Source organism: Corynebacterium sp. HMSC034E11 (assembly GCF_001835905.1).
Classification (GTDB): domain Bacteria; phylum Actinomycetota; class Actinomycetes; order Mycobacteriales; family Mycobacteriaceae; genus Corynebacterium; species Corynebacterium coyleae.
This window is the reverse complement of the sequence record NZ_KV826385.1, coordinates 61,757-119,427: the sequence shown is the minus strand read 5'-3', so window position 1 is coordinate 119,427 and position 57,671 is coordinate 61,757. Positions and strand designations below refer to the sequence as shown.

Sequence of the window (57,671 nt, the reverse complement as noted above, 5' to 3'; positions counted from 1 at the left end):
CGCTGTTGGATAACGCTCGTACGCTGGACACGAGTATCGACGAGCCGGTGGAGATCGCTGTCGGTTCCGAGGACAACATTGGCGGCGAGGGCCTGTTTGGCCTGCACACCGGAAACCGCGAAACCACGACTCGCATGTTGGATGCGGAGTTCCCGAAAGTGGAGCCGTTGTTGCCGAAGGAGCACACGTCGATCGCGTCGGTTGAGGTTGCGCCGCTGATGGAGTCGATCCGTCGTGTCAGCCTGGTCGCGGACCGCAACGCGCAGCTGCGTCTGCACTTCAAGGAAGGCCAGGTCACGCTGTTTTCCTCCGGTGCGGATTCCGGTGCGGCTGAGGAGACCATCGACGCCGCCTTCACCGGTGCCGACGAACTGCTCATCGCCTTCAACGCCGGCTACCTGCGCGAGGGCCTGTCGGTGATTGGCACGAACCGCGTGGTGTTCGGCTTCACGGAGCCGTCGCGTCCGGCGATCATGATCCCGGAGCCGGAGGAGCTGCCGGAGGCGGACGAGAACGGCACGTTCCCCACCCCGGATACGTACTTCACGTACCTGCTGATGCCGGTTCGCCTGCCGGGCTAGTCGCGGGCGACCTGTATGCACGTCCGCGAGCTTGATCTGCGTGATTTCCGCTCGTGGCCCGAGTTGAATCTCAAGCTCGAGCCGGGGGTGACGGTGATCGCCGGGCGCAACGGCCATGGCAAGACCAACATTGTGGAGGCTGTGCACTACACATCCACGTTGTCGAGCCACCGGGTATCTACGGATGCACCGCTCGTAGCCAGCAACAAACCGAACGCGCGCGTCTCGGTCACCACGGTCAACGACGGCCGCGAACTCACAACCCACCTGCTGATCAAGCCGCATGGGGCGAACCAGGCGCAGATCAACCGCACGAAGTTGAAGTCCGCCCGGGAGATCCTGGGCGTGTTGAGCACGGTGATGTTTTCGCCGGAGGATCTGCGGCTGATCAATGGTGAGCCGGCGGAGCGGCGTCGCTTCCTGGACGACCTGGCGGCGCTGCGCACGCCGCGTCTTGGCGGGGCCCGCGCGGATTATGAGCGGGTGCTGCGCCAACGAAACGCACTGCTCAAGCACTCAAACATGGCGCTTCGCAGGGGCTATGGTGACGACGACGGCGCCAGCGCCTTGAGCACCCTCGACGTGTGGGACGGCCAGCTTGCACATTTTGGGGCGCAGGTGGTGGCGGGGCGGCATGGGCTCGTCGATACGCTTGGGCCCCTGATCGCGGAGGCGTACCACTCGGTGGCGCCGGAATCGCGGCCGGCGTCGGTGGAATACCGCTCTACGCTGGACAAAGCTGTCACGGAGCTCGCCGGCGGGCCCTCGCGGGACCCTGCCGTGTTTGAGGCGGCGATGCTCACGGAGTTGGGGCGGCGCCGCAAGGAGGAGATCGACCGGGGCATCACGCTGGTCGGCCCGCACCGCGACGACCTGGCGCTCATGCTCGGCGACAACCCTGCGAAAGGTTACGCCTCGCACGGGGAGACCTGGTCGTATGCGTTGTCACTGCACCTGGCCGAATACCAATTGTTGTCCAGCGACGGCAAGGATCCGGTGCTGATTCTCGACGACGTCTTCGCCGAACTCGACGCCAAACGCCGCGAGCGCCTCGTTCACGTGGCCGAAGAGGCCGAGCAGGTCCTGATTACCGCTGCGGTTGGCGACGATCTGCCCGGCAACCTCGACGACGCCGTCACCGCCCGCTACGCCGTGACCATGGAGGATGGGGTGAGTTCGATTGAGCGATCTCATTAAAACCACCTTCGACAACCTGCGCGCCACCGCCCGCAAACGCGGCGGCCGCCTGCCGGACCTCTCCCGGCAGGGCACAAGTGTGATTCCAAGGCGCAACAAGCCAACGCTTATCGACGACCACCGCACCATCACGGTGCCGGGGTTGGACTTGCCGGAAGGGGGTCGTCGACAAGCAGATGTTCGGGGGATTCCCACCGGCCTGGACGGACGCGCGCTGCCGAGGAGTTACAAAGTCTCCTCCTTTGCCAACCTGCTGGGCAAAGAAGTGCGCAAACGCGACTGGACCGAAAAGATGGCGCATGGCTGGGTGATGGGGCACTGGGAGGACCTGGTCGGGGAGAAGATCGCACAGCACACGCACGTGGAGATGATCAAGGGCGACGAAGTGCACGTGAGTTGTGATTCCACCGCGTGGGCGACCCAGATGAAGTACATGCAGCGCGAAGTGCTGCGCGCCATCGCCGAGAAAGTCGGGCCGGACGTGGTGACCAAACTGCACATTTACGGACCGAAGACGAAAAGTTGGCGCTACGGCCCGCTGCACGTCAAAGGCCGCGGCCCGCGGGATACGTATGGGTAGGGATTACGGTGGTATTGTTTCCCCCGAAAGCCCCGGAGCGATCCCTGCATCAGCACATCACCGGGGTTACTGATTTGAATGTCAATACCCTCACGCAGTTAGAGCTTGCGTTGGGGAAAAGTGTCGCTTATTGTTTTCCATGTAAGCCCCGCAGATTGAGCCAGTAACGGCGAAGGTTCTGAGTTTTCAGGACGCTCGGGGCATTTGAAATTTCTGGGGGTGGAAATGAATTTCAGCGATCTGAATATGAATCTCATCGCTTCTTCGCCGAGAATGTCAACGTTTCGGGATTATGTTTTAACGCCAGGAAAGAATGGACAGGAAGCGCCAGTTGATCGCTTACCAAGGGCGGAACAACACCTCGAACTTTCTGAAAGAATTAACCGGGCTGCAAGTCGACTGTATTTCTGGGACTCACAAATCGCGGGGTCTTTTTGGCCCGCAGTGGCGCTGGTGGAGGTTCTCGTCCGCAACGCTATGAACGACGAACTGTGCGACTACTTCGATATAGACCACGAAGACGGTTGGCATACGTTAGTGATGAATGGAGAAGACTCCATATCGTCTTCCGAAGAAGGGAATCAGCTCAAGAGCAAGTACATCCTTCTGACGCGAAAAGACTACCGTGCATTTGAACAGAAACTGAGTGAGATTAAACGGAAGCGTCCCAGTTCTGCTATTTCGGGGGACTATTTTGTAGGAAAAGTTTCTCTAGGAATGTGGCTTAGCTTGTTGAATAACGGAGACTCGGGTCCAGGGCGCGGCTATCTCAACTACGAACAGACGCTATGGGAGCCGTGTTTGGTTGAGGCTTTTCCGAACTATCAAGGCAAGCGTTCCCAGCTGAGGAACGAATTAAACCAGTTTGCCAAGTTACGGAACCGGATCGCTCATCATGAACATCTTCTCGGACGGCACAACTTTAATAGTGATGCGGATAACCTCGTTAGTATCGCGAGCTATATCGACGAGGACGTTGCGGAGGTTATCCGACAAAACAACCGCTTTCGTTCTGTGATCGCCCAGCAACAAGATTTCCTTGACGGATTGACTGTCCTTTAAAACCCGAAAACGTGAAATTGGGGCGTGAAACGCCCGCTCGCGGGTTGGACGGGTGCCCGTTATGTCCCCCTCGGCGTGTAAGATGAAACGAGTTCAACGGGCCTATGGCTCATATTTCACGCATGGAGGAGCGTCCCGCAGTGGCTGAACAGCAACCCCATTACGACGCGTCGTCGATTACTATCCTCGAGGGCCTCGAGGCGGTGCGTAAGCGCCCAGGCATGTACATCGGTTCCACCGGTGTGCGCGGTCTGCACCACTTGGTGTGGGAGGTCGTGGACAACTCTGTCGACGAGGCGATGGCGGGCTACGCCGACCAGGTCGATGTGACGTTGTTGGAAGACGGCGGCGTTCAGGTCGTCGATAATGGTCGCGGTATTCCGGTGGAGATGCACCCGTCTGGTGCACCGACGGTGCAGGTTGTCATGACGCAGCTGCACGCCGGCGGTAAGTTCGACTCGGATTCCTACGCGGTGTCTGGTGGTTTGCACGGTGTTGGTATTTCCGTGGTGAACGCGCTGTCGACTCGTGTTGAGGCGGACATTAAGCGCGACGGCAAGCACTGGCTGCAGAACTTCAAGATGGCTGTGCCGGACAAGCTGGAGGAGGGCGGCAACGCCCGCGGTACCGGTACGACGATTCGGTTCTGGCCGGACCCGGAGATTTTTGAGACGGTCGAGTTCAACTACGACACCATCGCACGCCGCCTACAGGAAATGGCGTTCCTGAACAAGGGCCTGACGATCACGCTGACGGACCAGCGCGTCACTGACGAGGAACTCGAGCTCGAGGCGATCGCCGAAGAGGGCGACACTGCGGCGCTTATCGACGGCGACTCGTTCGACGACAACACCGAAACCGTCGACGCGTCCGAGGTGGATAAGGACGGCGACGGCAACCCGGTTGAGGCTGGCGATGAGGTTGCGCCGGACGTCAAGAAGAAGCGCGAGAAGAAGGTTGTCTACCACTACCCAGACGGCCTGATTGACTACGTCAACTACCTGAACAAGTCGAAGACCGCCATCCACCCGACCATCGTCGGTTTCGACCAGAAGGGTGACGGCCTCGAGGCTGAGGTGGCGATGCAGTGGAACAGCTCGTTTAAGGAGTCTGTCCACACCTTTGCCAACACCATCAACACGCATGAGGGCGGTACGCACGAGGAAGGTTTCCGTGCCGCGCTGACCACGTTGATGAACCGCTACGCCCGCGAGCACAAGCTGCTCAAGGACAAGGAGCCGAATCTTACTGGCGACGACTGCCGTGAAGGCCTCGCCGCTGTCGTCTCCGTACGCGTGGCTGACCCGCAGTTCGAGGGCCAGACGAAGACGAAGCTGGGCAACACTGAGGTCAAGGGCTTTGTCCAGCGCGCCATCAACGAGAACCTGTCCGACTGGTTCGACGCGAACCCGGCTGAGGCGAAGGTCATCGTGAACAAGGCGGTGGCGTCCTCGCAGGCTCGTCAGGCGGCGCGTAAGGCGCGTGACCTGGTTCGTCGTAAGTCTGCGACGGACCTGGGTGGCCTGCCGGGCAAGCTGGCGGACTGCCGTTCGAAGGACCCTGCAAAGTCCGAACTGTTCATCGTGGAGGGTGACTCCGCAGGCGGTTCCGCAAAGGGCGGCCGCGACTCCAAGTACCAGGCGATCCTGCCGCTGCGAGGCAAGATCCTGAACGTGGAGAAGGCCCGCATGGACCGCGTGCTCAAGAACGCCGAGGTCCAGGCCATCATCACCGCCCTGGGCACGGGTATCCACGAAGAGTTCGACATTGCGAAACTGCGCTACCACAAGATCGTGCTCATGGCCGATGCTGACGTGGACGGCCAGCACATCGCCACCCTGCTGCTGACCTTGCTATTCCGCTTCATGCCGGAACTGGTGGAGAACGGCCACGTGTACCTGGCTAACCCGCCGTTGTACAAGCTCAAGTGGGGCAAGGGCGAGCCGGGCTACGCCTTCTCCGACCGCGAGCGCGACGAGCTGCTGGCGGAGGGCCTGGAGGCCGGCCGCAAGATCAACACCGATGACGGCATCCAGCGTTACAAGGGCCTGGGCGAGATGAACGCCAAGGAGCTGTGGGAGACCACCCTGGACCCGGAGACCCGCATCCTGCGCCGCGTGGAGCTCGAGGACGCGCAGCGCGCCGACGAGTTGTTCTCCATCCTGATGGGCGACGACGTCGCGGCACGCCGCAGCTTCATCACCCGCCGCGCGAAGGACGTCCGCTTCCTCGACGTCTAGGTTGTAGGCGCGTACAGCAACGCCCGGCACTTCCCTTGGTGGAGGTGACGGGGCGTTGGCGGTTGTGGGGTGCTGCGGGTGCTTTGCGCTACGCGTACTTTTCGACGACACGCCCCAGGTCCGGCAACGCCGGACTCACAATCTTCTTCGCCTTGCCGCGCAGCGTGGAGTAGACCTTCTTCAGCGCGCTGGGCATGGATTCGATGGCGGTATCGCCAGCCTTGAGGACGGAATCGATCACGGAGTCCTCGTTCGCGGCGAGGAACCCACCGAAGTCCTGCTGGCCGCTTGCCTTGAAGGCGTTCCAGTGCGGGTTCAGCGACTCGACGAGGTCCGGCAGGAACTTGTTCAGCCCCTTGCTCACGGCGTCTGCATCAGCCTTCTTACCTGCAGCGATGGCGGACTTGAGGGCCATGCCGGTCAGGCCGGACTGGTTGGCCACGGTGGTTTCCGTCAGTTGGGTCAGGTCCTCGACGAGCTTGGAACGGGTGGAGGCGTCGAGAAGCTTGGATAGATCACTCATAGTGGGCAGTGTACTTGCCGTACGACACGATTCGTGTTTGCAGGAAAACAAGCAGCTGTCAGGGAGCGGGGATATAGTCTTCAGTATCTTCGGCACTAATTGACAGGAAACGTTATGCCTGATTTTAAAGACATCGCTTCTCGGCTTCCTGAGATCGCAGGTATGGTCATCGCGATTCTGACGGTTCTCGGACTCATCGGCGGATTGTCATCGGGGGAGTTAAGTTCAGAAAACCCAGGGCAGCAGAACATTACGCAACCGGACAGGGAGAGGCCCAACCCTGCGCCGCAGCCTCGGCCTTCGCAGCAGCCGCAGAAGCCTGCACCGCGTGTAACCGCTGGTATGCGCAACACCGAGGTGTACCGCCAGTCCCAGGGCTTCGAACGGCTTGTCAATCTGGGCAAGGTGGCGCCGGGCGCCAAATATACGGTGTTTGACCAGGCGGGTCGTCCTAAAGGCGAATGCAGTTTTGGGTGGATGCTGCGCCAGCAGAACACTAACCGTGTGTTCAACCTGACCGCCGGTCACTGCGGTGTGACAGGGGACCGTGCGTTTGTGATGCTTCCCAATAACCAGCTCATGTATGCGGGTCGGTTTATCTCTTCGACCGGCATGCCGAATCGGATTGGGGTCGATGCTGATTTCGCAGTCATTTTCCTTGATAACCCCAATGTGCAGATTGACCCGACCGTTCCAGGTGTTGGCCGTGTGCAGGGTGTTGCTGGTTTGCCGGCAATCGATAGGACTGAGCCGAAGCTTTGCCGTCTAGGTTGGCGCAGCGGCTTGTCGTGTGGCTACTACATCGATACTCCAAGTCCGCTGGTGTTCCGGTTCCGGAACATTTCGGACCACGGCGATTCCGGCGGCCCAGTGTGGGTTGAGGGGCCGAATGGCCGCTACGCCGCAGGTGTCCTGTCCTTCGGACCGAAGGTGAATGCTACCCAAATCGGTGCTGCCGCAATCGGCCCTGTGCTTGAGTACCTGAGTCAGTACAACTTCTATTACTGGGGCTAGAACCGGAGGTAAACGACAAGACCGCGTCCAGGACTGGACGCGGTCTTTTTGGTTGCAGTTCTTCCTCCGCAGCCCCATAAGTCACTGCAACCACAACAGTTCACAACCGTAACATACGCGGTTGCGGGGCGTTACTTAAACGACGGAGGATTTTTCTGGAATTGGTCAATCGCCTGCGTGACCTGGGACGTAATGAACTGTGCCGGGAAGATTCGGTTGCTCTCGGAGGAGCCCACGACGTGGGTGAGGTTGAACTGCTTGGCTACGTCGTCGACAGCTTGGCGCACTGGCGGCACGAAATCGACGATGGCCTGGATGGCAACCAGCGTGGTCACCAACGCGATGGTCAACGAGATCGGAGCCGAGCCGGTGTAGGAGCCCTCAAGCGGGCGCTTTTCTGGCACGTCGAGGTCCTTGTCGTAGTCCGGACGGTAGTTCGGCTTGGAGGAACCACCGGAGCTCGTGGTGGAGAGCTGCGTGACGGCGGGTTCGGCGTGAGCTGGTGCGACCGTGGTGACGACGGCAGCGGCCACGGCAATCGCAGTGGCGGTGGTGGCGATTTTCTTCATGGCAGACATGTTAAGCGCTCGGGATCGTTAGAAGGGCAATGAACCCATCTGTGTCACTGCGAACCCTGCGGCGCCGAGCAGGGCCAGGACGCCGAGCACGATGGCGATGATGCCGCCGGTGCTGGACCCCTCCTTGTCCGTACCGCCAGGAGTCGGTGCAGGCGCAGGCGCGGGTGCCGGATTGGCGGTGGACGGCGTCCCCGGCTTCGGCGCAGGCGCAGGCGCAGGAGCGGGCGAACCAGGACCAGGCGCATCAGAAGGCTGCGTTGCGGTCGTGGTGTTGCTGCGGATGGCGATTGGCAGGCGGGCCGTGTTTTGCGAGCCGTCCTTGTAGGTCACCACCACATTCGCCGCAATTTGCGCAACGTCCGCGTTCTTACCTGCTGTGATGGTGATGGCACCCGTGGAGGTGTCGGCCGTAAACGTGAGGTCACGGACGACCAAGTTAGTGATGCTCACTACGGCGCCGTCCGGCCAGTTGTTTGGCTTCACGGTCACGCTTTCCCCGGGAAGGAGTCTTGCGGTGGGGTAGCGCACGGTGGTCACGGATGCCTGTTCCACCTCGGGTTTGGTGAAGGTGAAGTTGGTCTCAAGGTACGTGCGCGACCCGTCGGGGAAGCGAGCGGTTACCGGCATGGTCACGGTGGTGCCGGCCCTGGTGCGCTGCGGCGGGGTCAGGTTGATTTCGCCGGTGTGGCGGTCGATCTTCACCTGCCAGCCGGCCGGGGGCGTTTGGTTGATCTCAAACGTGGTGCCTTTGGGGAAGTCGCCGACCGGTTTGGCTGTGGCGATTTCCGTGGTGGTGGCGCTCGCGGCGGGGTATTTCACGGTGAAGGTTTCGGAGTTCCACTTGCCGTCTTCGGTGACGGTGAAGGTCGCCCATCCGATGCCGACGAGGTTGTCCGGGGTGGTGACCTCGACTGGGATTTGGAAGGTCCAGGGTGCTGTCAGTGGGCGCTTTGGCTTGACGACGACAACCCCGCTGGCCTCGTCAACATCGACATCAATAAAGCGGAAGATGCTCGGGTTGAGATCGGGTCGTGCCTTGAAGGTGGTGCCTTCGGGCAGGGCGTCCGCCAACGCGGTGGAGGCTTGCTCGCTGCCGCTCATTGTCTTGTCGTGCCACTTCGGGGTGAAGGCGTTGTCGTAGATGTTGTTGAAGAAGTCCTCGATAGACGCACCGCTGCCAAGGGACTCGCTGGACTTCTTGGAGTAGGTGTAGATATCTGCACGCACGTTGCGGAACGAGCCGTCGGGGTACATCACCTTCACGCTGGCTGCGCTCTTGGAGCCTGGCTTGACCGGATCGAGCTGCGTGACAGACAGATCGCCGTTGGCGGCTGCGGTGACCTTGAAATGGTCGGGAGCGGTGACTTCGAATCGGGTGCCTTCGGGGAAGTCACCCTGCAGTTGCGCTACGGAGAGCACCGAATCGGAGCTGTCTTCGACGGTGAACGCTGGGTAGTACGACAGGGGATACTTCTTTGCCATCTCGCCGATGGTGTCGACGACGTGGATCATGATGGGGAAACTGCGTGCGCGCACGCCGTCGCTGCCGGTGATCATGAACTGGGTGCGCTGGTTCGGGATCACGTCTTCGGCGACGTGCATGGTGACCACGCCGGTGCGTGGGTTGGTGCTGAACCGGTAGCCCAGGTAGTCGTCGGAACCCTCGAAGCGCACGTTGCTGGGGATGGAGCCCTGCGGGGCGATCTCCACGGTACCGCCGGGCGTAACCTGCTTGACCGGCCACGTGAGTCCGGACAGGAAGGCTTGAGAGGTGGCGGCGGTTGCGGGGGAGTGGGGCAGGGCAACACCGCCGCCCAACAACGCGGCGGTGGTGGCGACCGCAATTGCGGTGCGACTGAACTTCATGGCTGCCTCCAATAAGTTATAAGAACTTTTCGACTATACCCCTAGACACCTGTAATGCGAGTTTTCGGATTTATCCCGTTTATCCCGCCCAGCGCCGATACACCTCTGCGGCAACCACGGCGAAGCCCTCGTTGCCAGACGACAGCGGTGCGAGCGCAGTAATAGAAGAGGACAAGGCCTCGGCTGCGGCGTCCACCGAGTCGAAGACCGGCACGCCGTGGAACCGGGAGCCTGGCACGGCAGCACACGCCGCCAGGAACCCGAAGGACGTGATGTGGCAGCCGTGGAAGTCGCAGTACTCGTCGGCGATGGCCAGCAACTGCTCTGCACTCAAGCCCATCACGAGCGTGCCTGCCGGATGCGTGATTCCATGGCGGTGTAGCCGGGGATGAGGGAGCGTGCGAGGTCGGTGACGGTGGCGTCGTCAAGCAAACGCGTTGCGGAGGAGACCACCGCACGACGCGCGGCTTCCTGCTTGGAGCACCCCCATGCGGATGCGAGTAAAACGAGCGCTTTGTCTTCGTCTGCGGTCAACCGGAGCGTCATAGCCATACCACTTTGATACCACGGCGATCCATGGTCGTGGCGGAAAAAGCCACAGAAGCCCGCTAGACTCAATCACATGGCTGATGACACCACTGGCGGCTTGGACCGCATTCAACCAATCGACATCAACGAGGAGATGCAGACCAGCTACATCGATTACGCCATGAGCGTGATCGTCGGTCGTGCACTCCCAGATGTGCGCGACGGCATGAAGCCGGTCCACCGCCGCATCATCTACGCAATGTATGACAACGGCTACCGCCCCGAGCGCTCCTACGTGAAGAGTGCAAAGCCGGTGGCAGACACCATGGGTAACTTCCACCCGCACGGTGACATCGCTATCTACGACACCCTCGTGCGTATGGCGCAGCCGTGGGCGATGCGCTACCCGCTGGTGGATGGCCAGGGTAACTTCGGCTCGCCGGGCAACGACGGCCCAGCTGCTATGCGTTACACGGAGTGCAAGATGACTCCGCTGGCCATGGAGATGGTGCGCGACATCCGCGAAAACGCCGTCGACTTCAACCCGAACTACGACGGCAAAACCCAAGAGCCAGCCGTGCTGCCGTCCCGTGTGCCGAACCTTCTGATGAACGGCTCCAACGGCATCGCCGTGGGTATGGCCACCAACATCCCGCCGCACAACCTCAACGAGCTGGCGGCCGCGATCCAGTGGATCCTGGACAACCACGACGCGGACGAGCAGACCACCCTCGACGCCGTCATGGAGCGCGTGAAGGGCCCGGACTTCCCAACCGCCGGCCTCATCGTGGGTGATCAGGGTATTAAGGACGCCTACACCACCGGCCGCGGCTCCATCCGCATGCGCGGCGTGACGGAGATCGAGGAGATTGGCAACCGCCAGGTCATCACGATCACCGAGCTGCCGTACCAGGTCAACCCGGATAACTTCATCCACAACATCGCCGAGCAGGTCACCAACGGCAAGATGGTGGGCATCTCCAAGATCGAGGACGAGTCCTCCGACCGTGTGGGCATGCGCATCGTGGTCACCCTCAAGCGCGACGCTGTGCCGCGCGTGGTGCTAAACAACCTGTACAAGCACTCCCAGCTGGAGACGAACTTCTCCGCCAACATGCTGTCCATCGTCGACGGTGTGCCGCGCACCCTGCGCCTGGATCAGATGCTGCGTTACTACGTCAAGCACCAGATCGAAGTCATCGTCCGCCGCACCCAGTACCGCCTGGACGAGGCCGAGAAGCGCGCCCACATCCTGCGTGGTCTGGTCAAGGCGCTGGATGCGTTGGATGAGGTCATTGCCCTGATCCGCAACTCGCCGACTGTCGACGACGCCCGCCAGGGCCTAATGAAGCTTCTCGATGTCGACGAGATCCAGGCCAACGAAATCCTAGCCATGCAGCTGCGCCGCCTGGCAGCGCTGGAGCGCCAGAAAATTGTCGACGACCTCGCAGCCATCGAGGAACAAATCGCCGACTACAAGGACATCTTGGCCAAGCCGGAGCGTCAGCGTCAGATTGTTGGCGAGGAGCTGGGTGAGATCGTCGACAAGTATGGCGACGAGCGCCGCACCCAGATCGTTGCCGCAACCGGCGACGTCACCGAAGAGGATCTCATCGCCCGCGAAAACGTCGTGGTCACGATCACCTCCACGGGCTACGCCAAGCGCACCAAGGTGGATGCCTACAAGTCCCAGAAGCGCGGCGGCAAGGGCGTGCGCGGCGCCGAGCTGAAGCAGGACGACGTGGTGAAGAACTTCTTCATTTGCTCCACCCACGACTGGATCCTGTTCTTCACCAACTTCGGCCGCGTCTACCGCCTCAAGGCCTACGAACTGCCGGAAGCAGGCCGCACGGCCCGCGGCCAGCACGTGGCTAACCTGCTGGAGTTCCAGCCGGAAGAGAAGATCGCCCAGGTCATCCAGATCCAGTCCTACGAGGACGCTCCGTACCTGGTCCTGGCCACCCGCGATGGTCGTGTGAAGAAGTCGCGCCTGACCGACTACGAATCCGCACGTTCCTCCGGCCTGATCGCCCTGAACCTCAACGAAGGCGACGCCCTCATCGGCGCGTCCCTCGTTGGTGAGGACGACGACATCCTGCTCGTCTCCGAACAGGGCCAGGCGATCCGCTTCTCCGCCGACGACGAGCAGCTGCGCCCGATGGGCCGCGCAACCGCCGGCGTGAAGGGCATGCGCTTCCGTGGCGACGACCAACTGCTCGCCATGACCGTCGTCCAAGACGGCCAGTTCCTGCTCGTGGCCACCTCCGGCGGCTACGGCAAGCGCACCGCCATCGAGGAGTACAACACCCAGGGCCGCGGCGGCATGGGTGTGATGACCTTCAAGTACACCCCGAAGCGCGGCAAGCTCATCGGCGCCCTGGCCGTGACCGAGGAGGACCAGATCTTCGCCATCACCTCCGCGGGTGGCGTGATTCGTACTGAGGTCAACCAGATCCGTCCGTCGTCACGCGCGACCATGGGCGTGCGCCTGGTGGACCTCAACGACGGCGTGGAACTGCTTGCCATTGACCGCAACGTCGAAGACGAGGGCGAAGAGGAAGCCACTGCCGTGGCAACCGGCCAGAAGACCCTCGACGATGCGAAGGAGTAGCCCATGGCCGCGCGCAAAGTGACAATCCGGAACGTCAGCGCCGGATCCGTCTTTAAGGTTGCGACGCTGCTTGCCTTGTTCGGGTTCATCGCCTGGATGCTCGCCGCAGTGCTGGTGTACCTCGCGCTGGACCGCGCCGGGGTGGTCGAGTCCATCAACTCGCTCATCGGCGGCGTGGGCGGCGACCAAGTGGTGGACATGAAACTCGCCATGATGGCCGCGGCCCTGTTCGGCCTGGCCGGTGTGGTGTTCATGTCCATCATGGCGCCGCTGACCGCGATCATGTACAACGCCGTCGCGGACCTCGTCGGTGGTGTGCGCTACACCATGTCTAACAGGGCAAAATAGCGCTTATCGACGACACCAAAACGCGCCCCGGGTCGTACCTCCCGGGGCGCGTTAAGTCTTTTCTGTGCTGGCTTGTGAACTGTCCCCGGTTTTGTACAGATTGCTACATAACGGATTGGATACGAATAATTTCTCAACCGTGCGTCAGATAACCGTCCGCCTTACTATTGCGGTGAGTTTTTGTAATTGCTGTATCTGATAGGAGGCCGACAATTAATTTCTCGATGCAGGAGTTTCTCGTCTATGCGATCCTTGTTTTCATCGTAGTTACCGTGATTTGGTGGGTAGTCAAAATTCTGCGGGGTTTCGCCAACGGGTACCGATCGGTGGATAAAACGGATTTGCGCACTGATGTCGATAAGCAAAAGGGCAGGATGTAGAAAAGATTGCAAAAAGGGCGAGGACGTCATTAGCTCCTCGCCCTTTTTGCGGTTTCCTAAGGTTTGATTTCTACGCAGGCGTAGTTACTCCACTTTCCTTCAACCTTGACGCGTCCACACATAGGGCCAGCGTCAATGCTGCGGTTAAAATCCCACTTACGAGTAGCACGCACCCATCCACTATCAGGGCCGGTAGTTTCTGTGCGTCGCTGGCCGCCTTCGTACCAGGCAAGCTCCATGTCTTCTACTGTGGAGTTTTCAAGCTCAGCCCCAGAAAAGTAATTCACGTAGACAGTATCTACATGAAGTCCACTACCGTTTACGTTGATACCTACGTATGCTCCACTTGCTCCAGGAGCTGCGGTGAGTCCATCTGCAGAGTAATTGGAAATAGATGGCTCGAAGGTGACTTCCTCAGTCGAGGAAAGATCAGCATTTTGCTCAATCTTCGTTTTTTCGATGGCGCTTTGTACAGACTCATCGGCTGCGGGCGTATCCGCGTTAGCAGTTCCGATTGCGGTGGTGGCTGTCAATGCAATCACCGCCGCAGTAAAGCCGGAAAGTAGTTTCTTCTGTGTTTGCGGCATAATTCCCTTTCTCGGACGGAGGTGAACAAACCGTGGGATGAAAAGTCATCCGGTATAAAATTTTCTAAATGCTGTCCAGCCCCGCAACTGATGCTGCGCTATTCTTATTGATTTAACATATAACGTTAATGTATGAGTTTAGACTGTGTATTCGATAAAAACAGACTGGAGCTGATCGAGCGGCAATCGAGATGGGCGGGTAACTCTGGGGCAGTCACTGGCCCCGCAAGGGTCCGACGCAAGACTTCAAAGGTACTCGTGGGAGGCCTTGGGGTCAGGGGTTTCTAATGGACGAGAGTTCTCTATAAGAGATCATCTGGCGGTGGGTCGGTCGAGTTTCGTCGCGAAAAACCGAAGCAGATTTCACAATCTTGTTGGCTCGTTTCAACTCACGGATTTGTCGGCATGGCCGCTTGAGTTCTTCTTAGATAGATTCCCCACCCGAGGATGTCGCCTGGCCGCGAAGCACAACCAATTCGCGGAACCACGAGCGCAACGCGTGATGGGATACGCCAAGCAGTACCCCGACTTCTTCATTAGTGTGTTGCAACGAGCAAGATTCAACACGGACTATCTCAACGATTTGATCGACCGCCTTTCCTTGAATTCGACGGAATACCATCTGGATGTAGTGACCAATCCTTCCTTAGCAAAGCTAGGAACTAAATCCAGGACGCTTCACTAACTTGTACTGGCCTGCGCTGGGTTAGAACCCCAGGCCCGGCATCATGTTCATCACCGCGAAGCCGATGCCGATCAAGGCCAGGATTGCCACGACCGGGGCGACGATCGCCGCGACGTTGGCGTCCTTCTCAACAACCGGAGCCGGCTTGTCCTTCTGTTCAGCGTGCTGCTCGTGCTCGGCTGGCTTCTCGGCGGGCTTTTCCAGCTGGTTCTCAGCGGGCTTCTCGGCCTCAGGTGCTGGCTGCTCTGCCGGCTGCTCCTCCTCAGGCTGCTCCTTCGGAGCCGGGTCGTTGACCGCGCCTTCCTGCGACGGAGCCGAGGCAACACCACGGGCACCGATGCGCCAAGCGTTGATGGCCAGTGCTTCCCAGTCCGCCGGAACCTCGCGCACACCGAACGGGGTGTCGAGCAGGTATGGCTTCTCCGAGTAGTTGAAGTAGTCGAACTGGTAGTCGTAGTTCATCACCGACTTGTAAGCCGAGGTATCCAGACGCATGCCCTGGATGTCCTTGACCACCGCGTGCGCACCCTGGTGGCGCAGGCCGAGGGTGTGGCCTAGCTCGTGCAGGATGGTGTTGCGCAGCATCTCTTCCGAGTTCATGAAGCGGTGGTTAGCCACGAAGAACGAGGTGTCGTTGACCAGCGAGGCGCCGGACGACAGGTTGTAGGCGTCGATCTGGTCGCCGATAACACCGATGCGGAAGATGTTCTGGCGCTCGCCGAGCATCTCGTCGATGTTGTTCAGCAGCTTCGAACCCTGGCTTTCGTTCTCGAAGTAGTTCTTGACGTACTTCAGGGTCTCACCGCCGCGAGCCTCGTAGCCGGGAATGTTGTTGAAGGTTTCGCCGGCGTCGACGTGGAGGTTGATGCCGTGGTCGTCGAAAAGATCAACCATCTCCTGCAGGGACTCGGCCTTCACGCCGTATTCCCTGGTGTTGGCGTTGGCGCAAGCCTCGGAAGGATCGGCGTCGCAGCCGAGGGTCTTGTACTCGGACTCCATCCAGTTGAGCTGGAGGAACAGGTCCGGGCGGCTCGGGTCCGCACCGTAAGCAGGCAGGTTAAGCACGGTGCCGTCCTCGAGGACAACGCCGTTGCGCTCCCAGATGTCGGGGATGCCGTCGCCGTCGGAGTCGATGAGCTCCGCGGAGATCGCTTGATTATCGACGACAACGTCAGCAGGCTCTGCAGCTTTAGCCGGAACAACTCCACCGAAGGCGACGGTGGCGGCGAGGGCTGCTGCGAGACCGGTACGAAGTGCTGCGCGCATTTTCCTGCTCCTTACTTATCTGCGGTGTTTGCGGTAAACACCGCATTTCCTTTGCTGCCCTCGAGTTTATGCACCAAGTATGCGCTGGTAAACCCGCCGAATTTTCGGCCCTTTCGAGGCCGGATTGTTCAACGTTTATTTTGGATTGTTCAACGTTTTCACCCCGTTTATCGTGCGGATTGTTCCTCAATCCGAGCTGATTTTAGGGCTGTCGCGCCGGGTTGTTGAACGATCTTTTGCGCTCCGGTTCGGTTCGTTCAACAATCCGGAGCAGCAGCATACTATGCGTTGATTTGCATACGGATGGGTATACAACTTGGGATCTGGCCCTCACCAGGAGTTTTGCCTGTCACGCTCGTATAAAAACAGGTTTTGGCGCCGTCTTGGGGCGCTGCTGCATGGCGAAAAGGCCAGGTTGGGCGGATTGTTCACCAATTTGTGCAGGCCTCCTACCCCCGCAAATTACCCCCGTTCCGCGAGGGTGTCGTTGAGGTGTCGTTGGAGTGCGGTTGTTGTGCCCTGATCGTCTAGCTCCCGTTCCGGCGAACCAGACGATCACGCTGATACTGAAAACCATCGCCAACATCACCTGGGGATATGTGGAGGGTGCAGGCGGGTCGTCTAGTAGCAATGCACAACGAGCTAGACGATAAGCATAAAAACCCGCAACAACCTGGCGATTTGGCGGTTATAGCAGTGCTCTGTAATATTCCTATTCGTTCCCAGGGCCTATAGCTCAGTCGGTTAGAGCGCATCGCTGATAACGATGAGGTCGCAAGTTCGATTCTTGCTAGGCCCACAGCCCGAAAGGGCACGGGGCATTAGCTCAGTTGGTAGAGCACCTGCTTTGCAAGCAGGATGTCAGGAGTTCGATTCTCCTATGCTCCACAGGAACACAAAGGCCAGGTCCTCCCGGGGACCTGGCCTTTGGCGTTGGTGGTCACCAGGGGCCCAGGCAGCGGTTGCTGCGCGGTAAGCTCCCGGAAAAGTCTGCAAATAGAAAGCGCCTGCGTGAACTCTTACCTTTCCCGTTACGACACGATGGCGGATCGTGCGGCTGCTCAGGTGATTGCGCAGTATTCGACGAGTTTTTCGTTGGCTACGAAGGTGTTGGCGCCGGGGGTGCGCCGCGATATTCGTAATTTCTACGCGGTGGTGCGTATCGCAGATGAGATCGTCGACGGTGCCGCGCAGCAGGCCAACGCAGACCCCGAGACCCTGCTTAACGCCTACGAGGAGCAGGTACTCCAGGCCCCTAACCAGCGCTTTCACACGGATCCGGTGTTGCACGCGTGGGCGAATACGTATCGGCGTTGTCGCCTCAACGCGGAGCACCTCGAGGCGTTTTTCGCGTCGATGCGCGCGGACCTTAACCCGCACGTTTTTTCCCCGGCGGAGTTGGAGACCTATATATATGGGTCGGCCGAGGTGATTGGTTTGATGTGTTTGGACATTTTCTTCCCAGAGCGCCAGACACCCCATCCGGAGAAACTTCAGCGTGGCGCCCGCGCGCTTGGTGCGGCGTTCCAGCGCATCAACTTCCTGCGCGATTTCGGGGAGGATCAGGGCAGTCTCGGGCGGGCGTACTTTGGGCGCATGCTTGACGACGACACCAAGCATGCCATCACCACCACCATCCACACCGAACTTGATCAGGCCTTGGAGGCGATCCCGTTGCTGCCTCGCGGGGTGCGTGGGGGAGTGGCGGCCGCGGAGGCGCTGTTTCGTGAACTCACGGAGATCGCGGAGCGCACCCCGGCCGCGCAGTTGACGCAGCAGCGCATCAGCGTGCCGCAGCGTCGCAAGGTTGCGCTGACGGCGAAGGCGATTGCGAGGACAGGGCTATGACAACTGCGGTGGTGATCGGCGCGGGTGCTGCCGGTTTGGCTACCTCGGCGCTGCTGGCGCGGGAGGGTTACGAGGTCACGGTGGTCGAGCGCCTCGGCTCGCATGGCGGCCGCGCCGGCAACGAAACCGTCCAAGGTTTCCGTTTTGACACCGGCCCGAGCTGGTACCTCATGCCGGATGCCTTCGACCACTTCTTCGCACTGTTTGGCAAGCGCACCGAGGACGTGCTGGATCTCAAGCCGCTCACGCCCGCCTACCGTCTCTTCCCCGAGCACCATGACCCGATCGATGTGGAGTCGGGCCGCGACAATGCGATCCGGCTTTTCAACACCATCGAGCCCGGCGCCGGCGACCAACTGGCCAGTTACCTCGACCGCGCCGCCGAAACTTACGACCTGGCGCTGCGCTACTTCCTCTACACCACCTTTTCCACGCTGAAGCCCTTTGCCAAGATCCGCGGCCAGTACGGCAAGTTGCTGCGTTACCTGGTGGAGCCGCTGGATCGCTTCGTCGCAGGCCAGTTCAAGGACACGCGCCTGCGCCAGATGCTGACGTACCCTGCGGTGTTTTTGTCGTCGCACCCCGCGCGCACGCCGTCGATGTATCACCTGATGAGCCACACGGACCTCACCCAGGGCGTGTTGTATCCGCAGGGTGGTTTCGCGGCGGTGATGGATGCGCTCTACGAGCTGGCGCTCGAGCAGGGCGTGAAGTTCCGCTTCAACGCGGACGTCGCTTCCATCACGTACAGCGGTGGGCGGGCCACGGGCATTTCGCTTATCGACGACACCCTCATCCCCGCCGACCTCACCATCTCGTGTGCCGACTTGCACCACACCGAAACCCGGCTGCTGCCGCCGAAGCTGCGCACGTACGACGAGTCGTGGTTCTCCCGCCGTGACCCGGGCCTGGGCACCGTGCTGGTCATGCTGGGCGTGAAGGGCGAGATCCCTGAGTTGGCCCACCATAACCTGTTGTTCAGCGAGGACTGGGACGATGACTTCGCCACCGTCTTCGAGGGCAAACCGGCTGCGCGGCCGTTGGGGGCGTCGCAGTCGATCTACGTGTCCAAGCCGAGCGCGACCGACCCCGGCGTGGCGCCCGAAGGCGACGAGAACCTGTTCGTACTCGTGCCCGTCGCCGCCGAGGAGACGATCGGCCACGGCAACATGTACCGCGATGAGGCCTCCCCGCAGGTGGACCTGATTGCCAACGCCGCCATTGCGCAGATTGAGCAGTGGTGTGGGGTTGAGGGCCTGGGCGAGAGGGTCGTCGTTAAGCAAACGCTCGGTCCTGCAGACTTCCGCGACCGCTACCACGCGTGGTCGGGTGGGGCGATCGGGCCGGCGCACACGCTGAAGCAGTCGGCGTTTTTGCGCGGCGCGAATGCTTCGAAGAAGCTGGGAGCGCTGTACTACGCCGGAGCCACGACCGTTCCTGGGGTGGGCGTGCCGATGTGCTTGATTTCCGCTGAAAATGTGCTGAAGCGCCTGCGCGGCGACAAAAGCCCAGGCCCTCTCAGTGCCTGAAATGGGCTTTGTTGAACAATTGCTCTGATTGTGGTGAAAATCACCTTGTAGTTTTCTTCCTGAGTACTGTCTAAACGTCCAGTTCAGAGGGTCAGGTTTCTAAGTTTTTGGTGTTGATCTGGCGTTTTGGCTTTCTGTAGGGGGTTTCGGACTATTCTCCAAGCCGATATTGCGCTTAAATATGTAGTTATCAGTTTGGAGATCCGTGTTCAGGTGATCTCAAGGCTGCTTCGAATATCTCCTCCGACTTGTAAGGAATGAAGCCGTTGAAGAACGCACATCTGAAGAAGCGCGTCCTGGCCACCCTGGTTTCCGCCACGGTGGCTTTGGTGGCGTAACGGTCGTAGCTCCGACCGCTGACGCTGACCCGCGTATTACAAACGCCTACTCGGCACTGGATCAGGGCGATTACGACGCTGCGTTGCAGTACAACAAGACGCGCAAGGTCAACCGCGACATGGACCTGATGACCACGGCCTATGGTCCGGGCTGGTGCATCGATGCCCACCTGGACGTGCCGCAGCACTACACCCAGTTTGATGTTCGTCGTCTGGACGGCACCTCTGGTTATTACGGGTTTAACGGCAACATGGGCGGCGACCTCAACATCCACCCGGACATTGAGAAGGCCGCCATCAACCTGACCAAGACCATGCTGGACAGCTACTACGCTGGCCAGACCGAGGAAGTTCGTAAGAAGAACTTCGCTCTCCAGGCACTGCTGTCCAACAACCTGGAACAGCTGGACAAGATGCGTGGCCTGATTCAGGGCGACGTGAAGTTCCAGTCCGGCACGAAGCCGCCTGAGGTTTCCGCCAATGAGTTCCTGAAGTGGACGGGCTTTGAGATTCGCCGTAACTACGGCAACCCGATTGGTCAGTCTGCTTTCTTCCTGTACAAGAACGAGCAGGCGTTCTCCCAGCTGAAGGTCAAGACCGGTGAGTACGTCACCGTTCTGGTGCCGAAGTCCTACAACGTCTACGAGGACCTGACCAAGGAGCCGACCAACCAGCGCATCATTATCATTGCGCAGCCGGGTCTTGAGGGTTACGAGCCGAAGAAGAACATCGTCCGCGAGACGGTGACTAAGACCGCTGATCCGGTCACGACGACCGTCACCCGTCCGGCAGGCACCTCGACGGTGACTCACTACGTCCAGCCTGAGCACCACAAGGAGGTCGTGGAGCAGCCGACCATCACCAAGACCGAGGTTGTCTCGCAGGACGTAACGACGACCCAAACTGTGGTGCAGGCGGATAAGACCGTCACCACCACGAAGCGTCCGCGTGTTGAGCACAACACCGAGACCTACACCCGCGAGGTCGAGCCGACCACGGTGACCGAGACTGCCCCGCAGAAGACCGTCACCCGTTACGTCGATGAGCCGGTTCTGACCACCACGACCAAGACGATTACCCCGACTGTCACTGAGGATGCTCCCAAGGAGACCAAGTATGTGACGAAGACGGCTGAGCCGGTGTACACGACTACAACTGTCACCGCAGCGCCGAAGACGGAGACCGCAACTGTCACCGCAGCGCCGAAGACGACGACAGTGACGGCTCATGCCACCAAGACCAACGTCACCGAGGTCGAGCGTACGAAGATTGTGGAGCGCTACATCCGCAACTACAAGTACGCCATCGACTTCAACATGTCCGAGAAGTCCCGCCAGATCGAGGTTGAGAAGCTCGGCAACTGGGAAATCGAGTTCGTCGACGATTCGAACGGCCTGGTTAAGGTTGAGAAGAAGATTGTCAACGGTAAGGCTGTCCTGGAGATCACGCCGGTCAAGGAAGGCCGCGGCACGGTTCGCATCGTTGTCGTAGACGCTGAGGGCAACCGCCACGAATACATCATCAACGTCGTCAACGAAAAGACCGAGAAGATCGTTGAGACCGAGGCAGTGGTGAACAACCACTACTTCAACGTTGGTATTGGCAACCTGAAGCAGACCATTCAGATTGGCAAGAACTGGAACTACGAAATCGTTGACGGCGGTGGCATCATCGACACCAAGGCCGTTGAAGGCGGCATTGAGGTCACCGCTAAGAAGGATTCCCGTGGCACCGCGACTCTCAAGGTGTACGAGGAGATCAACGGCAAGCGCACCGGTAACGAGAACAACTACATCTTCAACATCGATGCATTTGCTGACCGCTACACGCAGACCCGTGTGATCGGTAATGCCAACTCCTACAAGCTTGAGATCAAGGATGTTGAGGAACAGCCGAAGGTCACGTCTGGCGAGGACCTGATCCAGAGCATCGAGAAGAACGATGAGGGCTTCTGGATCATCACGCCGAAGCCGGGTGCTGAGGGCAATGCTGTCATCGAGGCCACCGACAAGGACGGCAACGTTTACACCTACACCCTGACCATCAAGCAGGGTACGAACGTGCTGGTCGACGTTCAGACGCACACGATCATCGAGGGCCAGTCCCGCGAGATCGTGGCCGAAGGCGACGATTTCGTCCTTGAGCCTGCAGGTTCCGCATACAACTCGGATAACTGGGAGGTCAAGCGTGACGGCAACAAGTTCACGGTGACCAACAAGAACAACGACGTTGCGACCTTCAACCTGTACAAGACCGACAAGAACTCCCCGTCGGGCCGGATCCTCGTTGGTGTCTACACCTTCATTGCGAAGCCGGCAGAGAAGGAAGACTTCACGCCGGGCAACGTCGAGTACAACATCATCGACCGCAACACCGTGAAGATCACCCCGGGTGACGCGGCTGGTACCCCGAACAAGATCGACATCACCAAGAACCGCGAGAACGCCACCGTGATCGTGGAAGACGGTGTCTACCGCATCATGCCGAAGCCGGGCTTCGAGGGCGACATCGTCGTTGAGGAGACCGCGCAGAACAAGCCGATCGCCACCTACACCATCCACGTGAAGAAGGGCGAGGTTGAAGAGAAGACCCAGGACGCTGAGTCGAACTCCCTCGTTACCTTCTCTGGTGTGAAGGACGGTCAGGTCCTGCGCATCACCGAGGGCGAGAACCTCGTTGATCTCGACGCTTCTGACCTGAAGAACGGCCAGATTAAGTTCAAGCCGGGTGCTGAGGGCAAGGTTGTCATCGAGAACCTTAACTCCCGTGACCTGCCGTTCCAGCGCTTCATCTTCAACGTCAAGCCGGTTGACGTGCAGGAAGAGACCTTCGATCTTGTCGGCAACACTTCTGCAAGCTTCCGTCTGAGCACGAACTTCACCTTCAAGGTCACCGAGGGTGAGGACATCATCGATGTTGAGAAGCAGGATGGCGGTTTCGTCGTCAAACCGAAGGACGGCAAGGAAGACCGCGCTGTCATCGAGGTGAAGGATGGAAACGGCCACGTTGTGTACCGTTACATCTTCAACGTTGATGGCACGAAGAAGAACTCCGGCAACACGACCATCAACAACGAGTTCAAGCTCACCGAGAACGGCACCTTCAAGATCACCCGTCGCAACGAGAACAAGATCGTTGTTCAGGACGGCTCCGAGTGGGTCGAGGTTGATACCTCCAAGGACGGCGAGTGGATCCTGACGCCGAAGCCGGGTTCGGTCGGCAAGACCGTGACCGTTGTTGAGATGCGTAACGATGTCGTGGTCAAGCGCCACACCATCAAGATCGTGTCTGACCCGAAGCCGCTGAACTTCAAGGAAGAGCGTCGCGTATACATCGAGAAGCTCGACGGCAAGATCAACCCAGGCACCCCGGGCAACACCTTCACTATCCTTCGTGGTCGCGACCTCGTCGAAGAGCAGAAGCTGCCGGACGGTAGTGTCCAGATCACTCCGGTTGAGCAGAAGTACGCCCAGATTCTCGTTGAAGAGCGCGACCCTGAGGGCAACCCGGTCCGCATCGTCGAGCTCGAGATCCCGCCGACATCGCAGGGCGACACCACGACGCCGTCGATCTCCATCAGCGAGCCGAAAGGTAACGCCAAGGACGGCTGGACCTTCAATATCACCGGCGGCAGCAACAGTGTTGAGATCAAGGTGTGCAATGACGCCAAGTGTGTTCCGGTCGACCCGAATAAGGTCAAGCGCGAAGGCGACCAGATCATCGTCGATCCGGGCGCAATCCCGAACGGTAAGTGGGACTACCTCTGGATCGGTGGTGTCGAAAACGGCGTCCCAGCTAAGGGCGTAGAGCGCAAGGTCAACATCAAAGCCACCATCAATGTGAAGGACACCAACGGCAGCCAGAAGGGCTCCTCTGAGCTCGACGGCAAGTGCATTGCCTCCATCGTCGGCCTGTCTGCGCCGCTGCTGCTGGCCATCCCGCTGGGTATCCTCTCCCAGGTTCGCATCCCAGGCCTTGAAGGTCTGTCCGCTCAGGTGAACGACGCCATCCGTCAGGCGAATGACCAGATCCAGCGCGGTCTGGGTATCTACAACGAGGACCGTTCTCGCCGCGCAGCTGGCTTCCAGGGTGCGTTCAACGTCGCCAACCCGGAGATGCTGAGCCTCGCCGCTGGTTCCCTCGGCGCAATCACGCTCGGTCTGTTCCTGATCGACGGTGTGCTGCGTGCCTGCGGCCAGGGGGAGATGACCTCGTCCTACAAGATCGGTGAGGCCACCGGTCAGGAATGGATGATGTACGGTTCCTCCGGCAAGAGCTCCAAGGACCAGGCTGAAAAGCCGTCCGAGGAAGCTGGCGCAAAGGACAAGAAGGACGAATCCAAGAAGTAGATCGTTCTGATCCCTGAAAGCCCGAAGCCGACTTGGCTTCGGGCTTTCGGCGTTCTTTGAGGATTTGTTGAACAATTGCTCGGATTGTGGTGAAAATCACCTTACGGTTTTCTTCCTGAGTACTGTCTAAACGTCCAGTTCAGAGGGTCAGGTTTCTAAGTTTTTGGTGTTGATCTGGCGTTTTGGCTTTCTGTAGGGGGTTTCGGACTATTCTCCAAGCCGATATTGCGCTTAAATATGTAGTTATCAGTTTGGAGATCCGTGTTCAGGTGATCTCAAGGCTGCTTCGAATATCTCCTCCGAGTTGTAAGGATTGAAGCCGTTGAAGAACGCACAATTGAAGAAGCGCGTCATGACTGCGCTTATTTCCGCCACCACTGTGGCTAGCACGATCGCCGTGGTAGCGCCTGAGGCAACTGCTGCAACCGTCGCAGACTCTTACCTCACGGTGAACGCCTACGAGAAGATGAGTGAAAAGGAACTTCACGAATACTTCGAGGCCGTTAAGAAAAGCAAGAACGAGCGAAACGGTTCGATCGGCCTGCTTCCGACCGAGTACGGCAACGGTTGGTGCATCGACTGGGGCCTGTCGAACCCTTGGGACAACACCAAGGCGGGCTACGAAGTCCGCAAGCTGACCGGTGCTTCCGGTCGTTACGGCAACGGTGAGTACATCGACGAGGACGTGCGCTACGCAGCGATCAACGTCGTCACCAAGCTCATGGAGGACTACCAGAAGCACAAGGAAGGCGAGGATAGGACCCACGCCATCAAGGTCAAGACCACCGTGCTTCGTGCGCTGCTGGGCAACGACCTGACGTCCCTGAACAACGTTCGTGGCGCGATCTATGACGGCCGTCCGGACACCAGCGACCCGGGTGACAAGAACCCGGTCACTGTTGACGGCGCTCAGTTCCGTGCACTTACCGGCTTCAGCCTGGTGCACGTCACGGTGGACACCAAGAGCGGAAAGCCGAACTACGCTCTGGTTCCCGACCGCAAGATCCTCGATGGTTTCAAGTCGAAGTACCCGAAGAACGCGTACGTCACCATCATCGTCCCGCGTAACTACAACTACACGATGACGCGTCGTCTGAACCTGACGTTCCAGCGCATCATTCCGAACGAGCAGCCTGGTCTGAACCCGAACAAGAAGGAATGGGACGGCAACGTCACCATCACCAGCTACACCACGCCGCCGGAGACCACCGTTACCACCACGGAAACGTTGCCACCGAGCACCGTCACCGAGACGATTCCGCAGAATCCCGTTAAGACCACCACGACGAGGACTCTGCCGGCAACCACGATTACCTCTACGCGTACCCTGCCGCCGGTAACCAAGAACGAGAAGACCACGGTCCCGGGTAGCACCGTTGTGACCCGTACAACCATTCCGGGCAGCGAAGTCACCACGACGGTGACACCTCCGCCGCTGACCAACAACGTCACCACTACCGTCAACGGCACGCCGAAGACGACGACCACGGTGGTTACGCCTGAGCCGTACGTGACCACGGAAACCAAGCCTGGCAAGCCGACCACGTACACCGAGACCGTCACCGCAGTCACCGAGACGATCACGCGTGAGCCGAGCACGGTTGTGGAGACCGTGACGACCACCCCGGTCAAGACCACCGAGAAGCACGTCCCGGGCACGACCGTCACCACGACAAAGACTGTCACGCCGGCGCCGGTCTCCGTCACCGAGACCGTAACCCACGTGGAGAACTACTACCGCGAGAAGGTCTACGAGAGCGTCAAGGAAGTTCGCGAGTACTACCACTTCGCTGGCTTCATCAAGGGTGAGAAGTCCAAGGACATCGAGGTTCCGAAGGAACTGGGTGGCTCCTGGACCTTTGAGGTCACCAAGGGCAAGGACATCGTCATTGTTGAGCGCACCGAAGAGGGCAAGCTCAAGATCACCCCGAAGCCGGGCTTCGAGGGCGAGGGCGACGTTGAGATCCTGATCACCGACGACCAGGGCAACCAGCACATCTACCGCGTCAAGGTCAGCGACACCATCAACGTCGAGACCAAGACGAAGATCAAGGTCAACAACTTCTTCTACACGATCAACCCGGGCAGCGAGAACCGCGTCCGCGAGGTTCCGTGGGACAAGAATGAGAAGTACGAGTGGTACCTCGTCGACAAGGATGGCAACCGCATCGAGCCGAAGCCGGGCTCCATTGAGGTTGTCGAAGACGAGAACAAGCTCAAGGTTGACGTCAAGGACCCGTCGGTTCGTGGCAACGTCGTTGTTCGCATCACCGAGGAAGGCGGCGACGTTCGCGAGAACATCGTCACCGTCGAGAACACGAACTCTCAGTTCGACGTCACTCGCCAGATCCTGAACACCTCCACGGCGATCATCGAGCGCCGCGGTGGCAGCTACACCATCAAGTCTGGTGAGAACCTCGTCCAGATCGTCAAGAGCGAAGACGGCACGAACTGGGTGATCAAGCCGAAGGATGGCGCTGAGGGCACCGTCGAGATCGTCTTTACTGACGACAAGGGCGTGGAGTACAACTACACCCTGGAGATCGTGAAGGACCCGAACGGTGGTCCGTTCATGCGCGACGACTCGATTGAGAACAACGGGTCTGCAGAGATCAACCTGAAGGACGGTTGGACCTGGGAGATCGTCGACGGCAAGGACGTCGCACGCATCTTTGAGACCAACGACGGAAAGACCCTTGTCGTCGACCCGACCAACGAAGACGGCACTCCGGTTAACGAGAAGGGTGGCAACGTTGTCATCCACATCAAGGACAAGAACGGAGTTCTGTCCGCAGTGTGGACCGTACGCATTGCACCTGCCCGAAACCTTGGTCAGGTTAGCGAGGAAGAGCGCGAGCGCGATGTTGTTGATCGCTCGATCGTTCGCGTGCTCCGTGGTTTCATTGGCGATAATCAGACGCCGGGCAACAAGCTGAAGATCGTCGAGGGCGAGTATCTTCTGGCTGAGAAGTCGAAGATTGATGAAAACGGCGATATTGAGCTCTACTTCAACCCGGGCGCCGACGGCCGCGTCGTCGTCGAGGAAGAGCAGCCGTTCGTAACCGACGGCAAGGTCGAGTACAAGACCATCACGAAGTACATCTACAACGTGAAGCCAGCGCAGATCCGTGAGATGACCTACAACATCACGGCGGACAACTTCCTCAACCTGGGTGGCAACAAGCTCTTCATCGTCGAGGGTAAGAACCTCATCGCAGGCGATGCGGAGGACGGCAAGGACACCCTGAAGCTCGACCTGAAGGCCGATGCCGAGGGCAAGGTTGTCATCGAGAACAGGACCGATGACGACTACGTCTACGAGCGTTACATCATCAACGTCACCCCGGGCCGCAACGCTAATGTTGAGACCATCAAGCGTCGTATGACCGTCAACGGCACCGCACAGGTGAACTTCAACGAGGTCAAGGACTACCCGGATACCTTTGAGGTCATCGAGGGCAAGAACCTCGTTGAGGTGCAGGAGCGCGACAAGAAGCTCATCATCACCAGCCCGAAGGGCGAGACCGGTACCGCTGTTATCGAGGTCAAGGATAAGCGTGGCGTCTGGGCTCGCTACGAGCTCGAGCTGACTGACGCACCTGTTAAGGACCGTGAGTACACCGTCTCGACGAACTCTGAGTTCATCGCCACGATGGTGCACCAGGAGAACTCGTTCAAGATCCTCGAAGGTGCCGAGTTCTTCCAGGCACCGAGGGAGAGCAACGGTCAGTGGATTCTGAAGCCGAAGTCCAACGCAGCTGGCAAGTCCGGTTTGGTCGTTGAGCTCGACAAGAACGGTAAGGAAATCAACCGCTACCGTCTGAAGATCACGCAGGGCAAGTCCGCAGCTACCTACCAGCAGCGCGACTACGTGATCGAGGGTAAGGAGCGTCAGTTCGAGGCACTCAAGCCGGAGAACACCTTCGTTGTGGTTTCTGGTGGCGAGCACGCTGATACGAAGACCGAGAACGGCAAGTTCATCATCACCCCGAAGAAGGGCACGGTTGGCGAGACGATCCGCGTCGAGGAGCGAAACTCCAACGGCGATATTGTCCGCAACCTGATTCTGGGTGTGGTGAAGGAAGGTTCCGTTACCGAGAACGGTGCTCCAGCTGGCTCGAACAAGAACCTCCCGGACGTCACGATCGACAACAGCACCAAGAACGGTGACGTTGTTGTTCACCTGTACTTCAAGGATCCGGTCAAGGACGTCGGTGTGGTCGGCGAGAGCAACGGCACCAAGCTTGTGCCGACCGATAAGGGCGCAGACCTGATCATCCCGAAGGATCTTGCTGAGAAGGCAAGGAAGTGCCTTGCTGATCAGAAGGCCAAGGGCAAGCCGCTCAACCCGGCTGAGTGCGGTCTTCCGAGCGGTTTCTTCCGCTACACCGAACAGGGTGCACAGAGCCACGACATTCAGGAGTTCAACTTCGAGTTCCTCCTGAACAAGGAGACGAATAATCAGACCACCAAGGGCTCCTCTGAGCTCGACGGCACGTGCATCGCCGGCATCGTCGGCATGACCGCGCCGCTGCTGCTGGCTATCCCGCTGGGTATCCTGTCGCAGGTTCAGATCCCGGGCCTAGAGCAGGTCTCCGCCCAGGTCAACGCGGCAATCCGTCAGGCGAACGACCAGATCCAGCGCGGTCTGGGCATCCACGACGAGAACCGTGCACAGCGTGCGGCTGGCATCCAGGGTGCGTTCGCTATCGAGAACCCGCAGATGATCGGCCTCGCAGCCGGCGCTCTGGGTGCGATCACCCTGGGTCTGCTCGCTGTTGACGGCGTCATGCGCGCATGTGGTGCAGGTGAGTACACCTCCTCCTACATGGTGGGCAAGGCGACCGGCAACGAGACCCTGATGAAGGGCTCCTCCGACAAGATGCCGGAGTCCAAGGACAAGGGCACCGAAGAGAACAAGCCCGCTGAGGACAAGTAAACCCGCAGTGAGCTAGCCCGCCAGGCGAAAGCCCGGCGGGTTTTCTCTTGCGCATTTACTTAGCGACGACCCCACGCACCACCCGGTCAAGCCACCCCAACGCATAGTCATAACCCGTCTGGCCGCCCACCTTGAACCCACCGGGGATGTCGGTGAAGCCCAACTTGTAATACGACATGTGTCGCGGCCCGAAATCTCCTGCACGCTGCGCCGACGACACCAGCACTGCGTTCTGGGGATCCTCGTAAGTGGCGCGCAGGCCGGTCACATCCAGCACCTGCCCGCACAACGCCGCCACGGTGTTATGCGCCCAGGCCTGGCGGCCTTCGGTGCCGGTTGGGGTGCGGGGGATCACGCCGAGGCGATGCAGCTGCCAACTGAACTGCTCCACGGCATGGATGGTGCGAAACACTTCGAGGGTGAGATCGAGCCAGGCGGTGGTGTCGTCGTCAAGCAATTGCGCCGCCTGATCGCGCAGAGGCTCAAGCGCCTGGAACAACCACGGCCAGGTCACGCCCTCCTTGGCCAACTCCGGCAGTGCGGCGAGCAGCGCGATGGCGGCTTGTTCGGCTGGGGGAGTGGTGCTGGTGCGCGCTGCGTGCTGCCCAAGGGCGGTGGCGGCGGTGGTGGCTTCGATGATGATTTGGGGGATGAGGGTGGCGTCGATAAGTGAGAGGCCCGACTGCTCAAACGCCTCGGGCACCGGCAGCCCCTGCGCGCGTAAGTCGCGGTAGCGGGCGACGCGGATGCCGGTGATGGCGTTGAAGGGGCCGGGTGTGACATCGCGCATGGCCACATCCGCAAGTGTGCGCAGCGGGCTCGTGGGCTCGGTCGCGCACGCCATGTCCGCGCCGTTGCACAGGGAGAGCACCTTGCCCTCCAGGCCGGTAAACGGCGTGGTGCGGGTGCCGGCGAGGCCCTCGAACGCGGGGTTGAGGGTCGTGCCACCGGTCTGCACCGTCTCCCCGTTGCGGCCGCGCACGCCCGCAGGTGGTTCGGCGTAGAGGCGCGAAGGTTGCTGCGGCGCCGGGTCACCCAGCGGTGCGCGGGCGGGGTCGGCGAAGAGAAGGACGGCGGCGATGTCATCCGCACCCACACCCCGCACGCGGCCGGCAGCTGCTTCCGCCGCCGCATCACCGACCAGGTGGGCGCCCTGGGAGTAGCCGATCAAAATGAACCGGGTGCCGGGGCAATGCCGGGCCACGGTCTCCATCTCCAAGGTGGCCACGTCCCGGCCGTAGCGCACCGACTCCCCATACGTGGCCGCCTCGGTGCCTTCCGGGACGTTGCCCGAGGTACCGAACACGCTGAAGCGGCCCAGCGACGCCGGGTACTTCACCTGAAACGTGGACACCGTCCGGGCGCCGAAGCGGGTTTGGAGGTCGTCGGCGGGGGAGGAGGTGTCGTCGAAAAGCGACTCGCGCGCGGACGGATGCCACGAATGCGAAAACCCGGACCCCGCCGCCTGAATCACATGCACGGGGTGGCACCGCAACTGCAACGCCTGCGCCTGCGGCGCCGCGAGCGGCACAAGCGCAGCAGACAGCAGGATGGCTAGGGGGCGTCTCACACCGTCAACTCAGGGTGCAGGTCCTTGAACGCCATCGTGCGACGCTTCCGCAGCGCGAAACACGTAATGGCGATGGACAGGGCCGCGACGAACAACAGGACCGTAAGCGCAGTCCACAGACGCGGGTCATACGACGGCGCACCGAAGAGGGCGTAGCGCACCAAATCCACCGAATAGCGCATCGGATCCCACGTGTGCACCCACTGGATAAACCCAGGCTGCACCTCCGGCGGATACAGGCCGTTCGACGCCACCAACTGCAGCGACATCAACGCCATCGTGGCCAAACGGCCAGGCGCCGGGCCCAACGTGGTGTTCAACGCCATAATCGCGGAGATAAACACCCACGACACGAACACCAACACGCCGAACAGCGCCACCGGGTGCTGCGGCTCCACCTTCAGCACACCAACCTGCACCACCCACAGCGCCACAGACTGCGCAAAGCCAATGATCACGGAAGGGATCATCGTGTACAGCATCACGCGGAACGCGCTCACGCCCGAGTCGATGGCGCGGCGGCTAAACGGCTTCATGATCATGTAGGTGATCAGCACACCGAACCATTGCGACAGGGCCAGGAAGAACGGGCTCAGGCCCTTGCCAAAGTAAGTCACGCTGTCGCCCGTGTGCTGCGGGGTCACCGGATCCGCGGCGGCGTGGATCGCCTTGTCTAGGCGTTCGCCTTCCCACTTCGGGGCTTCCTTGGCGCCGTCCGCAAGTTTCATGGAGAGCTCGCCGGTGCCGTCAGAAAGTTTCACCAGGCCGTCGTTCAAATCGCTCAGGCCCACCACCAACTGGTTCGAGCCGGCCGCCAACTTTGAGGTCGCATCCGTCGCCGTATTCGCAGCGACGACCAACTTCGACGTACCGTCCTTCAGCGTCGTAATGCCGGCCAGCAGCGTGCCCGAACCGTCCTGCAGGCGGGCCAGACCCTCCGCAAGAGTGCGGGCACCCGCTACGGCGCTATCCACGCCGCCGCGGTACTGCGCGGTCGGATCAGACAACTGCGTGGCCAACTCGTGCGCGCCAGCCTGCAACTGCATCAACTGGCCAACCAGGTCGTTGCCCGGCACCGCCTGCAGCGGACCAGCGTTCAACTGTGCCTTCACGCCACGGGCTTGCGCGGCTAACTCGTTCGAGCCCGGGATAGGGGAGCGGTCCAGATCCGCGATCACGCGGTCCAGGTTCGCATTGACGTCAGCCAATGCCGCCTGCGCCTGGTTCAACGTGCCAGCAAAGCCGGTGAGCTTATCCACGCCACCGGCGATCTTCGTCGCACCGGCACCCAACTGCTGGGTACCCGCCTGCAACTGATCCAGGCCGTTAGAGAGCTTGGAGGCGCCGCCGGATGCGGTGGTGATGCCGTCATTAAGCTGCGCCGCACCGTCCTGCAACTTGGCCACACCGCCGTCGAGTTTGCCCACCGCACCCGGCATCTGCTGCACCTTGTCATTGAGCTGCTGGATACCGTCGTTGAGCTTCGTGCCGCCATCGTTGAGCTTCTGCGAGCCGTCCTTGGCCTTATTCGCACCGTCGTCGAGCTTGCCCGCGCCATCCGCGGCGTCCTGCACGCCCTGCGACAACGTATTAATGCCGACGAACAGCTGGTCCACCACCTTCTCGCCAACCGAGTTCGACACCGCAACCGCGACCGCCTCACCGGCTTTATCACCCAACACCGTCGGGATGAAACCGTTCGTCTCATTCAAGGTGATGTTGATCTTCGCCGAATGTGGATCCTCTGACTTCACGCTGGTCACAGCCTCAGAGAAGTTCGTCGGAATCTCCATACCCAGGTAATACGTGCCGTTAGCAATGCCCTCCTTGGCCTCCTCGGCACTGACCAACTGGAAATCCAACGGACGCTGCTCCAACAGCTCGTCAACCACCTGGTCGCCGTTCTCACCCTCATCCGAGTTCACCAACGCAACCGGCAACTTGTACAAATTGCCTAGTGGATCCCAATACGACCACACAAACAAACCGCCGAACAGCAACGGCAGCAACATGATGGCAACAAGGGCAAGCGGTGGGAGCTTGCCGTTCAAAAACTTCCGGAAATCGGTTCCGATATGCAGGCCGCTCATAGCCCCTCCTCATTGACCGTATTCACCATCACGGGAAGGTGGACCGCGACGCCGCGGAGGTCGCTAAGAAGCAACTTGCGCAACTTCATGTCACGGACCTGATCGATGTCGTCGACAATGAGCAACTTCGCCTCCGGACGCGAAATCAACGCAAGCAACACGCGCAAGCGGAAGCGCTCCAGCGGAGTAATGTCGCCAACCTTGGCCAGCAGATCCAGCTCCTCCAACTGCAGCGGCTCCAACCACTTCTCCACGTACGGATGCGCCTTAATCGCCTCCGGGCTGCGCGGGGTGCGCTTGAAGAAACTCTGCGACCACGCAATCTGCTCCCGCACCGCATCCCGCACGCGCACCAGACGATCAATCGAGTCGATCTCCGGCACGCCCGCCAACGCAATATCGCGGAAGCGGTCGTGGTGGGTGGTCGGTTCGCCGTCAAGCAGAATCGTGCCCTCTGCAGGGCGGAAGCGACCCGCCAGCGCGAGGCTGAGCAGCGTCGAATCGGACTCGCGCGCCGTGTTGAGCAGGGTCAAACCGCGGCCGATGTCGAACGACTCCGGCTCGTCACCACTGCGCAGCACAAGGCCCTGTACCGACAGGATTGCAGACATTCGGTCCCCTAACCGTAGGGTGGACTATCACTTAACTCGTGATATGGTGCTCCCCAATTCAATCACTGTCAAACCCAGAGTGGGGAGTGCCATGCGTGCAGACGCCCGCAAAAAACGCGACCAAATCATCACGGCCACACTCCAACAGATCCAAACCCGCCCCAGCTCCGAAATCACACTCGAAGGCATCGCCGCCGACGCCGGAGTAGGCATCGCCACCCTCTACCGCCACTTCCCCTCACGCGCATCGCTTTACGACGCCTGCGCCGTCGTCTACATCGACAACCTCCAAACCCTCCTCAACGGCACCCTCGCCGACTTCGACAACGACCCCCAAGGCAGCTTTGAACGCTTCGTCTGGGCCATCGTCGACTCCGGCGTCGGCATGCTCGCCACCGCCCTTGCCGCCGAACCCTCCGCTGACGGCCCCCGCATCATCGTCGAACGCCGTGAGACCTTCATGCACAACGTGCAATTGCTTATCGACGAAGCCGTGCCCCACAACATCGTCGCCCCCGGCCAAACCGCGCTGCAGCTCGCCACCGAACTGATCGTGGCCACCCGACCGCTTGCCTCACCCCTGGCCGATCTGCTCCCCGACGTGCGCGATCGCCTCGTCCGCCACCTCATGGCCGGCTGGCGCGCGAACGTATAGGCGTTCGGGAACGGGGCTGGGCCCGGAAGGGACGTGGCGCTAGTCCTCCAGGCGGTGGCGGCCTGCGGAATCGTCGGAATCGTCGGCCGAACGTGCTTCGCGGTCGTCTTCGGTAGTGGTGGAGTAGACCAGCGTGGAGGTCCCGCCAGCGCCAGCACCGCCAGCACGACCGGCGCCGCCCTCGGCGACCGAGACGAGTTCGAGGTCGGCGGGGGAGTCGTCGCGAAGTTCGGCGATTTTGTCCTTGAGGAAGAACTCCCACGCAGCCCATGCGCTACCTGCGGCGACGGCGCTGAGCGTCGACCACTTGATCACGGAGCCGATGGTGCCGAGCACGCTGCGGCCTTCGTCCTTCTTCTCCTTGGCGTGGTCTTTAAGGAAGGCGAGTTGGGCGGCGCGCAGGGGAGCGTCGGCGTCGAAGGCGGCGCGGCGGCGGTCGAGGCGCTCGTGGGCCTGGCGGGTGATTTCGCCGGCTTCGGCGCGGGCGGCGCCGTAGAGCTCCTGGAGTTGGTCGCGGTCGAATTTGTCGGTGAGGTCGGAGAGGTCGCCGTCTTTAAGCGTGTCGATGAGGGACTGGTAAATGTCGCGCTCGCGTTTGTCGTTTTGGTCGCGGAAGTACTTCAGGCCTTGGTTTGCGAGGGCGTAGGCCATGCCGATGGTCCTGAGGTTCATGGGTGCTCCTTTGTTCGATTGGTTCGGTGTCTAGCGTAGCGAAGCCCCCACAGAACGGCTCCGTACCAAGCGTTACGCAAAAATGAACCAAGCGGTTCAGTTTGCGGTATTTACATTCACGAAAACCAGCCGCATGACCTGCGCAAACGGGCAAAATAGACAACCTTGATTGTGGCGCGGAAACGGGCAACATAAGTTTCAAGTCACCGTTTAACCACGGTGCAACAAGTCCCGATGACAGCCAGCCGAGAGAAAGGTCCGCCATGTTCGAAGCCTCCCCTTCGACCCGGCTTTCCGCCTCGGCACCCATCGACCGCGAGGGCGCTCCGGTGATCCGCCGCCCCCGCCCGAAGCGCCAGCGCACCGCGTTGAGTTTCGAGATCATTCCGCCGCGCCCCTCCGACAGCGTGGCCAAGATGGACGAACTCATTGCCGGCCTGGCCGCCTACAACCCGGATTACGTCTCCGTGACCAGCTCGCGTCGCAGCGAGTGGCTCGAAGGCACTGCCGCGGTGATCTCCCGGATTGCGGAAACCACCGACCTGCGCCCGATCGCACACCTGGCCTGCACGGCGGGTACGCGCGAGGAGCTCACCGAGTGGATCCGCACGCTTATCGACGCCGGCGTGCGCGGCTTCCTCGCACTCCGCGGCGACCTGCCCGAAACGGGCATGCCGGAGCACTACCTGCAGTACGCCACCGACCTGCTCAACCTCATCGAGGAAGTGCAGGAAGAGGAGGCGTTTCGCCTCGCCGCCGGCAAGCTCGCGCTGTCGGTTGCGTGCTACCCGAAGGGGCACGAGGAGTCGCGAAATTTCGACCATGACCTGGATGTGCTGCTGACTAAGCAGCGCCTGGGTGCCGATTTCGCGATTACGCAGCTCTTCTTCGAGGCGCAGGATTACCTGGACTTTGTCGAGGTAGCACGCCTGGCGGGTGTGCGTATCCCACTGATTCCGGGGATTATGCCGATGACTTCCCTGAAGCGTGTGCGCCGGATGGGTGAGTTGTCGGGGTTGGAGGTGCCTGAGGTCGTCGAGAAGCAATTGCTCGAAGCTGACGACGAATACGAAACCGGCATGCAACTCACCGCCAACCTTGCGCGGGAGATTTTGGACGCCGGCACCGGCGGACTCCACGTGTACACCCACAACAACCTGGCCGTCACGCGGGACTTCTTGGACCGCATCGGCATCCAATAGATAAAGGACAAACCATGACCACCTTCCCCAAGGCAACCATCGAGGGTTACCCGCGCATCGGCGCGAACCGCGAGCTGAAGCACGCGCTTGAGAGCTACTGGGCAGGGCGTATCGACGCCGACACGTTCCGCTCCACCGCCCGCGCCCTCCGCGTGAACAACTACAACCATCTGCGCGACCTCGGCCTCACCGAGGATTACGCCATCCCCGCCGACGTCGCCCTCTACGACCAGGTGCTCGAGACCGCGCTGACCGTGGGCCTCGTGCCGGGCGGCACCGACCTCGACGAGGAGTTCGCCCTCGCCCGCGGCAACGCCACCCGCGTGCCGCTGGAGATGACCAAGTGGTTCGACACCAACTACCACTACCTCGTGCCGGAGATCGAGGCAGGTCAGGAGATTAAGGCCGTGCCGGAGCGCATCCTGCACATCGTCGAGGAAGCCGCCGAGGCCGGCCACAAGGTTCGCCCGTTCCTCGTCGGCCCGGTCACCCTCATTGCGCTGTCCAAGCCTGCCGAGTGGTCGCTGCTGCCAGCGCTTGTCGACGCCTACGCCGAGGTATTTAAGGCCCTCAAGGACGCCGGCGTGGAGTGGATCCAGATCGCCGAGCCGGCCGTGGTCGCCGACTTGTCCACCCCGGACGCCGAGATTGCCAAGTACCTGCGCTCCGCATGGTCCGACCTGCTCGGCCGCGAGGACCGCCCGAACGTCTACCTGACCACCCCGTACGGCTCCGCCCGCGAGGCCCTGCCGGTCCTCGGCGAACTCGGTGTCGAGGCACTCCACGTCGACCTTGCCCCGTGGACCCTCGACGCCGACGCCGACTACCCGGAGCGCATCCGCACCACCATCCCGGAGACCACCCACCTCGTCGCCGGCATCATCGACGGCCGCAACGTCTGGGCCGCCAACCTGCGCGAACGCACCGAGGTCCTCGAGTCCCTCGGCCGCCCGGTATCCGTCTCCACCTCCACCTCGCTGCAGCACGTGCCGCACACCCTCAAGGCCGAGCGCAACCTGCCGGTCGAGGTCGCACCGTGGCTGTCGTTTGCTGACGAGAAGCTCGCCGAGATCCAGGCACTTGTCGCCGGCCCGGACGCCGCAGCCGAGGCGTTCGCCCAGTCCGACCGCGCTGTGCGCACCCGTGCAGAATCGACGACGATTCACAACCAGGCGGTTGTGGACCGCGTCGCAAAGCTGCCGGAGGGCGAAGTCAAGCGCGAGCCGGCCTTCGAAGAGCGCATCAAGATCCAGCGCGAAGAACTGAAGCTGCCCACCCTGCCAATCACCACGATCGGTTCCTTCCCGCAGACCCAGGAAATCCGCAAGGCCCGCGCCGACCACCGCGAAGGCACCCTTTCCGACGCCGACTACAAGGAAGCCCTCAAGGCCGAAATCAAGCAGGTCATCGAACTGCAAGAAGAGATCGGTCTCGACGTCCTCGTCCACGGCGAAGCCGAGCGCAACGACATGGTCCAGTACTTCGCCGAACTCCTCGACGGCTTCGTCGTCACGGAAAACGGCTGGGTCCAGTCCTACGGCTCCCGCTGCACCCGTCCGCCAATCGTCGTCGGCGACGTCTCCCGCCCGAAGGCCCTGTCCGTCGACTGGTCCGCATACGCCCAGTCCCTCTCCGACAAGCCGGTCAAGGGCATGCTCACCGGCCCGGTGACCATCCTGGCCTGGTCCTTCAAGCGCGACGACGTGCCGCTGTCCGTCTCCGCTGACCAGATCGGCGTCGCCCTTGCCGACGAAGTCGCCGACCTCGAGGAAGCCGGCATCAACGTCATCCAGATCGACGAGCCGGCCCTGCGCGAACTGCTGCCACTTCGTGCCGACGACCGCGCCTCCTACCTCGACTGGGCCGTCCGCGCCTTCCGCCTCGTGTCCTTGAACGCGAAGCCGTCGACCCAGATCCACACCCACCTCTGCTACTCGGAGTTCGGCCAGATCATCGACGCTGTCGCCGGCCTCGACGCCGACGTCACCTCCATCGAGGCAGCCCGCTCCAAGATGGAACTGCTGGAAGATATCGACGAGACCTTCCACTCCGAAATCGGCCCCGGCGTGTGGGACATCCACTCCCCGCGCGTGCCGTCCACCGAGGAAATCGCGGGCCTGCTGCGTGCCGCGCTCAAGAATGTGCCGACCGAGCGCCTCTGGGTCAACCCGGACTGCGGTCTGAAGACCCGCGGCTACGCCGAGGTCGACCCGTCCCTGCGTAACCTGGTCGCCGCCCGCGACGAGGTCGTCGCCGGCCTGTAGGTTCCGGTCGCGCCGGGGCGTGCTTTGCCGCGCCGGTGCGCCGGTGCCCCGGTGCGCCGGTGCCCCCGCCCCCGCTTCGAGTTTCCAGCGAACTAGTTGTAGCGAACCGCCCGAAAACCGCGATTCGCTGGGTGTAGTTCGCTGGTTTCTTTCGTTTCAGGGGTGCGGCGCGGCGCGCTTTACGGGAATCGGGATTGGCGTTGCCTTGGACGTTGCCGGGTCGCGGCGACTTGCGGCTTACCGCGCTTGTCTGCCCGTGCTTTCGCCTCCCGTATCCGGCGGACGCATTCCTCCGGATTCCGGAGTATCTCCCGTGTGAAAAATCGGATGACCTCGTATCCCTGCTCACGAATCCAAGTTTCGCGCTTGAGTTGAGAGAGGACGGCATCGTGAGGCTTGTTCTCGAACTTATCGAGGCCATCGATCTCAATAACGAGGTTTCCCCAGATCAGGTCGACTCGGAAATCTGGTCCGATCCACAGTTGCATCTCCACCTCAATACCGTTTTCGTGGAGAATCACACGCAGGAGAGTTTCGTACGGTGACTCTGACCAAGGAGACGCAAGTTCGAGTGCCCGCCGTGCGTTCGCAATCCCTCGTTTTCCCTTGAGACGGGCAATTCTGGCTTGGATGGTCTCCCATCGTCTCCGCTTTTCTTGGAGGGTGCCGAAGCTTAGAAGCCAGTCCATCGCGACCGCGCCCTGACGCACGCCGTGAAACCGCGCGATGTCGATCGCGGTGCGCTCTGGGCTTGTCACCTGTATTTTTCGGTCCGCACCGATGCAGTCGGTCCGGTGGATGCAGTAGACGTCCGATTCAGGGATCCGCATGTGACGGTAACGCAGACCGTCGGGCCAGTCTTTCGTGGATGGTGGCGTACCGTGCGTTTGTGCGAGCTCGATGACTTCCTTGCCGTCCGGGATGGTCCACATGTTCAGTAGGCGGGCGGCCGAGCGACTCACCAACACCGAGCGATGGGCCGATGAACCTGCTGCGTAGCAGCGTAAGTACTCCCGCTCGTACGGCCGCAGCGTGTTCCACGCTTCGAGGCGCACGTATCGACGCGATGCAACTTTTACGCATGCTTCCGCCTCGGCGACCGCCTGGCCGACGAGCAATTGCGTCAACTTTTCCCCAACCATATGACCCCCCGGTTTATGATGCTGGATTAAAAGTATCCGCTGGGGAGCCGATGCACAAGAGCAACGTGCTAGCCGAGGCCTCCGATCGAGTTTCCAGCGAACCAGTCCCAGCGAATCGGCAATTTTCGACGATTCGCTGGGACTGGTTCGCTGGGTTTGCGATCAAAGTCCTGGACCGCCCAGGACAGCCCAGGACACCAAGACAGCCCAGGACGGCTCGGCACGCCCAACCGCCGACCCGGCGAACGCCCGCGGACGATTCCGCGTACCCTGGTCGGCATGACTCAGAAGACACAAACGATGACGTTGCACACGAACCACGGCGATATCGTGATTGACCTGTTTGGCAACCACGCGCCGAAGACGGTTGAGGTAATCACTGGCCTGGCGACGGGCGAGCAGGAGTACGCCACCAAGAACGCCCAGGGTACGACCGAGGGCCCGTTCTACGACGGTGCGATTTTCCACCGCATCATCCCGGGTTTCATGATCCAGGGCGGCGACCCGACCGGCACCGGCACGGGCGGCCCGGGTTTCCAGTTCGCGGATGAGTTCCATCCGGAGCTGCAGTTTGATCGTCCGTATCTGCTGGCTATGGCGAATGCGGGCCCGGGCACGAACGGTTCCCAGTTCTTCATCACCGTGGACGCCACCCCGTGGCTGAACAACCGCCACACCATTTTCGGCGAGGTGACGGATGAGGCGTCGAAGAAGGTTGTCGACGAGATCGCGAACGTGCAGACCGGCCGCATGGACCGTCCGGTTGAGGATGTTGTGATCAACTCGGTCGAGGTCAAGTAACACGTCTCGATCAGCCCCTGCCAGTTGGCGGGGGCTTTTTCGTGCCCGAAGTACGCTGAAGGCCATGTTCCCCAATGCCATGAAGAACACGTTGAAGAATGCGCCGGCCACCTCTGTCATTGCTGCGTTGTGCACGTTGGTGTTTGTGGTGACGGCGGTGCAGTCGAGAAGTGTGATGGACGTGATTTGGGATTCGCCGGTGGGGGAGCAGATGATTCTGTTTGGCCCGTTGGTGTACGACTGGGGCTATTTGCGCACGTTGAGCGCGGGTTTTCTGCACCTGGACATTACACATCTTGTGTTGAACATGTTCATGTTGGTGTTCATTGGCGCGGAGGTGGAGCGCTTTGTGGGGTCGGGTCCGTTTGCGGTGGCGTATTGCGCGGGGGTGCTGTGGTCGTCGATTAGCGTGCTTGCGTTTAATTTCACAACGCCGACGGCGGGCGCGTCGGGGGCGTTGTACATGCTGATGGCGGTGCTCATCGCAGTTGCTTATCGACGATCAACCGACCTGCGCGCCCCACTCACCCTGGTGGCGGTGAACGTGGTGTATTCGCTGATGTCGCCGACGGTGTCGTTGTGGGGGCATCTCGGGGGTCTGGTCGCGGGTGCGGTGATGGGGTGGTGGCTGACCTCGCCGAATGTGCGCACGCGGTGGGTGGCGGCGTGTTCGGCGTTGGTGGCTGCGGTGCCGGTGGTGTGGGTGTTGACGTTGCCGTCGACGATCCCTGTGTACTAACCGGAGTTATCCACAAACGTTATCCACAATGTGGAGAACTACACGCGTGTTGTTCCTCGAACGACACGTCGAACAGCGAAAACGACACGCCGAAATTACCTGGGATTTTCGAATAATCCCCAGCACATCCACGGTGCCTGTGGAGTTGTGCACAGAGTTATCCACAGGTGTGGATAGTTAGTGTTCGAATAACGGGAGAGCAATGTCGCTGCCGTTGGTTAGGATCAAAGCCAAAAGGAAGAAGGTGATTCTCATGAAGCTGAAAGTGCGCCGCTTTACCAATGCAGAGCTGCGAGCACGCCAACGCGATTTGCGCGCGAAGTTAACTGAATCGTTGGGGATGGCGTTGCCATCTGATGACGTACTGAAGGAGCTTGCCTGGTCAGGCGGGTTCACCTACGAGCAGCGAGACATCTACGACGAGTTGCGCAGGGTGGAGTCACTTCTCGGGGAGCGTTAAGCGTGGAGAAAGAGGCTGTAGAGTTCCTGCAGCAGGCACTCGACTTGGCGCTTGATGTATTGCCAGTCGCGTCCATTCGCGACGTTCGGTACAACGCCGAATCCAATACGGATGAAGATCGCGTTGTCGGTAGTTTTCAACTGCCACTTGTTTACGGATCTGGACAGTCTGACCAGGGGGTTTCGAAATCTGATTACAGTGCGATCTATCAGGTTTTTATCGAATATGAGCTCGCGATCGGTTCAGGCGAACAGTATTTGGCCGTCGATCGAAGCAAGTTCGAGATCCGCGTCCGCACTTCACCTGGTATCAGATTCGAGTATGAACGCGGATATACCTCTGCCCCCACGGCGCACATTCACTCTTCGGGGATCTCCGGGTTGTTAAGTGTTGCCCTTATGGCGAACTTCGAGGGGACAAAGGCGAAGGACAAACGCAGAGGTGATCTGCAAGCCCTGCATTTTCCCGTAGGGGGGAGACGTTTCCGTCCTTCCTTGGAGGACTTCCTGTATTTCGTTATCCGCGAATGTGGCTTCCGGGGAAGGCCAGGCTGGGAGGGTAGGCTGCTGCAGTCTCGGGAAGAATGGCTGGATAAGCAGCTCCGCGCTGCGGTTCGGGATCATCCTGCGGAGGCAGCGGAGGCGCTTCGAGACCTCGGCTACAACGTGGAGCCGCCTTCTGGTGGCGACGTGGAGAAGCGTAGAAAACGTACTTGGTAGCCTCCGTCGACGCTGCTGACGAATGTTTCGCCAACCCGTTCGTACGGAAGTACCTACGCTGGGCGGGGTACACGACAACAACAGCGAACTGAGGAGTGAGCATGGCTGAGAAGAGTAAGGCGGAGGAGATCGTCGCTAAGGGCGAGCGTCCTGCGGGCAAGGGTCGTACCACTGAGTTGAGTGGTCAGCCGGTTGCGTCGGAGAATATTTCGGTGACGCAGGGTCGTCAGGGTGCGAATGTGCTTAACGACGTCCACATGATCGAGAAGTTAGCCCACTTCAACAGGGAGAACGTCCCGGAGCGGATTCCGCACGCGAAGGGTCATGGCGCGTTTGGCGAGCTGCACATCACGGAGGATGTGTCGCAGTATACGAAGGCGAAGCTGTTCCAGCCCGGCACCGTCACGCCGATGGCGGCGCGTTTTTCCACGGTCGCGGGTGAGGCTGGCTCGCCGGATACCTGGCGTGACGTGCATGGTTTCGCGCTGCGTTTTTACACCGAGGACGGCAACTACGACATCGTGGGCAACAACACCCCGACGTTCTTCCTGCGCGACGGCATGAAGTTCCCGGATTTCATTCACTCGCAGAAGCGTCAGCCGAACTCGGGCTTGCGTGACGACGAGATGCAGTGGGACTTCTGGACCCGCACCCCGGAGTCCGCACACCAGGTGACCTACCTCCTGGGCGACCGCGGCACCCCGAAGACGTCGCGCCACCAGGATGGTTTCGGCTCCCACACCTTCCAGTGGATCAACGAGGAAGGTACGCCGGTGTGGGTGAAGTACCACTTCAAGACTCGTCAGGGTTGGGAGTGCTTCACCGACGAGGAGGCCACCGAGAAGGCCGGTACCGATCCGGATTTCCAGCGCGCGGACCTCTTCAACGCAATTGCGGACGGCGACTACCCGATCTGGGACGTCAAGGTGCAGATCATGCCGTTCGAGGAGGCGAAGGATTACCGCTTCAACCCCTTCGACCTGACCAAGACGTGGTCGCAGAAGGATTACCCGCTGATCCCGGTCGGCTACTTTGTGCTGAACCGCAACCCGAAGAACTTCCACGCGCAGATTGAGCAGCTTGCGCTTGATCCGGCCAACCTGGTGCCGGGTGTGGGTCTGTCGCCGGACCGCATGCTGCAGGCGCGCGTGTTCGCGTACTCGGATCAGCAGCGCTACCGCATCGGCACGAACTACAAGGACCTGCCGGTCAACCGCCCGATCAACGAGGTGAACACCTACGCGGAGCGTGGTTCCATGGCGTACTTCTTCAATGAGGAGAACGAGCCGAACTACTCGCCGAACCGCACGGACAAGGGTGCCGGCTACCTGGACAATGGCGAGGATTCTTCCTCCAACTTCACCGATTACGGCCAGGCGGAGAACCTCTACGTCAACCCGGATCCGGAGGGCACTGACCTCGTCCGCGCCGCATACGTCAAGCACGCGGAGGACGACGACTTCGGCCAGGCTGGCACGCTCTACCGCGACGTGTTCGACGACGGGGAGAAGGAGCGCTTCGTTCACAACATCACCAACAAGATGATGGCGATTAAGAACAAGGACGTCGAGGAGCGCGTTTACGAGTACTGGGGCAAGGTCGATGCTGACCTTGAGACCAGGGTTCGTGAGTCGCTGGCGAAGAAGCGCGCGGCACAGAACAACTAGCGCAAGATAAAGACCGTTGAGTCAGCAGACTCAACGGTCTTTTTCAGCTTCGCGGTTTTAGAAGGGTTTAGAAGGTACCGCGGACCTGGCGACCGAAGTCAGAGGTGGTTGCGTCGAGGGAGGACACCTTCTGGTCGTTGTACAGGGAGGTGTCGCCTGCGAGGCGGCCGGTCTGGGTGACGGTCAGGGTGTTGTGGAGACGGCCTTCCTTGGTGTTGCCGTCGCCGAAGGAGAAGCCGGCGAGCAGCATGTCGTCGCCAGCGTTGACCGGGTTGGACAGGGTGACCTCGAAGACGCGGACGTTGCGGTCGAAGTCGTAGCCAAGGTCACGGACGTGGGAGCCGTTGTAGCGGGTGGTGGTGATCAGACGGTCGACGCCCTCCGGGCCGGCGAAGGTGCCGACCTCAACGCGGAAGGTGACGGCCGGGAACTCGCCCCAGTAGCGCTTGTCGCCGACGTTCTTCACGCGCAGCGCGACGGAGCCTGCGAAGCCGGAAGCCTTCCAGGTGGAGGTGGTGAAGTGCGGCTGCAGGTCGAGCTCGCGCACAGCGTTCTCTTCTGCTTCGATGACCTCTTCAACCTCACCGGTGTTGGTCTCTTCGACCTCGTCGATGATGTTGGTGCCCTCGTCGGTGATGTCGTTGTTGGTGACGTCTGCTGCCTTGTCGTCCTCAACCTTGTCAATGTCATCGAGGTTCGCGCCGGTCTCGATCTTCTTGACATCCTCGTTGTACGCCGGGTTCGGGTTATCCACCGGGGTGGTCACCTGTGCGCCCTTGTTCGGTGCCCAGGAGCCGGCCGGGGTGGCGTAGTTCTTGACACGCACCTCGTTCTTGACCGGCATATTGGCGATCCAGGCGGTCGGGGTGGCCCAGGTGCCGTTCGGGCGGCAGCGCTGCTGGGTACCGGTCATGGTGACGGTGCGGAAGCCGTAGGTGGCCTCGCCGGTGTTGCCTGCCGGCACCTCGTACGGGCCGATCTGCTGACCGACGGACCAGCTCAGGGAGCCGGAGACGTCCCAGCCGAGGGACTTGGCCAGGGAGTAGCCGATGTTGCCCTGCAGGCCGTCCTTGGAGCCAGAGCCACCGAGCGTGATCGTCTCGGTCTTAGAACCGTTGACGGACGCGGAGATGGACTGGGTACGGGACAGATCCTGGGACAGCGGGATGGCCTTGTCGGACAGGTTGGTGGTGGAGATGGTGCCCACCGGCAGGAAGTTGTCCTTCACCTTGTACACGACGGTGCGGTAGTCCTCGGTGGAGTTGCAGACCGGACGTGGGTTGAGGACGTTGGCCTTCAGGTGGTCAGAACCACGGTAGGTGTGGATGATCGGCAGAGCATCGTTGGTTGCCGGAGTCTCCGGATAGGACTCTTCAAGGGTTTGAGCGGTTGCGGTGACTGCGGAGCCGGCGATGGCGACGGCTGCGAGTGCTGCAACGGCGGAACGGATTGCGCGCACGGGCGGTCCTTTCTCGGTGACTTTTCCTTTGAAAACGTTGAGGTGAGATTTAACTCTCACTGATAAAGTGATAATCGAGTGCACAGGTTTGTGCAGAAAACTGTTGTAGAATTCACCGAATCCGGGGGTAAACGAAACAAACGGGGCGCCGCGGAAACACTCCGCGACGCCCCGTTTAAGCAGGGAAAACCGGTTTAGCGCCAACCCATGGTCATCAGCAGACCGAGGATCATGCCGGTAAAGCCGATGGCGTAGTTCCACGGGCCGAGTTCGGCGAGGAACTGAATTTGGTCACCGGCGAGGTAGTACAGGATCAGCCACGCCAGACCGAGGATCATGAGGCCGAACATGATGACCTTGTACCACACTGGGGTGCCACCGGTGTTGACCTTGACAGGGGTACGGGACACGCCGGTGGAGGTGCTGCTGACCGGGCGGACCGGGTCCTTGGTTACTTTCGCTTTAGGCATCGTTGTCTCCGTTGCTTTCTGGGGTTACAGGCCGAGCCTGCGTTCCATGTTGCGTACCGCGTTTGCCGCGTTCTGGGGTGAAACTGTATCAGCCTCACCTGCAGCTGCGTTATTTTGCGGCAGCAAGGCGCCGGCGTCGAACTTCCACAGGTTGTAGTTGATGGCCTGGTCTTTGCGGATCAGGTCACCGGCGGGGATTTCTTGGTGGCCGATCTGCCCGGCGTCGACAAGCGCGCCGGTGGGCACGGTGGGCCCGGCGACCATGCGGCCGCTCCAGCCGGCGTCGCGCAGCACGCGCTCAGCGTCCGACGGCTCGAGGTGCGTGATCTTCGGCATCTTCATCAGCATGCCGTTGGAAATGCGCAGCTCAATGGTGGTGCCGGTGGGCACGTCGGTGTTTTCACCGGCGACGGCGAGCACTTCACCCTCGGGACGCTCGGAGTCCACCTTGGTCACAGTGGCGCGCAGTTGCAGCGACGACAGGGTCGCGGTGGCTTGCTCCACGTTCAGCCCCACCAGCGACGGCACCTGGATCATGTCCGGACCGGAGGAGACGGTGATCGCGATGCGCGAGCCCTTGGCAATCTGGGTACCGCCAGCAGGCTGCTGGCCCAGGATGATGCCTTCTTCGATGTTGTCGCTGGATTCGCGGCGCACGTTCGGGTTGAGCTCGAGGCCCGCCTTCTCCAGCTCCTCGATCGCTTCGTCCGTGGTCAGGTTGGTCACGTCTGGCACGTCCGTCATCTCCTTGCCGGAGGAAACGGTCAGTTTCACCACCGCACCCTGCTTCAGTTCGGAGCCTGCTGCCGGATTGGTTGCGATGACGTCGCCGCGTTTGATGTCCGGGCTCGGCTCGTCCATGACGGAGACCTGGAAGCCGAGGCGCTCGAGCTCCTGGACGGCTTCGTTGCGCGGCTTGCCGGTCAGATCGGGGATCTGCACCATCTTTTCCTGCGTGATGGCAGGCTTGTTGCCTTCGGAGAAGTAGTCGTAGGCAAACCACGACACTGCGCCGACGAGCACCAGGCTCAGCAGCGCCGCGATCCACTTCAGCGTGTTCGAGGAGGTCTTCTCGTTGGCGGCGCGGTGGTCGGCGTAGCGGGTGTGCTGTGCGGCCTCTGGAGCCATTGCTTCTCTGCGACGCGGAGCCGGCCCACTCACCGCATCCCCAACCACAACCGTGTTGTCCACAGCGTGCGCGCCCGCGTCGTGCTCGGCGGCGGACAGGTGGTTACGCGCAGCGGTGGTGACGTTGCCGTGCTCAAGGAGCTGCAGGTCTTCGCCCATTTCGGTGGCGGTCTGGTACCGGTCCGCCGGGTGCTTCGCCATCGCGGTGAGGATAACGGAATCCACGTTGACGGCCTCGTTGTCCGTCAGCGGGTTCGGGATCCGCTCGGACGGCGGCACCGGGTCTTCCTGCACGTGCTGGTAGGCGACGGCGAAGGGAGATTCGCCCTCAAAGGGCGGCACACCGGTGACGGTTTCGTACATGACGCAGCCGAGCGCGTAGATGTCACTGCGTGCGTCGGCAGGTTTGCCGCGGGCTTGCTCGGGGGAGAGGTACTGAGCGGTGCCGATCACCGCGGAGGTTTGCGTCATGGCGGAGGTGGAATCGTCCAACGCGCGCGCGATGCCGAAATCCATCACCTTCACCGAACCGGTGTTGGTGACCATGATGTTGGCGGGTTTGATGTCGCGGTGGATGATGCCAGCGTCGTGGCTGGCCTGCAGCGCGCGGGTGACCGGCAGCAGCAGCTTCGCCGCACGCTCGGGCGTAAGCGGACCTTCGTTGCGCACGATGTCGCGCAGGTTCATGCCGTTGACGCGCTCCATGACGATGTAGGGCACGTCCACACCGGAGGTTTCCACCGACCCGGTGTCGTAGACCGCCACGATGTTCTCGTGGTTCAGCCGCGCCGAGTTTTGGGCTTCGCGGCGGAAGCGCTCGCGGAAGTTCTCGTCGCGCGCCATGTCGATCTTCAGCATCTTCACGGCGACGTCACGCCCAAGCGCGACGTCAGTGGCGGCATATACGTCTGACATGCCGCCGGTGCCGATGATGTTGCCGAGTTCATATCGGTCCGCGATCAGCATTTACCTGCCACCTCCGAACAAGTTTTCAAGGTCTGGCAATTCTATCCCAGGCGCCGGCGCATTCGTCTCCTGCGTCGGGGCTGGTGCCACGCTGGTTGCCGGTGCCGACGTGGGGGCTTGCTCTGCCGAGGTCGGCGCGGTTGTTTCGGGTGCCTCGTCGTCCCGCGTCGGTTCGTGTTGCTCAGGTGGCTCGACGAAGCTCACGGTGCCGGGCGCGTGCGTCTCGGTGACCGTGGTGCGCTCGTGGTGCGTGGTGGTAGCCACGGTTTCCGTCTCGGGCTCCTCTTCTTCCACTGCGGTTTGGGTGGCCACGGTCGGGGTCGTGGTCGGGGTGGAGCCGCCGGTGAGACGGTCGAACACGCCCGCGGTGTATGCCCAAGCTGCGATCACACCAACAAGCGCGAGCCCAAGCAGCGTAGCGACGACCGGCCCAGCCGCCGACTTCTTCTGCGGAGCCGGGGCAGCCGGGGCTGGTTTGGGTGCGGGTGCGGGGGGTCGTCGAGAAGCAACTGCGCGAGCTGCGGACGGCGGGTACGCGCCGGCGGGACGGGCAGTGCGTTCGCTGGCAACGTTGGCCAACATCTGAGTCGACGCGGTGGCGGACGGCTCCATGGCCACCACCTGCGTGTTCCCACCAGGCTGGGCGGGACGCAGGCCTTGGCGGACCTGGGCGATGGCGAGCTGGAACTCGTTGCCGTCACGGAAGCGCTGACCGGGGGTCTTGCGCAGGGCGATCTCGATGAGTTCACGCGCCGGGGCAGACACCGAAATCGGCAGCGCAGGCGGCTCGGCGGACACGTGGGCGAGCGCCACCGACACCGAAGAATCGCCGGTGAACGGGCGCTTGCCGGAGAGCATCTCGTAGCCCACCACACCCAGCGAATACACGTCGGAGGCAGACGTCACCTTCATGCCCTGGGCCTGCTCCGGGGAGACGTACTGGGCGGTGCCCACCACCATGCCGGTACGCGTCAGCGGCACCGCGGCCGCCGCCTTGGCAATGCCGAAGTCCGTGATCTTGATCTGCCCGTTCTGGGTGATCATCAGGTTGCCCGGCTTAATGTCGCGGTGCACCAGACCCATGCGGTGAATCACCGCCAAACCGTGCGCGGCCTGCTCAAGCACATCCAGCGCGACCGCCTCATCCAACTGGCCCTCGCGGGCGATGAGGTCCGCCAGCGACTCGCCGCGGATGTACTCCATGATGATGAAGCAGACGGTGAAGCCCGCGTCGGTGTCTGCCTCGCGGTAGTCGTAGGTGGCCACCACGTTGTCGGAGTTGATGCCCTGGGCGCTCAACGCCTCGTTGCGGAAGCGGGCGAGGAACTCCGCGTTGGAGCTGAACTCGGGGCGCAGCACCTTGATGGCCACCTCGCGCTCGTTGGCCAGGTCGTCTGCCAGCCACACGGTGGACATGCCGCCGTGGCCGATGATCCACTGCAGCTGGTAGCCGTCGCCGACGAGCTGTTGCAGGTCCTCGCGGTTTTCGGTGTTCATCTACTGTGCTCCTTCCACGGGTGCGGGGGCGGCGGGTGCTGCGCGCAGCACGGCGCGTCCGATCGGCCCGGCGACTTGGCCGCCGTAGGCTGCCTCGCCCATGTTGCCACCGTTTTTCACCACCACGGCAACGGCGACGTCCTTGGCCGGGTCGAAGGCGACGTACCACACGTGCGGGGCGGCGCCTTCGGCGTGCTCGGCCGTGCCGGTCTTGGAGGCGAATCCGTTGCCGTCGTAGCCGAAGGTCCACCGCTCGGACGCGAACATCAAGTCCGTGATCGTCGCGGCTTCCTCTTCCGTTACGGCCTCGTTGAGTTCCACCGGCTCGGTTTCGTGCAGGACCTTGCCGTCGGCGTTGCGCACTTGCCGCACCACGTGCGGTTCCATGCGCTTGCCCTTATTTGCGATGGTCGCAGACATCATCGCCGCCTGCAGCGCGGTCATGGTCACGTCGCGCTGACCGATGGTGGACTGCGCCAGCTCGGCGCCGCCGGGCAGATCGCCCAGCGAGCCGGCGGCATTCGGCAGGCCCAGGTTGTAGCGCTCGCCCACGCCGAAGCGGGCGGCGGCGTCGCGCAGCGCATCCGGGCCCATGGCGAGGCCCATCTGCACGAACGCGGTGTTGCAGGACAGGGCGAACGCGGTGCGCAGCGGCACCTGCCCGCCGCCGGCGCAGGGCTGGCCGCCGTCGTTGGTCAGCGGGATGTTGTCCGTGCCCGGCAGGATGATTTGCGTGTCGCCGGTCAGCGGCGACTCTGGCGTGTAACCGTTGCGCAGGCCAGCGGCAGTCGTGATGATCTTGAAGATCGATCCCGGAGGCAGCTGCTCCTGCGTTGCGTGGTTGAGCAGCGGGCGGCCCGGGTCGTTGTTCACGCGCGCCCACGTGTCGCCGGCAGTAGCAGGGTTGGCGATCTCGTTCGGGTCGTAGCTCGGTGTCGAAGCCATAGCGAGCACCTCGCCCGTCGACGGCCGCAGCGCCACCACAGCACCATTGTAACCAGGCTGCGCAAGCTGGTCGAATGCGAGCGCCTGCAGGTTCGGGTCGATGGTTAACTCGACATCGTCGCCCTTCTTCGAATCCTCGAGCCCGGTGCGCAGGAAGCGTGACGACGACCCACCCTCACCCGTGAGCTCCCCATTGAGCCCCGCCTCAAGCTGGGCGGTGCCGTACTGGTCGGACACGTAGCCGACCACCGGGGCGAAGGACCACGGCATGTTCGGGTAGGTGCGCTGGAAGTAGCCGGTCTGTTCGTTCTTGAACGACTCTGCAAGCGTCAGATCTCCGGCCTTGATGTTGCCGCGGTTGATCTGCTTGAGCTCCATCACCGTGCGGGAATTGCGCGGGTCCTGGGCATATTCGTCTTCACGCATGGTTTGGATGATGGTGAAGTTCACAAGCAGCGCGGTAATCAGCAGCAGGGAGACGACGGCGCCGTAACGGATCGACTTGTTCATCGGGCACCCACCACCTGGCGTCGCTGTGTGCTTTCGTCGTACTCCGCCGGGCGGTTCGCGCTGCTAGAGATGCGCAGCAGCAGGCCGAGCAGGATGTAGTTCGCCATCACCGACGAACCACCGGCAGACATAAACGGCGTGGTCAGGCCTGTCATCGGCATCATGGAAGACACGCCACCGGCGACGACGAAGATCTGGATCGCAATCGTCAGCGCAAGGCCCGCAGCCAGCAGTTTGCCGTAGGAGTCGCGCACCTGCATCGCCGTGCGGAATCCGCGGGTGATGAAGATGGCGAACAGACACAGCACGGCAGCGATACCGACCAAGCCGAGCTCTTCGCCGATCGCGGCGAGGATGTAGTCGGAGTGCGCCACCGGCACGAGTTCCGGGTGGCCATAGCCCAAACCGGTGCCGGTCATACCGCCCCAGCTCAGGCCGATCAGGGCGTTGGCGGGCTGGTTGCCAATGCCCTCAAAGTCTGCGAACGGGTCGATGAAGTTGGCCACGCGCTCCTGAATCTTCCCGCTCACCTGGTACACCGCGTAGCCACCGACGGCCACGAGGGCCAAGCCGATGGCCAGCCAGGAGATGCGGTCGGTGGCGAAGTACACCATGCCCAGCACGGTGGCGAACAAGAGCAGCGCCGGGCCGAAGTCGTTGGATGCCGCCATGATCAAAATGGCAATCGCCCACACCATCAGAATCGGCGCAAGGTCGCGCACACGCGGCAACGTCAACCCCAGGAACCTGCGACCCGCCACCGTAAACAGGGCGCGTTTCTGCGCCAACAGTTGGGCAAAGAAGATCAGCAGCAGGATCTTGGAAAACTCACCCGGCTGGATAGAAAACGGACCAAGCCATAGCCAGATGCGGGCATCCGCGTGGCCTTCCGGCTGCGGCCACACCAGTGGCAGCGCCAGGAAAATCAGGCCAACCAGGCCTAGCAGGTACGAGTACCGCGACAGCGCTTGGTGCTCGCGCACGACGAGCAGGGTGAGCACCATCAGCCCCACGCCGACGAGCGACCACATCATCTGCCGCTCTGCCAAAGGCCCGTATCCAGGGCGTTCGGCGAGGTCAAGCCGGTAAATCACCACCAGTCCGATCGCATTGAGCAGCGCCACCATCGGCAGCAATACCTGATCCGCGTGTGGCGCAAGAAACGCCAGCGACAGGTGCGCGATCGCGTACACGCCGATGAACCCGCCCACGAGGTACAGCATTTCGGTGGACAGGGTGCGCCCCTGGCTGGTCTCCAGCCCGAACAGCATGAGCAGCAGCAGGCCGGTGGCGAACAGGAGCAGCAGCAGTTCGCGGCTACGTGCAGTCAGCCTGCTCATTGAACCTCCCGGCACTTGTTGTCCTCGGGCTTTTGCTTATCCACACAACCCGGCAAGGCATCATCCGCCAAGTCCTTCAACCGGCCAAGCACTTCGTCGTACGTGCCGGTGAAGCCCTCGTCGACAATTGCTTCGCGCTCTTCCTGCGGCAGGTCATCGACGCTAAACAGGTGGCAGTCCTCCGGCGTAGAGTTCGCCGAAATCACACGCAGATCGCCGTCCTTGCCCAGGCAGGCGTGCTGGATGCGCTCGACCTTCTCTGCGGCGAATGGGTTGCTGCGCGAGGTGTGCTCCACGACGAACTGCCTGTCGTCGTTTACTGTCAGCGCGTACTCGTCCACAATGCGGGACTTCGACCACACCGCACCGCCAACAACCAGCGCCAACAGCAGCACAAGCGTGGCGACGACCCACGGCCACACCGAGCTCGGCTGCTTAGCCTTCGCGGTTGCTGAGTGGGACTCCTCGTCGGAGTCGGCGGAATCCGACTCCTGCGTCTCCGCCCGGTTGTGGTCCGGGGTGATCGTCTCCGACTTGCGCAGCAGCGCCGCGGCCCGGCTCGCGGAGGAATCTGGGTGTGTCTGTTCCACAGCCGGCACCAACGCGCCGGCCTTCACTGCGGCGGGTGTTTCGGGGACGTCCGCGTCGTCGTCAACCTCGACGACCTCGGCCACCACTACGGTGACGTTGTCCGGACCACCGGAACGCAACGCCAACTCAATCAGGCGCTGCGCTGCCATCTCAGGCGTGCCGTCGCCGAGCGCGATCTCGATCGTCTCGCGCGTCACCGGATCCGACAACCCGTCGGAGCACAACAACACACGATCGCCCGGCTTGACCTCGACGAGCTCCAGGTGGGGCTCGACCTCACGGCCCGTGTACGCCTTGAGGATCAGGGATTTCTGCGGGTGGCTGGACACGTCCTCGGCGGCGAGCTTGCCTTCGTCGACAAGCGACTGCACAAACGTGTCATCCACCGTGAGCTGCGTAAGTTTTCCGTCGCGCAGCAAATAGCCTCGCGAATCACCCACGTGAATCAGACCGAACTGCTGGCCGTTGAACATCAACGCCGTCAGCGTCGTACCCATGCCAGCCTGCTCCGGGTGAGTCCCCACAGACTCCGCGATGGACGCATTCGCGTCCTCTGCCGCCGCACCCAACAACGCCAACATGTCGGCATCTTTCGGGTCGCGGTCGAGGTGCTCCATGTGCTCCACCATCAACTGGGAAGCAACCTCACCAGCAGCGTGGCCGCCCATGCCATCCGCAAGCACCAACAAGTGCGGACCCGCATACGCCGAATCCTCGTTATTGGTCCTGACCAGGCCGCGATCGGACGCGGCGACGAAATTTAGCGCGAGCTTCACGGCATTAGCCTCACAATCGTGCGTCCCATCTTCATATCCATACCCACGGTCACCCGCTCAGGCTGATCAATTCGCACCCCATTGACAAAGGTGCCGTTGCGCGAATCCAAGTCCTCCACAAACCAATCACTGCCACGCCGGAACAGGCGCGCATGGCGTGACGACGCATAATCGTCACCCAGCTGGAAGTCATTGTCTCCAGCCCTACCGACAGTCAACTCCTCCAAGCTGGCAATCTCCATGTGGGAGCCTTGCAACGGGCCCGCAACAACCGCAAGAGTGCGCGCCTTTTCCCTCGGCGCAGGCGAAGAAGCCACCGCTTGGCGACGAACCGCCCCACCCACCGAGACAACATCCTTACGCTGCGTCCACATCACCAGCAGGATGAAGACCCACAACAGCGCCAACAAACCAAAACGCGCGCTGAGGATAATTGTGGAATCCATCTCAAACCTTCCGGTGCTTTACGGCTGGAAATATTCAGTACTCGGGTGCGACACCGAATCCGTGAAGTCCGGCTCATTCGCATTCATCGGCACCTCATCCTGGCCGCCAACAATACGAACCTCGATGTTGGAATGGCCCAGCGTAATCACGTCGCCATCCGCCAGCATCCAGTTATCCACCGGCTCATCATTGACCGTCGTGCCGTTCGTGGACTGCAAATCCACCAACACCGCAACCTGGCCATCCCAGGTGATCTCAGCGTGCTGACGCGACACACCCGTATCCGGCAGACGGAAATCAGAATCATTCGAACGGCCCAAAATGTTGGACCCCTCGTGCACCAAGTACGTGCGCGAAGAGCCATCCTGCAGCAGCAGGCTCACCGTGGCATTCTGCCCATTCGACTCGCCACCGTTTGCAGGATTGGCGGCATTCGGTTCGGACATTGCATCCTCCTTACTCTCCGAGCTCAAGGCACGAGCACGCTTCTTCGGCTCCGCCACAATGGCGTCGAATCCACTCACCACATCCGGCATCGTGTCGATATACGACGACACACGGAGCTGACCCGTCCTCAAACCCGACTCCTCAGCGATACGCACAACAACCGGCCCATCCAAGAACCACTGCTTATTACGCACGTACCGCATGAGCTGATCGGCGAGGTCCGCAGGAAGATCACGATTCCTAGACAAGTTTTCCAAGTCCTTCGAAGACACACCCACTGCGTACACATTCGGAGCGACATACTCGTCCCGATCCGTGACCACCAGCGAATCCTGTGCCTCCTGCTTGACCAGCACCTCAATCTCCTCCGGCACAACCTTGCCGCCAAACAGCGCAGCCATAGAGTTATCCAAGCCACGCTGCAGAGAACTATCGAGCTTTGCCAGCTTGTCCATTACCGCCACTTCCCACGCACCTCCTTTCTTCACATGCGAATTTAAGTAACTCGGACAGTATAGGTGCCCACCCCGACACGACCTATCCGAAAACGCGGCGCGCGTGTCTAAAACCTGGTGTGGACTGGCGGTTTGTACTTTTCACGCGGGTCGTTCTATATTTATCAAGTCGCCCGCCCGGGTGGCGGAATTGGCAGACGCGCTGGCTTCAGGTGCCAGTGTTCGCAAGAACGTGGGGGTTCAAGTCCCCCCCCGGGCACAAACTAAGTCCCGACACATACTCTCCGGAGTGTGGGTCGGGGCTTTTGCTGTTTTGACCCCTGAAGGTGGTAGGAAATTTGGGTTAAGTAGCAAAATGTGTGTCTGGTTTTCGCAGTCCTCACTGCTCAGACGGCATAAATCGGCCGTATATAAGGTTTCGCACCTTATATATGCTCGATTCTCGTTCAATCCACCGGAATGGCATCCTCATGTGCTAGTCGGGGATTGGTGTGCTTTCTGGGTGAGTAGAAACAGACCACGTTGCCCAGTATGCGCTGGGGAAATGAAGAAAAATGGCACCACTTCCAAAGGCACAACCAGGTGGCGGTGCAAAAACCCAGATTGCGGCAGCTCGACGACACGCCGCCGCACCGATCACACCCAAACTCGCGACTTTCAAGCGTTCATCTCTTATGCGACTTGCACCGCCTCATTGGCCGAGGTCGCTCGCCTGCGAAACATCAGCCGGTGGACCCTAGATCGCCGATTCGCGCCGTTTTGGCTCATCGATGTGCCCAACGATGGTGAACCTCACCGCGTCTATGACCAGATCTTCATCGACGGTACCTACACCGCCGCTGGCTGCCTCCTCGTCGCGGCCAGCTATGACCACGTCATCGCATGGCACTGGGCGAAAAGCGAAACCGCCCAAGCCTACACCCAATTGCTCAAAAAGATCGCCGAGCCACTATGTGTGGTCCTCGACGGCGGACAAGGAGCACTCACCGCCATTAAAGCGTGCTGGCCAAACACGCTCATTCAGCGCTGCCTAGTCCATGCCCAACGCGCGATCCGTCGCTACACGTCGACCCAACCACGCACCGACGCGGGCAAGGCGATCTACGCACTGGCGTTGAAACTGACCCGCATCACCACACTTGACCAGGCACGCGAATGGACACTGCGTCTCCACGACTTCGGACAGGTCTATAAAGCATTCCTCGACGAAAAGACCCCCGTGCCAAAAGAACGGCGCACGCTGAATCACCAGTGGGAATGGACCCACCTGCGAGTTCGCAAGGCATACAACTCCCTGCTGCACCTCTCACGGAAAGGATGGCTGTTTACCTACCTGCAGCCGCCCAAAAACGCACTCGAGCCAAACCGGTGGGTCTCAACAACCAACAGCCTCGAAGGCGGCATCAACGCCCAGCTCAAACGCATCGCCGATGCACACCGCGGCAGGTCAGGAGAACGCCAACGAAAAATGCTCGAGTGGTGCCTGTATGCAAAAACGCAACTGCCTGACGATCCACTCACGATCGCCAGGCGGTGCAATTTCGGACAAGACCAACTCGCCAAAGTCAACGATCTTGCCGAAGAAGACCACAACAAAGCCGACCAAGAAACAGGACGACCAGCCTTCTACGACAACGCTATCCCAACCGAATACAACCACTCGATACGAATCAGAAAAGGCCCCATGAAATAGCACAAAAAGTGTCCGACCGACGACACGCCGACCGGACACACATTTTGCTACTTAACCCCTTTTTGACCCTTAACCCAAAAATAACCCCGCAGGTTTCCCTGCGGGGTGTTGTCATTAGAACGGTACTTCTTCGCCCTCGGACCGCGACGCTGCGGCTGGCGAGTGAGCGGACCAGGGTCAGACCGAGGAGAGCGCCCTTGCCTTGATCTGGTCGAACTCCTGCTGGGTAATCGCTCCCGAGTCGAGAAGGGCCTTCGCCGAGGCGATCTCATCGGTCGGGCTCGATCCGGCGGAGCCGCCGGCGACGGACTTGATGTACTCCTCCTGCCGCTGCTGGAGCTCCTGGTGCGCCTCGGCCGCGCGGTCGGTCATCCCCCGACCTCGAACAAGCAGGTACGCGAGCATTCCGATGAACGGCAGCGCGACGATGAACACCACCCACAGCGCCTTCGCGAAGCCGCCGAGGTCCTTGCTGCGGAAGAGATCTCCGAAGATCCACCACAGGGACATGAACCATGCGAAGAAGATGAAGAACTCGAACATGGCGAGTAGGAATGAGCCGTTGTCGTCGAACATCTGCTGACTGCCTCCTGACTGGATGGACGCTGGCCGAGCGGTCCACGCGGACCCCAGCGCACGACGGTTAGGAACGAGGACGTGCCCGGGCCGTCGCCGAACCACGTTAGCAGATCTTCCTCACCAAGCGTGGTAGCCGGGTTGCGACGCGCTGACCGGGTTGGGCTGGTGAAGACGGACCTGGGACTCCACGATTCGTAGCGACCAAGCAACGGATCGAGAGGAGTCCCAGGTGAGTGTTGAGGCTACCGTCCTGCCCGCTGCGATGCTCGGCATCTCGGGGTTGGTGGTGCTTGCCGCCGGTGAGTACGGCGGTGAGCTGGAGCTGTTGGTGGAGACCTCCGAGTCGGTGACCGGGTGCCCGCGGTGCGGGGTGGTCGCGGTGGCCCGCGGCCGGCGTGAGCATCTGGTGCGTGACATCCCCTCGGCGGGGCGGCCGGTGCTGCTGGTGTGGCGCAAGCGGCTGTGGCGGTGCGCCGAACCGGCGTGCCCGCAACGTACCCGGTCAGTACACCTAATAAAGCGACGTCAGTACGTTCGCTAATGCTCGAGCTGATCTTTCATCGCTCGTACCTCTCGGCTGCCAGCGTGGTCACTTATTCGCAACCGCCCACCGTGCGTTCTCTACACCCCTCACCGTTGCACCCGCGTGAGACTCTTAGACGGACCTGACGATCCACTCACGATCGCCAGGCAGTGCAATTTCGGACAAGACCAACTCGCCAAAGTC

At 61.1% G+C, this 57,671-nt stretch carries 44 protein-coding genes, 3 tRNA genes and 1 pseudogene (1 of these 48 cut by a window edge); 25 read left to right on the top strand and 23 right to left on the bottom strand.

The features are described from left to right. The 5 genes from dnaN to gyrB form a co-directional block, all read left to right on the top strand. A protein-coding gene (gene dnaN, locus HMPREF2690_RS02120; RefSeq protein ID WP_070820042.1) for a DNA polymerase III subunit beta crosses the window boundary here: on the top strand, positions 1 to 581 show its end. It extends 619 nt beyond the left edge of the window; only the last 581 of its 1,200 coding nucleotides appear in the window; its start codon lies off the left edge, out of view; it ends in the stop codon at positions 579 to 581. A gap of 15 nt (positions 582 to 596) precedes the next feature. Continuing rightward, positions 597 to 1,778: a DNA replication/repair protein RecF gene (recF, locus tag HMPREF2690_RS02115; RefSeq protein ID WP_070820041.1), complete on the top strand. Its 1,182-nt coding sequence runs from the start codon at positions 597 to 599 to the stop codon at positions 1,776 to 1,778. After that, positions 1,762 to 2,358, top strand: coding sequence for a DciA family protein (locus tag HMPREF2690_RS02110; RefSeq protein WP_070613778.1), 597 nt, complete (start codon positions 1,762 to 1,764; stop codon positions 2,356 to 2,358). The genes recF and HMPREF2690_RS02110 overlap by 17 nt, the downstream gene beginning before the upstream one ends. A 225-nt stretch (positions 2,359 to 2,583) precedes the next feature. Beyond that, a complete protein-coding gene (locus tag HMPREF2690_RS02105) occupies positions 2,584 to 3,420 on the top strand; it encodes an Abi family protein (RefSeq protein ID WP_141739320.1) in 837 nt (278 codons plus the stop codon). Between the two features lie 104 nt (positions 3,421 to 3,524). Continuing rightward, complete coding sequence (gene gyrB / locus HMPREF2690_RS02100) at positions 3,525 to 5,660, top strand: DNA topoisomerase (ATP-hydrolyzing) subunit B (RefSeq protein WP_371326002.1); 2,136 nt, start codon at positions 3,525 to 3,527, stop codon at positions 5,658 to 5,660. Between the two features lie 88 nt (positions 5,661 to 5,748). On the opposite strand, the gene HMPREF2690_RS02095 is transcribed toward gyrB, so the two are convergent. Continuing rightward, positions 5,749 to 6,183 (bottom strand): DUF6918 family protein, encoded by a 435-nt coding sequence (locus tag HMPREF2690_RS02095; protein ID WP_070421918.1) that lies wholly within the window; start codon positions 6,181 to 6,183, stop codon positions 5,749 to 5,751. Between the two features lie 114 nt (positions 6,184 to 6,297). On the opposite strand from HMPREF2690_RS02095, the gene HMPREF2690_RS02090 reads away from it, so the two are divergent. Next, positions 6,298 to 7,197, top strand: coding sequence for a chymotrypsin family serine protease (locus HMPREF2690_RS02090; protein WP_141750596.1), 900 nt, complete (start codon positions 6,298 to 6,300; stop codon positions 7,195 to 7,197). 131 nt (positions 7,198 to 7,328) lie between these two features. Here the strand turns inward: HMPREF2690_RS02090 and HMPREF2690_RS02085 are convergent, their stop codons facing one another. The 4 genes from HMPREF2690_RS02085 to HMPREF2690_RS02070 all read right to left on the bottom strand — a co-directional run bounded on the left by HMPREF2690_RS02085 (position 7,329) and on the right by HMPREF2690_RS02070 (position 10,193). Next, complete coding sequence (locus HMPREF2690_RS02085) at positions 7,329 to 7,766, bottom strand: hypothetical protein (protein ID WP_141761173.1); 438 nt, start codon at positions 7,764 to 7,766, stop codon at positions 7,329 to 7,331. 27 nt (positions 7,767 to 7,793) lie between these two features. Then, complete coding sequence (locus HMPREF2690_RS02080; protein ID WP_070820039.1) at positions 7,794 to 9,641, bottom strand: Rib/alpha-like domain-containing protein; 1,848 nt, start codon at positions 9,639 to 9,641, stop codon at positions 7,794 to 7,796. Between the two features lie 79 nt (positions 9,642 to 9,720). After that, on the bottom strand, positions 9,721 to 9,981 hold the full coding sequence (locus tag HMPREF2690_RS02075) for a TetR family transcriptional regulator (RefSeq protein ID WP_209273004.1): 261 nt from the start codon (positions 9,979 to 9,981) through the stop codon (positions 9,721 to 9,723). Next, positions 9,981 to 10,193: a CopG family transcriptional regulator gene (locus tag HMPREF2690_RS02070; protein ID WP_070421923.1), complete on the bottom strand. Its 213-nt coding sequence runs from the start codon at positions 10,191 to 10,193 to the stop codon at positions 9,981 to 9,983. Before HMPREF2690_RS02070 ends, HMPREF2690_RS02075 begins: the two co-directional genes overlap by 1 nt. Positions 10,194 to 10,263: 70 nt before the next feature. Between HMPREF2690_RS02070 and gyrA the strand changes: the two genes are divergently transcribed. After that, positions 10,264 to 12,780 carry a DNA gyrase subunit A gene (gene gyrA, locus HMPREF2690_RS02065; protein WP_070820038.1) on the top strand — a complete coding sequence of 839 codons (2,517 nt, stop codon included), beginning with the start codon at positions 10,264 to 10,266 and terminating at the stop codon, positions 12,778 to 12,780. Positions 12,781 to 12,783: 3 nt separating this feature from the next. Beyond that, positions 12,784 to 13,128 (top strand): DUF3566 domain-containing protein, encoded by a 345-nt coding sequence (locus HMPREF2690_RS02060; protein WP_070421925.1) that lies wholly within the window; start codon positions 12,784 to 12,786, stop codon positions 13,126 to 13,128. Between the two features lie 436 nt (positions 13,129 to 13,564). Here the strand turns inward: HMPREF2690_RS02060 and HMPREF2690_RS11865 are convergent, their stop codons facing one another. From HMPREF2690_RS11865 to HMPREF2690_RS12260, 3 genes and pseudogenes are all read right to left on the bottom strand, one after another. Then, positions 13,565 to 14,095 (bottom strand): hypothetical protein, encoded by a 531-nt coding sequence (locus tag HMPREF2690_RS11865; RefSeq protein WP_070613788.1) that lies wholly within the window; start codon positions 14,093 to 14,095, stop codon positions 13,565 to 13,567. A 304-nt stretch (positions 14,096 to 14,399) separates the two neighbouring features. Further along, positions 14,400 to 14,734 (bottom strand): annotated as a pseudogene (locus tag HMPREF2690_RS12335) (IS3 family transposase); the annotation flags it as partial. A gap of 67 nt (positions 14,735 to 14,801) precedes the next feature. Beyond that, positions 14,802 to 16,046, bottom strand: coding sequence for a hypothetical protein (locus tag HMPREF2690_RS12260; protein ID WP_070820037.1), 1,245 nt, complete (start codon positions 16,044 to 16,046; stop codon positions 14,802 to 14,804). A gap of 725 nt (positions 16,047 to 16,771) precedes the next feature. Here HMPREF2690_RS12260 and HMPREF2690_RS02050 point away from each other — a divergent pair. The 6 genes from HMPREF2690_RS02050 (at position 16,772) to HMPREF2690_RS02025 (ending at position 29,049) form a co-directional block, all read left to right on the top strand. Continuing rightward, positions 16,772 to 16,845 (top strand) — tRNA-Ile (locus HMPREF2690_RS02050). A gap of 16 nt (positions 16,846 to 16,861) precedes the next feature. After that, positions 16,862 to 16,934: transfer RNA gene (locus HMPREF2690_RS02045), tRNA-Ala, on the top strand. A gap of 153 nt (positions 16,935 to 17,087) precedes the next feature. Further along, the gene (locus tag HMPREF2690_RS02040) at positions 17,088 to 17,894 is read left to right on the top strand and encodes a phytoene/squalene synthase family protein (RefSeq protein WP_070820072.1); all 807 of its coding nucleotides are present in this window, start codon (positions 17,088 to 17,090) and stop codon (positions 17,892 to 17,894) included. Next, entirely contained in the window at positions 17,891 to 19,423 is a 1,533-nt protein-coding gene (crtI, locus tag HMPREF2690_RS02035) for a phytoene desaturase family protein (RefSeq protein ID WP_070820036.1), read from the top strand. Before HMPREF2690_RS02040 ends, crtI begins: the two co-directional genes overlap by 4 nt. A gap of 421 nt (positions 19,424 to 19,844) precedes the next feature. Beyond that, positions 19,845 to 24,110, top strand: a complete 4,266-nt coding sequence (locus HMPREF2690_RS02030; RefSeq protein ID WP_070820035.1) for a hypothetical protein — start codon at positions 19,845 to 19,847, stop codon at positions 24,108 to 24,110. 322 nt (positions 24,111 to 24,432) lie between these two features. Further along, on the top strand, positions 24,433 to 29,049 hold the full coding sequence (locus HMPREF2690_RS02025) for a hypothetical protein (RefSeq protein WP_070820034.1): 4,617 nt from the start codon (positions 24,433 to 24,435) through the stop codon (positions 29,047 to 29,049). A gap of 55 nt (positions 29,050 to 29,104) precedes the next feature. Here HMPREF2690_RS02025 and HMPREF2690_RS02020 read toward each other — a convergent pair whose 3' ends face one another. Genes HMPREF2690_RS02020 through HMPREF2690_RS02010 form a run of 3 tightly spaced genes read right to left on the bottom strand, consistent with a single transcriptional unit; the run spans position 29,105 to position 33,320 of the window. Next, entirely contained in the window at positions 29,105 to 30,619 is a 1,515-nt protein-coding gene (locus HMPREF2690_RS02020; RefSeq protein WP_070820033.1) for a cutinase family protein, read from the bottom strand. Next, entirely contained in the window at positions 30,616 to 32,709 is a 2,094-nt protein-coding gene (locus tag HMPREF2690_RS02015; protein WP_070421938.1) for a YhgE/Pip domain-containing protein, read from the bottom strand. The genes HMPREF2690_RS02020 and HMPREF2690_RS02015 overlap by 4 nt, the downstream gene beginning before the upstream one ends. Further along, the gene (locus HMPREF2690_RS02010) at positions 32,706 to 33,320 is read right to left on the bottom strand and encodes an ATP-binding cassette domain-containing protein (RefSeq protein ID WP_070421939.1); all 615 of its coding nucleotides are present in this window, start codon (positions 33,318 to 33,320) and stop codon (positions 32,706 to 32,708) included. The genes HMPREF2690_RS02015 and HMPREF2690_RS02010 overlap by 4 nt, the downstream gene beginning before the upstream one ends. Positions 33,321 to 33,411: 91 nt before the next feature. On the opposite strand from HMPREF2690_RS02010, the gene HMPREF2690_RS02005 reads away from it, so the two are divergent. Continuing rightward, on the top strand, positions 33,412 to 33,975 hold the full coding sequence (locus HMPREF2690_RS02005; protein ID WP_070449881.1) for a TetR/AcrR family transcriptional regulator: 564 nt from the start codon (positions 33,412 to 33,414) through the stop codon (positions 33,973 to 33,975). A gap of 39 nt (positions 33,976 to 34,014) precedes the next feature. On the opposite strand, the gene HMPREF2690_RS02000 is transcribed toward HMPREF2690_RS02005, so the two are convergent. Continuing rightward, complete coding sequence (locus HMPREF2690_RS02000; RefSeq protein ID WP_070820032.1) at positions 34,015 to 34,647, bottom strand: hypothetical protein; 633 nt, start codon at positions 34,645 to 34,647, stop codon at positions 34,015 to 34,017. Positions 34,648 to 34,910: 263 nt separating this feature from the next. Here HMPREF2690_RS02000 and HMPREF2690_RS01995 point away from each other — a divergent pair, with 263 nt between their 5' ends. Together HMPREF2690_RS01995 and metE are read left to right on the top strand one after the other, a co-directional pair. Continuing rightward, positions 34,911 to 35,849 (top strand): methylenetetrahydrofolate reductase, encoded by a 939-nt coding sequence (locus HMPREF2690_RS01995; protein ID WP_070421942.1) that lies wholly within the window; start codon positions 34,911 to 34,913, stop codon positions 35,847 to 35,849. 14 nt (positions 35,850 to 35,863) lie between these two features. Then, entirely contained in the window at positions 35,864 to 38,113 is a 2,250-nt protein-coding gene (gene metE / locus HMPREF2690_RS01990) for a 5-methyltetrahydropteroyltriglutamate--homocysteine S-methyltransferase (protein ID WP_070820031.1), read from the top strand. A 179-nt stretch (positions 38,114 to 38,292) separates the two neighbouring features. Here the strand turns inward: metE and HMPREF2690_RS01985 are convergent, their stop codons facing one another. After that, positions 38,293 to 39,240 carry an endonuclease domain-containing protein gene (locus HMPREF2690_RS01985; RefSeq protein ID WP_168167271.1) on the bottom strand — a complete coding sequence of 316 codons (948 nt, stop codon included), beginning with the start codon at positions 39,238 to 39,240 and terminating at the stop codon, positions 38,293 to 38,295. A gap of 294 nt (positions 39,241 to 39,534) precedes the next feature. Here HMPREF2690_RS01985 and HMPREF2690_RS01980 point away from each other — a divergent pair, with 294 nt between their 5' ends. From HMPREF2690_RS01980 to HMPREF2690_RS01960, 5 genes are all read left to right on the top strand, one after another. Further along, positions 39,535 to 40,056 carry a peptidylprolyl isomerase gene (locus tag HMPREF2690_RS01980; protein WP_070421945.1) on the top strand — a complete coding sequence of 174 codons (522 nt, stop codon included), beginning with the start codon at positions 39,535 to 39,537 and terminating at the stop codon, positions 40,054 to 40,056. 64 nt (positions 40,057 to 40,120) lie between these two features. Further along, positions 40,121 to 40,795, top strand: a complete 675-nt coding sequence (locus HMPREF2690_RS01975; RefSeq protein WP_246819494.1) for a rhomboid family intramembrane serine protease — start codon at positions 40,121 to 40,123, stop codon at positions 40,793 to 40,795. 253 nt (positions 40,796 to 41,048) lie between these two features. Continuing rightward, positions 41,049 to 41,255: a hypothetical protein gene (locus HMPREF2690_RS01970; protein ID WP_141761172.1), complete on the top strand. Its 207-nt coding sequence runs from the start codon at positions 41,049 to 41,051 to the stop codon at positions 41,253 to 41,255. A gap of 2 nt (positions 41,256 to 41,257) precedes the next feature. Further along, positions 41,258 to 41,974 (top strand): hypothetical protein, encoded by a 717-nt coding sequence (locus HMPREF2690_RS01965; protein ID WP_070421947.1) that lies wholly within the window; start codon positions 41,258 to 41,260, stop codon positions 41,972 to 41,974. A gap of 101 nt (positions 41,975 to 42,075) precedes the next feature. Next, positions 42,076 to 43,641, top strand: coding sequence for a catalase (locus tag HMPREF2690_RS01960; RefSeq protein ID WP_070820028.1), 1,566 nt, complete (start codon positions 42,076 to 42,078; stop codon positions 43,639 to 43,641). Positions 43,642 to 43,708: 67 nt separating this feature from the next. Here HMPREF2690_RS01960 and HMPREF2690_RS01955 read toward each other — a convergent pair whose 3' ends face one another. The 9 genes from HMPREF2690_RS01955 to HMPREF2690_RS01915 form a co-directional block, all read right to left on the bottom strand. Beyond that, a complete protein-coding gene (locus HMPREF2690_RS01955) occupies positions 43,709 to 45,100 on the bottom strand; it encodes a hypothetical protein (RefSeq protein WP_070820027.1) in 1,392 nt (463 codons plus the stop codon). A 194-nt stretch (positions 45,101 to 45,294) separates the two neighbouring features. Then, positions 45,295 to 45,570: a cell division protein CrgA gene (crgA, locus tag HMPREF2690_RS01950; RefSeq protein WP_070449902.1), complete on the bottom strand. Its 276-nt coding sequence runs from the start codon at positions 45,568 to 45,570 to the stop codon at positions 45,295 to 45,297. 24 nt (positions 45,571 to 45,594) lie between these two features. Continuing rightward, a complete protein-coding gene (gene pknB, locus HMPREF2690_RS01945) occupies positions 45,595 to 47,664 on the bottom strand; it encodes a Stk1 family PASTA domain-containing Ser/Thr kinase (RefSeq protein WP_070820026.1) in 2,070 nt (689 codons plus the stop codon). After that, positions 47,665 to 49,161, bottom strand: coding sequence for a serine/threonine-protein kinase (locus HMPREF2690_RS01940; RefSeq protein ID WP_070820025.1), 1,497 nt, complete (start codon positions 49,159 to 49,161; stop codon positions 47,665 to 47,667). Further along, positions 49,162 to 50,616, bottom strand: a complete 1,455-nt coding sequence (locus tag HMPREF2690_RS01935; RefSeq protein ID WP_070421953.1) for a penicillin-binding transpeptidase domain-containing protein — start codon at positions 50,614 to 50,616, stop codon at positions 49,162 to 49,164. It abuts the gene before it with no gap. Beyond that, complete coding sequence (locus HMPREF2690_RS01930; protein WP_070820024.1) at positions 50,613 to 51,956, bottom strand: FtsW/RodA/SpoVE family cell cycle protein; 1,344 nt, start codon at positions 51,954 to 51,956, stop codon at positions 50,613 to 50,615. Before HMPREF2690_RS01930 ends, HMPREF2690_RS01935 begins: the two co-directional genes overlap by 4 nt. Then, positions 51,953 to 53,323, bottom strand: a complete 1,371-nt coding sequence (locus HMPREF2690_RS01925) for a PP2C family protein-serine/threonine phosphatase (RefSeq protein WP_070820023.1) — start codon at positions 53,321 to 53,323, stop codon at positions 51,953 to 51,955. The genes HMPREF2690_RS01930 and HMPREF2690_RS01925 overlap by 4 nt, the downstream gene beginning before the upstream one ends. Further along, entirely contained in the window at positions 53,320 to 53,769 is a 450-nt protein-coding gene (locus HMPREF2690_RS01920; protein ID WP_070815857.1) for an FHA domain-containing protein FhaB/FipA, read from the bottom strand. Before HMPREF2690_RS01920 ends, HMPREF2690_RS01925 begins: the two co-directional genes overlap by 4 nt. An 18-nt stretch (positions 53,770 to 53,787) precedes the next feature. Then, positions 53,788 to 54,681, bottom strand: coding sequence for a DUF3662 and FHA domain-containing protein (locus tag HMPREF2690_RS01915; protein WP_070421957.1), 894 nt, complete (start codon positions 54,679 to 54,681; stop codon positions 53,788 to 53,790). A gap of 166 nt (positions 54,682 to 54,847) precedes the next feature. Between HMPREF2690_RS01915 and HMPREF2690_RS01910 the strand changes: the two genes are divergently transcribed. Next, positions 54,848 to 54,931: transfer RNA gene (locus HMPREF2690_RS01910), tRNA-Leu, on the top strand. Between the two features lie 96 nt (positions 54,932 to 55,027). Further along, positions 55,028 to 56,365 (top strand): IS1249 family transposase, encoded by a 1,338-nt coding sequence (locus HMPREF2690_RS01905; RefSeq protein WP_141761171.1) that lies wholly within the window; start codon positions 55,028 to 55,030, stop codon positions 56,363 to 56,365. Between the two features lie 177 nt (positions 56,366 to 56,542). Here HMPREF2690_RS01905 and HMPREF2690_RS01900 read toward each other — a convergent pair whose 3' ends face one another. After that, on the bottom strand, positions 56,543 to 56,941 hold the full coding sequence (locus HMPREF2690_RS01900; protein ID WP_038592207.1) for an SHOCT domain-containing protein: 399 nt from the start codon (positions 56,939 to 56,941) through the stop codon (positions 56,543 to 56,545). 232 nt (positions 56,942 to 57,173) lie between these two features. Between HMPREF2690_RS01900 and HMPREF2690_RS01895 the strand changes: the two genes are divergently transcribed. Next, positions 57,174 to 57,485, top strand: a complete 312-nt coding sequence (locus HMPREF2690_RS01895) for a transposase family protein (RefSeq protein ID WP_007000757.1) — start codon at positions 57,174 to 57,176, stop codon at positions 57,483 to 57,485. Positions 57,486 to 57,671 lie beyond the last annotated feature (186 nt).

Coding starts and splice junctions, on each gene's coding strand:
- HMPREF2690_RS01940 (WP_070820025.1), bottom strand. CDS start 49,161: ATGAACACCGAAAACCGCGAGGACCTGCAACAGCTCGTCGGCGACGGC.
- HMPREF2690_RS02075 (WP_209273004.1), bottom strand. CDS start 9,981: ATGGGCTTGAGTGCAGAGCAGTTGCTGGCCATCGCCGACGAGTACTGC.
- HMPREF2690_RS01920 (WP_070815857.1), bottom strand. CDS start 53,769: ATGGATTCCACAATTATCCTCAGCGCGCGTTTTGGTTTGTTGGCGCTG.
- HMPREF2690_RS02040 (WP_070820072.1), top strand. CDS start 17,088: ATGGCGGATCGTGCGGCTGCTCAGGTGATTGCGCAGTATTCGACGAGT.
- HMPREF2690_RS01995 (WP_070421942.1), top strand. CDS start 34,911: ATGTTCGAAGCCTCCCCTTCGACCCGGCTTTCCGCCTCGGCACCCATC.
- HMPREF2690_RS01900 (WP_038592207.1), bottom strand. CDS start 56,941: ATGTTCGACGACAACGGCTCATTCCTACTCGCCATGTTCGAGTTCTTC.
- metE (WP_070820031.1), top strand. CDS start 35,864: ATGACCACCTTCCCCAAGGCAACCATCGAGGGTTACCCGCGCATCGGC.
- HMPREF2690_RS11865 (WP_070613788.1), bottom strand. CDS start 14,095: ATGCCGCAAACACAGAAGAAACTACTTTCCGGCTTTACTGCGGCGGTG.
- pknB (WP_070820026.1), bottom strand. CDS start 47,664: ATGCTGATCGCGGACCGATATGAACTCGGCAACATCATCGGCACCGGC.
- HMPREF2690_RS01930 (WP_070820024.1), bottom strand. CDS start 51,956: ATGAGCAGGCTGACTGCACGTAGCCGCGAACTGCTGCTGCTCCTGTTC.
- HMPREF2690_RS02005 (WP_070449881.1), top strand. CDS start 33,412: ATGCGTGCAGACGCCCGCAAAAAACGCGACCAAATCATCACGGCCACA.
- HMPREF2690_RS02000 (WP_070820032.1), bottom strand. CDS start 34,647: ATGAACCTCAGGACCATCGGCATGGCCTACGCCCTCGCAAACCAAGGC.
- HMPREF2690_RS01970 (WP_141761172.1), top strand. CDS start 41,049: ATGAAGCTGAAAGTGCGCCGCTTTACCAATGCAGAGCTGCGAGCACGC.
- HMPREF2690_RS01935 (WP_070421953.1), bottom strand. CDS start 50,616: ATGAACAAGTCGATCCGTTACGGCGCCGTCGTCTCCCTGCTGCTGATT.
- HMPREF2690_RS12260 (WP_070820037.1), bottom strand. CDS start 16,046: ATGCGCGCAGCACTTCGTACCGGTCTCGCAGCAGCCCTCGCCGCCACC.
- gyrB (WP_371326002.1), top strand. CDS start 3,525: ATGGCTCATATTTCACGCATGGAGGAGCGTCCCGCAGTGGCTGAACAG.
- crtI (WP_070820036.1), top strand. CDS start 17,891: ATGACAACTGCGGTGGTGATCGGCGCGGGTGCTGCCGGTTTGGCTACC.
- HMPREF2690_RS02095 (WP_070421918.1), bottom strand. CDS start 6,183: ATGAGTGATCTATCCAAGCTTCTCGACGCCTCCACCCGTTCCAAGCTC.
- HMPREF2690_RS01980 (WP_070421945.1), top strand. CDS start 39,535: ATGACTCAGAAGACACAAACGATGACGTTGCACACGAACCACGGCGAT.
- HMPREF2690_RS02060 (WP_070421925.1), top strand. CDS start 12,784: ATGGCCGCGCGCAAAGTGACAATCCGGAACGTCAGCGCCGGATCCGTC.
- HMPREF2690_RS02105 (WP_141739320.1), top strand. CDS start 2,584: ATGAATTTCAGCGATCTGAATATGAATCTCATCGCTTCTTCGCCGAGA.
- HMPREF2690_RS02085 (WP_141761173.1), bottom strand. CDS start 7,766: ATGAAGAAAATCGCCACCACCGCCACTGCGATTGCCGTGGCCGCTGCC.
- HMPREF2690_RS02010 (WP_070421939.1), bottom strand. CDS start 33,320: ATGTCTGCAATCCTGTCGGTACAGGGCCTTGTGCTGCGCAGTGGTGAC.
- HMPREF2690_RS02070 (WP_070421923.1), bottom strand. CDS start 10,193: ATGGCTATGACGCTCCGGTTGACCGCAGACGAAGACAAAGCGCTCGTT.
- HMPREF2690_RS02015 (WP_070421938.1), bottom strand. CDS start 32,709: ATGAGCGGCCTGCATATCGGAACCGATTTCCGGAAGTTTTTGAACGGC.
- HMPREF2690_RS01975 (WP_246819494.1), top strand. CDS start 40,121: ATGTTCCCCAATGCCATGAAGAACACGTTGAAGAATGCGCCGGCCACC.
- HMPREF2690_RS01960 (WP_070820028.1), top strand. CDS start 42,076: ATGGCTGAGAAGAGTAAGGCGGAGGAGATCGTCGCTAAGGGCGAGCGT.
- recF (WP_070820041.1), top strand. CDS start 597: ATGCACGTCCGCGAGCTTGATCTGCGTGATTTCCGCTCGTGGCCCGAG.
- HMPREF2690_RS01905 (WP_141761171.1), top strand. CDS start 55,028: ATGTGTGTCTGGTTTTCGCAGTCCTCACTGCTCAGACGGCATAAATCG.
- HMPREF2690_RS02080 (WP_070820039.1), bottom strand. CDS start 9,641: ATGAAGTTCAGTCGCACCGCAATTGCGGTCGCCACCACCGCCGCGTTG.
- HMPREF2690_RS02090 (WP_141750596.1), top strand. CDS start 6,298: ATGCCTGATTTTAAAGACATCGCTTCTCGGCTTCCTGAGATCGCAGGT.
- crgA (WP_070449902.1), bottom strand. CDS start 45,570: ATGCCTAAAGCGAAAGTAACCAAGGACCCGGTCCGCCCGGTCAGCAGC.
- gyrA (WP_070820038.1), top strand. CDS start 10,264: ATGGCTGATGACACCACTGGCGGCTTGGACCGCATTCAACCAATCGAC.